Source organism: Pseudomonas sp. GL-RE-29, from assembly GCF_019947275.1.
Classification (GTDB): Bacteria; Pseudomonadota; Gammaproteobacteria; order Pseudomonadales; family Pseudomonadaceae; genus Aquipseudomonas; species Aquipseudomonas fluorescens_A.
Genome location: NZ_JAGYGD010000004.1, coordinates 1 through 57671, shown reverse-complemented (window position 1 = coordinate 57671; position 57671 = coordinate 1). Strand labels below are relative to the sequence as shown.

The 57671-nt window shown below is 58.8% G+C and carries 53 protein-coding genes (1 of these 53 running past the window's edge); 25 read left to right on the top strand and 28 right to left on the bottom strand.

Translation table 11 applies throughout. The annotated features are described in order from the left end of the window. The 4 genes from KGB21_RS05070 to rpsU all read right to left on the bottom strand — a co-directional run. Positions 1-896: the 5' portion of a bifunctional diguanylate cyclase/phosphodiesterase gene (locus KGB21_RS05070; protein WP_223504008.1), read on the bottom strand. 2851 nt of this gene lie to the left of the window's left edge; the window shows 896 of its 3747 coding nt (coding positions 1-896); the start codon lies at positions 894-896; the stop codon falls past the left edge of the window. 125 nt (positions 897-1021) lie between these two features. Further along, positions 1022-2869, bottom strand: coding sequence for an RNA polymerase sigma factor RpoD (gene rpoD / locus KGB21_RS05065; protein WP_034147385.1), 1848 nt, complete (start codon positions 2867-2869; stop codon positions 1022-1024). Positions 2870-2936: 67 nt separating this feature from the next. Further along, entirely contained in the window at positions 2937-4907 is a 1971-nt protein-coding gene (gene dnaG, locus KGB21_RS05060; protein ID WP_034147384.1) for a DNA primase, read from the bottom strand. 479 nt (positions 4908-5386) lie between these two features. Beyond that, positions 5387-5602, bottom strand: a complete 216-nt coding sequence (rpsU, locus tag KGB21_RS05055; RefSeq protein ID WP_002551877.1) for a 30S ribosomal protein S21 — start codon at positions 5600-5602, stop codon at positions 5387-5389. 199 nt (positions 5603-5801) lie between these two features. On the opposite strand from rpsU, the gene tsaD reads away from it, so the two are divergent. Then, positions 5802-6827 carry a tRNA (adenosine(37)-N6)-threonylcarbamoyltransferase complex transferase subunit TsaD gene (gene tsaD, locus KGB21_RS05050; protein WP_223504006.1) on the top strand — a complete coding sequence of 342 codons (1026 nt, stop codon included), beginning with the start codon at positions 5802-5804 and terminating at the stop codon, positions 6825-6827. 23 nt (positions 6828-6850) lie between these two features. Here tsaD and plsY read toward each other — a convergent pair whose 3' ends face one another. Next, positions 6851-7420, bottom strand: a complete 570-nt coding sequence (gene plsY / locus KGB21_RS05045) for a glycerol-3-phosphate 1-O-acyltransferase PlsY (protein WP_034147382.1) — start codon at positions 7418-7420, stop codon at positions 6851-6853. A 74-nt stretch (positions 7421-7494) separates the two neighbouring features. Between plsY and folB the strand changes: the two genes are divergently transcribed. Then, on the top strand, positions 7495-7851 hold the full coding sequence (folB, locus tag KGB21_RS05040) for a dihydroneopterin aldolase (RefSeq protein ID WP_015097071.1): 357 nt from the start codon (positions 7495-7497) through the stop codon (positions 7849-7851). Further along, positions 7842-8360, top strand: a complete 519-nt coding sequence (gene folK / locus KGB21_RS05035) for a 2-amino-4-hydroxy-6-hydroxymethyldihydropteridine diphosphokinase (protein WP_034147381.1) — start codon at positions 7842-7844, stop codon at positions 8358-8360. Before folB ends, folK begins: the two co-directional genes overlap by 10 nt. A gap of 90 nt (positions 8361-8450) precedes the next feature. Here the strand turns inward: folK and KGB21_RS05030 are convergent, their stop codons facing one another. From KGB21_RS05030 to KGB21_RS04980, 11 genes are all read right to left on the bottom strand, one after another. Continuing rightward, positions 8451-9674, bottom strand: coding sequence for a multifunctional CCA addition/repair protein (locus KGB21_RS05030; protein WP_034147380.1), 1224 nt, complete (start codon positions 9672-9674; stop codon positions 8451-8453). Positions 9675-9738: 64 nt separating this feature from the next. Then, positions 9739-11301, bottom strand: a complete 1563-nt coding sequence (locus KGB21_RS05025) for a SpoVR family protein (protein WP_034147379.1) — start codon at positions 11299-11301, stop codon at positions 9739-9741. Beyond that, complete coding sequence (locus KGB21_RS05020; protein ID WP_034147378.1) at positions 11298-12569, bottom strand: YeaH/YhbH family protein; 1272 nt, start codon at positions 12567-12569, stop codon at positions 11298-11300. The genes KGB21_RS05025 and KGB21_RS05020 overlap by 4 nt, the downstream gene beginning before the upstream one ends. A gap of 141 nt (positions 12570-12710) precedes the next feature. Continuing rightward, on the bottom strand, positions 12711-14633 hold the full coding sequence (locus KGB21_RS05015) for a PrkA family serine protein kinase (RefSeq protein ID WP_008027052.1): 1923 nt from the start codon (positions 14631-14633) through the stop codon (positions 12711-12713). Positions 14634-14930: 297 nt separating this feature from the next. Next, a complete protein-coding gene (glpE, locus tag KGB21_RS05010; protein ID WP_008027054.1) occupies positions 14931-15260 on the bottom strand; it encodes a thiosulfate sulfurtransferase GlpE in 330 nt (109 codons plus the stop codon). Positions 15261-15293: 33 nt separating this feature from the next. Then, positions 15294-16178: a symmetrical bis(5'-nucleosyl)-tetraphosphatase gene (locus KGB21_RS05005; RefSeq protein WP_223504005.1), complete on the bottom strand. Its 885-nt coding sequence runs from the start codon at positions 16176-16178 to the stop codon at positions 15294-15296. Continuing rightward, a complete protein-coding gene (apaG, locus tag KGB21_RS05000) occupies positions 16178-16558 on the bottom strand; it encodes a Co2+/Mg2+ efflux protein ApaG (protein ID WP_034147376.1) in 381 nt (126 codons plus the stop codon). Before apaG ends, KGB21_RS05005 begins: the two co-directional genes overlap by 1 nt. A 123-nt stretch (positions 16559-16681) precedes the next feature. Further along, positions 16682-17500 (bottom strand): 16S rRNA (adenine(1518)-N(6)/adenine(1519)-N(6))-dimethyltransferase RsmA, encoded by an 819-nt coding sequence (gene rsmA, locus KGB21_RS04995; protein ID WP_034147375.1) that lies wholly within the window; start codon positions 17498-17500, stop codon positions 16682-16684. After that, positions 17497-18486, bottom strand: a complete 990-nt coding sequence (gene pdxA / locus KGB21_RS04990; RefSeq protein ID WP_034147374.1) for a 4-hydroxythreonine-4-phosphate dehydrogenase PdxA — start codon at positions 18484-18486, stop codon at positions 17497-17499. The genes rsmA and pdxA overlap by 4 nt, the downstream gene beginning before the upstream one ends. Beyond that, complete coding sequence (gene surA, locus KGB21_RS04985; RefSeq protein ID WP_172668649.1) at positions 18483-19805, bottom strand: peptidylprolyl isomerase SurA; 1323 nt, start codon at positions 19803-19805, stop codon at positions 18483-18485. The genes pdxA and surA overlap by 4 nt, the downstream gene beginning before the upstream one ends. After that, positions 19780-22617 (bottom strand): LPS-assembly protein LptD, encoded by a 2838-nt coding sequence (locus tag KGB21_RS04980; protein WP_223504003.1) that lies wholly within the window; start codon positions 22615-22617, stop codon positions 19780-19782. Before KGB21_RS04980 ends, surA begins: the two co-directional genes overlap by 26 nt. 130 nt (positions 22618-22747) lie before the next feature. Here KGB21_RS04980 and KGB21_RS04975 point away from each other — a divergent pair, with 130 nt between their 5' ends. Genes KGB21_RS04975 through KGB21_RS04965 form a run of 3 tightly spaced genes read left to right on the top strand, consistent with a single transcriptional unit; the run spans position 22748 to position 25204 of the window. Next, a complete protein-coding gene (locus KGB21_RS04975) occupies positions 22748-23767 on the top strand; it encodes an aminoglycoside phosphotransferase family protein (RefSeq protein WP_223504000.1) in 1020 nt (339 codons plus the stop codon). Next, positions 23764-24435 (top strand): N-acetylmuramate alpha-1-phosphate uridylyltransferase MurU, encoded by a 672-nt coding sequence (murU, locus tag KGB21_RS04970; RefSeq protein WP_034147370.1) that lies wholly within the window; start codon positions 23764-23766, stop codon positions 24433-24435. Before KGB21_RS04975 ends, murU begins: the two co-directional genes overlap by 4 nt. Position 24436: 1 nt before the next feature. Next, complete coding sequence (locus KGB21_RS04965; protein WP_223503998.1) at positions 24437-25204, top strand: DnaJ domain-containing protein; 768 nt, start codon at positions 24437-24439, stop codon at positions 25202-25204. 137 nt (positions 25205-25341) lie between these two features. Here the strand turns inward: KGB21_RS04965 and KGB21_RS04960 are convergent, their stop codons facing one another. Continuing rightward, positions 25342-26334, bottom strand: a complete 993-nt coding sequence (locus KGB21_RS04960) for an alpha/beta hydrolase family protein (protein ID WP_223503996.1) — start codon at positions 26332-26334, stop codon at positions 25342-25344. A gap of 73 nt (positions 26335-26407) precedes the next feature. On the opposite strand from KGB21_RS04960, the gene KGB21_RS04955 reads away from it, so the two are divergent. From KGB21_RS04955 to trpE, 10 genes are all read left to right on the top strand, one after another. Beyond that, positions 26408-28801 (top strand): PAS domain S-box protein, encoded by a 2394-nt coding sequence (locus tag KGB21_RS04955; RefSeq protein ID WP_223503994.1) that lies wholly within the window; start codon positions 26408-26410, stop codon positions 28799-28801. Positions 28802-28873: 72 nt separating this feature from the next. Next, positions 28874-29530 (top strand): response regulator transcription factor, encoded by a 657-nt coding sequence (locus KGB21_RS04950; protein WP_172668648.1) that lies wholly within the window; start codon positions 28874-28876, stop codon positions 29528-29530. 334 nt (positions 29531-29864) lie between these two features. Further along, positions 29865-30989 (top strand): ABC transporter ATP-binding protein, encoded by a 1125-nt coding sequence (locus tag KGB21_RS04945; protein ID WP_034147366.1) that lies wholly within the window; start codon positions 29865-29867, stop codon positions 30987-30989. Between the two features lie 49 nt (positions 30990-31038). Beyond that, complete coding sequence (locus KGB21_RS04940; RefSeq protein ID WP_223503992.1) at positions 31039-32082, top strand: ABC transporter substrate-binding protein; 1044 nt, start codon at positions 31039-31041, stop codon at positions 32080-32082. Between the two features lie 226 nt (positions 32083-32308). Beyond that, positions 32309-33556 (top strand): ABC transporter permease, encoded by a 1248-nt coding sequence (locus KGB21_RS04935; RefSeq protein WP_223503990.1) that lies wholly within the window; start codon positions 32309-32311, stop codon positions 33554-33556. Positions 33557-33568: 12 nt separating this feature from the next. Further along, positions 33569-34393: an ABC transporter permease gene (locus KGB21_RS04930; protein ID WP_008061581.1), complete on the top strand. Its 825-nt coding sequence runs from the start codon at positions 33569-33571 to the stop codon at positions 34391-34393. A 212-nt stretch (positions 34394-34605) separates the two neighbouring features. Further along, positions 34606-35754, top strand: coding sequence for an iron-containing alcohol dehydrogenase (locus KGB21_RS04925; protein ID WP_034147363.1), 1149 nt, complete (start codon positions 34606-34608; stop codon positions 35752-35754). A 79-nt stretch (positions 35755-35833) separates the two neighbouring features. Then, the gene (gene rpe / locus KGB21_RS04920; protein WP_034147362.1) at positions 35834-36508 is read left to right on the top strand and encodes a ribulose-phosphate 3-epimerase; all 675 of its coding nucleotides are present in this window, start codon (positions 35834-35836) and stop codon (positions 36506-36508) included. Further along, a complete protein-coding gene (locus tag KGB21_RS04915) occupies positions 36505-37323 on the top strand; it encodes a phosphoglycolate phosphatase (protein ID WP_034147361.1) in 819 nt (272 codons plus the stop codon). The genes rpe and KGB21_RS04915 overlap by 4 nt, the downstream gene beginning before the upstream one ends. A 70-nt stretch (positions 37324-37393) precedes the next feature. Beyond that, entirely contained in the window at positions 37394-38875 is a 1482-nt protein-coding gene (gene trpE, locus KGB21_RS04910; protein ID WP_223503988.1) for an anthranilate synthase component I, read from the top strand. Between the two features lie 189 nt (positions 38876-39064). Here trpE and estP read toward each other — a convergent pair whose 3' ends face one another. After that, positions 39065-40972, bottom strand: a complete 1908-nt coding sequence (estP, locus tag KGB21_RS04905) for an esterase EstP (protein WP_223503986.1) — start codon at positions 40970-40972, stop codon at positions 39065-39067. 16 nt (positions 40973-40988) lie between these two features. Further along, on the bottom strand, positions 40989-41333 hold the full coding sequence (locus KGB21_RS04900) for a hypothetical protein (RefSeq protein WP_223503983.1): 345 nt from the start codon (positions 41331-41333) through the stop codon (positions 40989-40991). Between the two features lie 44 nt (positions 41334-41377). On the opposite strand from KGB21_RS04900, the gene KGB21_RS04895 reads away from it, so the two are divergent. From KGB21_RS04895 to KGB21_RS04880, 4 genes are all read left to right on the top strand, one after another. After that, positions 41378-41971, top strand: coding sequence for an aminodeoxychorismate/anthranilate synthase component II (locus KGB21_RS04895; RefSeq protein WP_034147358.1), 594 nt, complete (start codon positions 41378-41380; stop codon positions 41969-41971). Positions 41972-41980: 9 nt separating this feature from the next. Next, positions 41981-43030, top strand: coding sequence for an anthranilate phosphoribosyltransferase (gene trpD / locus KGB21_RS04890; protein ID WP_034147357.1), 1050 nt, complete (start codon positions 41981-41983; stop codon positions 43028-43030). Then, positions 43027-43863: an indole-3-glycerol phosphate synthase TrpC gene (gene trpC / locus KGB21_RS04885; RefSeq protein WP_223503981.1), complete on the top strand. Its 837-nt coding sequence runs from the start codon at positions 43027-43029 to the stop codon at positions 43861-43863. The genes trpD and trpC overlap by 4 nt, the downstream gene beginning before the upstream one ends. 143 nt (positions 43864-44006) lie before the next feature. Beyond that, positions 44007-44708, top strand: coding sequence for a biotin/lipoate A/B protein ligase family protein (locus tag KGB21_RS04880; RefSeq protein ID WP_223503979.1), 702 nt, complete (start codon positions 44007-44009; stop codon positions 44706-44708). On the opposite strand, the gene crp is transcribed toward KGB21_RS04880, so the two are convergent. Beyond that, positions 44705-45349 (bottom strand): cAMP-activated global transcriptional regulator CRP, encoded by a 645-nt coding sequence (crp, locus tag KGB21_RS04875; RefSeq protein ID WP_034147354.1) that lies wholly within the window; start codon positions 45347-45349, stop codon positions 44705-44707. The two genes, KGB21_RS04880 and crp, sit on opposite strands and share 4 nt — an antisense overlap. A 231-nt stretch (positions 45350-45580) precedes the next feature. Between crp and KGB21_RS04870 the strand changes: the two genes are divergently transcribed. Together KGB21_RS04870 and speD are read left to right on the top strand one after the other, a co-directional pair. Continuing rightward, complete coding sequence (locus KGB21_RS04870; RefSeq protein ID WP_008061600.1) at positions 45581-46003, top strand: OsmC family protein; 423 nt, start codon at positions 45581-45583, stop codon at positions 46001-46003. Positions 46004-46241: 238 nt separating this feature from the next. Next, a complete protein-coding gene (gene speD, locus KGB21_RS04865; RefSeq protein WP_034147353.1) occupies positions 46242-47036 on the top strand; it encodes an adenosylmethionine decarboxylase in 795 nt (264 codons plus the stop codon). A gap of 118 nt (positions 47037-47154) precedes the next feature. On the opposite strand, the gene coq7 is transcribed toward speD, so the two are convergent. The 6 genes from coq7 to hemJ form a co-directional block, all read right to left on the bottom strand. Further along, positions 47155-47802 carry a 2-polyprenyl-3-methyl-6-methoxy-1,4-benzoquinone monooxygenase gene (coq7, locus tag KGB21_RS04860; protein WP_034147352.1) on the bottom strand — a complete coding sequence of 216 codons (648 nt, stop codon included), beginning with the start codon at positions 47800-47802 and terminating at the stop codon, positions 47155-47157. 172 nt (positions 47803-47974) lie between these two features. Further along, positions 47975-48313: a histidine triad nucleotide-binding protein gene (locus KGB21_RS04855; RefSeq protein ID WP_008027110.1), complete on the bottom strand. Its 339-nt coding sequence runs from the start codon at positions 48311-48313 to the stop codon at positions 47975-47977. A gap of 81 nt (positions 48314-48394) precedes the next feature. After that, positions 48395-49183: an SDR family NAD(P)-dependent oxidoreductase gene (locus KGB21_RS04850; protein ID WP_223503978.1), complete on the bottom strand. Its 789-nt coding sequence runs from the start codon at positions 49181-49183 to the stop codon at positions 48395-48397. A gap of 61 nt (positions 49184-49244) precedes the next feature. Next, positions 49245-50201, bottom strand: coding sequence for a DUF805 domain-containing protein (locus KGB21_RS04845; RefSeq protein ID WP_223503976.1), 957 nt, complete (start codon positions 50199-50201; stop codon positions 49245-49247). Between the two features lie 75 nt (positions 50202-50276). Then, the gene (locus tag KGB21_RS04840; protein ID WP_223503974.1) at positions 50277-51245 is read right to left on the bottom strand and encodes an NAD(P)H-dependent flavin oxidoreductase; all 969 of its coding nucleotides are present in this window, start codon (positions 51243-51245) and stop codon (positions 50277-50279) included. A 33-nt stretch (positions 51246-51278) separates the two neighbouring features. After that, on the bottom strand, positions 51279-51710 hold the full coding sequence (gene hemJ / locus KGB21_RS04835) for a protoporphyrinogen oxidase HemJ (RefSeq protein ID WP_223503972.1): 432 nt from the start codon (positions 51708-51710) through the stop codon (positions 51279-51281). Between the two features lie 135 nt (positions 51711-51845). Here hemJ and argC point away from each other — a divergent pair, with 135 nt between their 5' ends. Next, the gene (gene argC, locus KGB21_RS04830) at positions 51846-52880 is read left to right on the top strand and encodes an N-acetyl-gamma-glutamyl-phosphate reductase (protein ID WP_223503970.1); all 1035 of its coding nucleotides are present in this window, start codon (positions 51846-51848) and stop codon (positions 52878-52880) included. A 168-nt stretch (positions 52881-53048) separates the two neighbouring features. Next, positions 53049-53399, top strand: a complete 351-nt coding sequence (erpA, locus tag KGB21_RS04825) for an iron-sulfur cluster insertion protein ErpA (RefSeq protein ID WP_007906865.1) — start codon at positions 53049-53051, stop codon at positions 53397-53399. Between the two features lie 66 nt (positions 53400-53465). On the opposite strand, the gene KGB21_RS04820 is transcribed toward erpA, so the two are convergent. Together KGB21_RS04820 and KGB21_RS04815 are read right to left on the bottom strand one after the other, a co-directional pair. Continuing rightward, entirely contained in the window at positions 53466-54557 is a 1092-nt protein-coding gene (locus tag KGB21_RS04820) for an anhydro-N-acetylmuramic acid kinase (protein WP_223503968.1), read from the bottom strand. A gap of 3 nt (positions 54558-54560) precedes the next feature. Continuing rightward, a complete protein-coding gene (locus KGB21_RS04815) occupies positions 54561-55994 on the bottom strand; it encodes a peptidoglycan DD-metalloendopeptidase family protein (protein ID WP_223503967.1) in 1434 nt (477 codons plus the stop codon). A 211-nt stretch (positions 55995-56205) separates the two neighbouring features. Between KGB21_RS04815 and tyrS the strand changes: the two genes are divergently transcribed. Continuing rightward, positions 56206-57405: a tyrosine--tRNA ligase gene (gene tyrS, locus KGB21_RS04810; protein WP_223503965.1), complete on the top strand. Its 1200-nt coding sequence runs from the start codon at positions 56206-56208 to the stop codon at positions 57403-57405. Positions 57406-57671: the final 266 nt, after the last annotated feature.

Below are 57671 nucleotides of genomic sequence, written 5' to 3'. Positions count from 1 at the left end.
CGGGCAATTTCCGAACTCAGGCGACGGTTGATCCGGATGACCACTGCCAGCACGATGATCAGCAGTAGCAGTCCCGGCAAGCCGTAGACCAGCAGGTCGGACCAGAATGTTCGATGATCGAGGACATTGCCGACCCAATGTTCTTGAATGGCGCTGATTTCGGCCGGGCTCATGTCTGCCAGGACCTTATCGAGAATGCCAACGAGCATCTTGTTTTCCCGGGGCACCCCCATAGCCAATTGATAGCGATAGGGGGTTTCACCGCTGACATACAGCCCATCGAGCTTGAGCTGGCGCAGGCTCCACACGCTGGAAGCGAGATCGCCCACCACGGCATCCACCTCATCGGTTGCGAGCGCTTGCAGCGCCGAACTGACGTTAGGCATTGCTACCAGATTCAGATCGGGGTTGTGCGTGCGCAAAAGCTCATGGGGTGCGTAGTTTTCCACCACGGCGATTTTCAGCCCGTATAAATCCTCGATTTTCCGTGGCTGAGGGCCGCCGACATGGGCCAGGATGACAATCGGGAAGTCCAGATAGGGGCGGGTGAACGACAGATAGTTCTGGCGTTCCGGGGTCGACATGATGCCGGGTAACAGGTCCAGCTTGCCTTGTTTGGCCTGCTCCAGCACGACCGACCAGTTTACGGGCTCAATGGGCGTGAGCTTGATGGCCAATCGTTGGCGAATCTGGTCGATATAGTCCGCTGCAAGGCCCTGATAGCGGCCCTGATCATCGCGAAACTCAAAAGGTGGCCATGACGCATCCACACCCAGGCGCAAGTCCGGGTGGGCCGCAAGCCAGCTACGTTCTTCGTCGGTCAGAGTCAGCGCGCCAGCCGTTGCGGTCCAGGTCATCAGCGACAGCAAAAAAAGCACGGTCGGCAGTCTGGGCATAACGGTCTCGTTATGGCTCGGGGGAATGCTTCGAGTGTAGACGGGCAAATCGGCGGAAGGGGCGCAGCGCGGGGGTTTTTATCGGCATAAAGCAAAACCCCCGGCCTGGGCCGGGGGTTTTGTGATCACTCGTCGAGGAAGGAGCGCAGATGCTCGCTTCTCGTCGGGTGGCGCAGCTTGCGCAGCGCCTTGGCTTCGATCTGACGAATCCGTTCACGGGTCACGTCGAACTGCTTACCAACCTCCTCGAGGGTGTGGTCGGTATTCATGTCGATACCGAAGCGCATGCGCAGAACCTTGGCTTCACGGGCAGTGAGGCCGGAGAGAACTTCGCGAGTCGCTTCTTTAAGGCTCTCAACGGTAGCAACATCGATTGGCGACTGCATGGTCGAGTCTTCGATGAAGTCACCCAGATGGGAGTCTTCGTCATCACCGATCGGGGTTTCCATGGAGATCGGCTCTTTAGCGATCTTCAATACCTTGCGGATCTTGTCCTCAGGCATTTCCATGCGTTCGCCCAGCTCTTCCGGGGTCGGTTCGCGACCCATTTCCTGCAACATCTGACGGGAAATACGGTTGAGCTTGTTGATCGTCTCGATCATGTGCACCGGAATACGGATGGTGCGGGCCTGGTCGGCGATCGAGCGAGTGATCGCCTGACGGATCCACCAAGTGGCATAAGTCGAGAATTTGTAGCCGCGGCGGTATTCAAACTTGTCTACCGCTTTCATCAAACCGATGTTGCCTTCCTGGATCAGGTCGAGGAATTGCAGGCCACGGTTGGTGTACTTCTTGGCGATGGAGATCACCAGACGCAAGTTCGCTTCAACCATCTCTTTCTTCGCGCGGCGGGCCTTGGCCTCACCGATCGACATGCGACGGTTGATGTCCTTGATCTCGGCGATCGTCAAACCGGTTTCGGTTTCCAGTGCGGTCAGCTTCTGCTGGCAACGAATGATGTCCGGTTGCACGCGACCAATGGCTTCAGCGTATTTGCTTTTGCCTTTAGCCAATGCGTCGGACCAGCTTTCGTCGACTTCGTTGCCCGGGAACTGGCGCAGGAAATCGGCACGCGGCATGCGAGCATCACGAACACAGAGCTGCATGATTGCACGCTCTTGCTGACGCAGACGGTCCAGGGCACTGCGAACACGCTCGACCAGGCCTTCGAATTGCTTCGGAACCAGTTTGATCGGCATGAACAGCTCAGCCAGCGCCAACAGTTCGGCAATCGCCGCCTTGTTGTTGCGACCGTGCTTTTTCAGCGCTTTGCGAGTGATTTCCATCTGATCGGCAACAGCGCCAAAACGCTGTGCAGCGATGACCGGATCCGGACCGCTTTCGGCTTCTTCTTCGTCGTCCGAAGCTTCGGCGTCATCGTCGTCGGTGTCGTCGTCCGCTTTCACGGCTTTCGGGTCGACCGGCGGTGGCACTTCGGCTGCAGGCGGCGCAATGCCGTCGTCCGGGTCGATATAACCGCTCAGGACGTCGGACAGGCGGCCACCTTCGGAGGTGACGCGGGTGTACTCGGAGAGAATATGATCAACCGTGCCAGGGAAGTGCGCGATTGCGCTCATCACTTCACGGATGCCCTCTTCAATACGCTTGGCGATTTCGATTTCGCCTTCACGTGTGAGGAGCTCTACAGTACCCATTTCGCGCATGTACATGCGCACCGGGTCGGTAGTGCGACCAATGTCGGTCTCGACCGCTGCCAACGCAGCTGCTGCCTCTTCGGCCGCGGCTTCGTCGGTATCGGCGTCGGCCAGCATAAGGGAATCCTTATCTGGCGCAACCTCGAATACGTTGATCCCCATGTCGTTGATCATGCGGATGATGTCTTCCACCTGTTCCGGATCTGAAATATCCTCCGGCAGGTGGTCGTTGACCTCCGCGTAAGTCAGGTAGCCCTGCTCACGACCCAGTGTGATCAACTCTTTGATACGAGACTGCTGTTGCGCTTTTCCGGACATAACACCCTATCCACTGAAGGTCTTGGCGGGCAAAAAACAAGCCGAGGATTATACCTGAGCTATGACCTCACGCGCCAGTTGAGGTCGGGTTTGATGCGGAAACATTCTGTTTTAAAAGGTCGCGCATCTGCTTTGCTATCTGAATTTGCTCTTCAGCCGTCAATCCCGGCTGCCTTGCTTTCTTGATAAGTTCATCGAGGGTCTGCGTATGCTGACCCGCGGATAACCTAGTAATGGTGTCTAAAAACTGTTGTTCAAGGTTATCGCCGTCAATTAGCCATTCCTTTTCTGCGAGAGCTTTCAACAGGCGTCCTTGCTCGGTGCCGTGCCAGCGAGCCATTAGCTGAATAGAGTTTAGCTTAGGATTTTTTTGCACAGCCTCGATCAATGCGATCAGTACCTGAGCATAGGTGTTGCTCTCGTTGGCAAAATGATCGGCGCTTTCGACTTTGCCGGCCAGCTGTGGGTGGTGGATAAGCGTACGCAGCGCGATAAGCGTCGGGGCTTCCACTGCCACCGGTGTGCGCGGGGCATACGACTCATCGCGATCACCGCGCTTGCCGTTTTTGCTCCAGGGTTTCTTGTCCCATTTCTTGCCGCCGGCACCGGGCTTCTTCGGCGTCCATTCCTGCTGTGGTGCGTAAGCTTCCTGGGGCTGATGGAAGTCGGCGTAGTCCGGCATGGCGTCGTAATCCATGCCTGGGTCATAGGTCGGCGGCGCATCCTGAGGTGCGCTGTGTACCAGTTGGCTGACCGCTTCACCGCTCAAACCCGTGATTTCCAGCAAGCGCTGACGCATAAGGGTGCGCAGGTTGGCTCCCGGCACCTTGTCGATCAGCGGCGCGGCAAGTGTGGCCATGTGCGCCTTGCCTTCAAGTGATCGCGGGTCTGCTTCTTCGGTGAGTTGCTGGAAGAAGTAATCGGCCAGTGGCTGCGCGTGCTGGTTGATACGTGCGCGAAAGGCGTCAGTGCCTTCTGAGCGGACCAGTGTGTCCGGGTCTTCGCCTTCAGGCAGGAACAGAAAGCGCGCGCGCCGTCCGTCCTGCAGGCTCGACAATGTTGCTTCCAGGGCGCGCCATGCGGCGTTGCGACCCGCCTGATCGCCGTCGAAGCAGAACAGCACGCTCGGCACGACGCGAAACAGCCGCTTCAAATGCTCTTCGCTAGTGGCGGTGCCCAACGTCGCGACGGCATTGCGCAGGCCTTGCTGGGCGAGGGCGATGACGTCCATGTAGCCTTCGACGACGATTATTTCGTCGAGATTGCGGTTGTTTTTGCGCGCTTCATACAGGCCGTAGAGTTCCTGGCCTTTATGGAATACCGGGGTTTCCGGTGAGTTCAGGTATTTCGGCTTGTCGTCGCCCAGTACCCGGCCACCGAAGGCAATGATGCGTCCGCGGCTGTCGCGGATCGGGAACATTACGCGATCACGGAAGCGATCATAGCGTTTGCCGGTTTCGGCATTCTCGATCAGCAGGCCGGCATCAATCATGGCTTTTTGTTGCAGGGTATCGCTGCTCAAGTGCTTGAACAGATTGTCCCAGCCTGGCGGCGCAAAGCCGAGACCGAAGTCCCGGGCGATTTCGCCGGTCAGCCCGCGACCTTTCAAGTAATCCACGGCGGCTTTGCGCGATGGATGGCTTTTCAGGGCCTGACGATAAAAATCGGCCGCGGCGGTGAGCAGCGGGTACAGCGGCGAATCAGTCGGCTGCCGTGGCTTGTGCGGTCGGCCGCTTTCCTCGCGCGGGATTTCCATGCCGGCGGATTTGGCCAGTTCTTCGACGGCCTGGACGAAATCCAGGTTGTCGTGGTCCATGATGAAGCCGAGGGCGTTACCGCCAGCACCGCAGCCGAAACAGTAATAGAACTGTTTGTCGGGGCTTACGCTGAAAGACGGGGTTTTCTCTTTGTGAAACGGGCAGCAGGCAGTGTGGTTCTTGCCGGCTTTTTTCAATTGCAGGCGCGAGCTGACTACATCGACGATGTCGGTGCGGTTCAGAAGGTCGTCAATGAAGCTCTGGGGAATTAGCCCGGCCATGGCGTTCTCGTCATCTGCGCTGAAAGGGACCCAAAACGAAGGGCGGCCGAACGGGTCATAGTTTGAGGCGCGCAAAGTGTGCGGCTCGACCAGTGTCGTCTGCGTTATCGCTATCGGGAAGTGTATCTGCCGAAAATCCACTGACGTTAATGCTCATCAGTATTCGACTATTTGAAAATGTTGCGCTGAATCCGGCTGCGACCCGTCGAGAGTCTCGGATAGCTCACAATCTGGCACGCAAGCGGTGCCTTGGGCTGATCGTCGTGAGAGGAATCAGTGGGTGTGCTCGTCAGTAGCCTTGAAAGGCTCGTCAGAAAAGACGTGCACCGCTGGCAAAAGAGCCAGGTCTGACGTAGTGAAGCAGATTTGTCTCGGTCGCATCTGCGGCTTCGACGGTGAAGCATCAAGCGTTTTACGCAAATGCCATTAGCCCGGCTGAGGGCCGGGCTTGGCAGAAGCTTGCTACGATCGTCTGTGTATTAGTACAGACGAACGGCGCGGCGCTGTTCGCGCTGAACTTTCTTGGCGTGACGCTTAACAGCGGCTGCTGCTTTGCGCTTACGCTCAGAAGTTGGCTTCTCGTAAAATTCGCGGCTACGAACTTCAGCCAGTACACCGGCTTTTTCGCAGGAGCGCTTGAAACGACGCAGAGCTACGTCGAAGGGTTCGTTCTCTTTTACTTTGACGGCTGGCATCCAGAGCTACCTTCATTCATTACCGGGGTCAACATCCTCGCGGCAAAAGAGCACTTGAAGACGTCGGTTTTTAAGGGTTGCGGATGTTAACCCCTCATCGCACGGAATGCAAAGCCTCTGATCGAAAACCGCTGGTCGGGGCATCACGCGGCGACTATTATGCGCGCCTTCGAATTCAGCCTAAACAAGGCGCAAACCCATGCTAGTACTGGGATTAGAAACCTCCTGCGACGAAACCGGTGTCGCATTATATGACAGTGAGCGCGGCCTGCTGGCCGACGCGCTGTTCAGTCAGATCGACCTGCACCGCGCCTATGGTGGCGTAGTGCCCGAGCTGGCCTCCCGTGACCACGTCAAACGCATGCTGCCCTTGATTCGTCAGGTGTTGGCCGAAGCCGACTGTGTGCCGACCGAGATCGACGCCATCGCTTACACCGCGGGTCCTGGCCTGGTGGGTGCGTTGCTGGTGGGTGCTTCCTGCGCTCAGGCGCTGGCCTTTGCCTGGGGTATTCCGGCCCTCGGTGTGCACCACATGGAAGGTCACTTGCTGGCACCGATGCTGGAGTCGCAACCACCTGAATTCCCGTTCGTCGCTTTGTTGGTCTCGGGCGGCCATACGCAGTTGGTTCAGGTCGACGGAATCGGTCAATACACCTTGCTGGGCGAGACGCTGGACGACGCCGCAGGCGAAGCGTTCGACAAAACCGCGAAGATGATGGGCCTCAATTATCCCGGCGGTCCGGAAATCGCGCGCCTGGCGGAGCAAGGGGTTGCAGGACGTTTCCTCTTCCCGCGTCCGATGTGCGACCGCCCAGGCCTGGATTTCAGCTTCAGCGGCTTGAAAACCTTCGCCTTGAACACCTGGCAGCAGTGCGTGAGCGCCGGGGACGAAAGCGAGCAAGCCCGTTGCGACATCTCGCTGGCGTTCCAGCAGGCCGTGGTGGAGACTTTGACCATCAAGTGCAAGCGTGCCCTGAAAGCGGCTGGCATGAAGCGCCTGGTGATCGCTGGCGGCGTCAGTGCCAACAAGGCGCTGCGTACATCGCTGGAAAAAATGCTCGGTGACATGAAGGGCGATGTTTTTTATGCCCGTCCACAGTTCTGCACCGACAACGGCGCAATGATTGCCTTCGCCGGTTGCCAGCGTTTGCAGGCGGGTCAGCAGGAAAGTCTGGCGATCAGTGTTCAGGCACGTTGGCCGATGGAGCAGTTGTCGGCACTGTGATGAGCGGCGCTCATGTCCGGCATTTAGAAATGCCGTTCGCGCCCCGCAAACAGGTCGCGTAGATTGCCGCGATGACGCCAGACGATCATCCCGGTGAGCGCGCTCATGGGCAGTAGCGCCGCCGGTTCTTGCCAGGCCAGCAATGGCAGGGTGAGGGGAGTGGCGATCAGCGCGGCCAGCGAGCTGGTGCGGGTCAGGTAGAACGTCAGCACCCAGGCGCAAACCGCCAACAGTGCGGCGGGCGGGTAAAGGCCCAGTAACATCCCGGCAGAGGTGGCAACGCCTTTGCCCCCGCGAAAGCGGAAGTACAGTGGGAACAGGTGGCCGATGACGGCGCAGACGCCGATCCAGGCCTGATCTTGCAGCGAAAGTCCGGCAATACCGGCGATCAGCACAGGCAACAGACCTTTGCAGAGGTCGCCGAGCAAGGTCAGGATGGCGAGCTTTTTGCCGGCCAGACGAAACATATTGGTGGCGCCGGCATTGCCCGAGCCACTCATTCGCGGATCGGGGTTTCCGGTCAGGCGGCTGAGCAAAATGGCGAAGGACAGAGAGCCGAGCAGGTAGGCGAGGATCGCCAGTAACCAAAACATGCTAACTATTCCGGGCGAGGACGCCCTGATTCTAACGGCGCATTGCGCCCTTGTCGTGTAGCGGAGAAAAGTGCTTGGACAGAGTGTTTATCGAGGGCCTGGAAGTCGACACCGTAATTGGTGCCTACGACTGGGAGCGAGGCATCCGACAGTGCTTGCGTCTTGATCTGAGTTTCGCCTGGGATAATCGTCCGGCCGCCGCCGGTGACGACCTGACCCTGGCGCTCGATTACGCGAGCGTTTCGTCGCGCATCCAGGCCTTTGCCGAGCAGGCCCAGTACCAATTGGTCGAGACTTTTGCCGAGCGTCTGGTGGAAGTACTGATGAGCGAATTCAAAATCACCTGGATGCGCCTCAAACTGACCAAACCAGGTGCAGTGCCTGCCGCTACCGGTGGCGTGGGCGTGGAGATCGAGCGCGGATGTCGCTGACTCAGGTGTATCTCGGGCTCGGTAGCAATATCGAGCGCGAAGCCCATTTGCACGCCGGCCTGGATGCCTTGGCGGGTTTTCTGGTGGACATCCGTTGCTCGGCGGTCTTCGAAAGTCAGCCGGTGGGGATCAAGAGCGGGCCGTTCTTCAATTTCGTGGTGTCGGCCTATACCGACCTGCCGCTGATAGAACTGGACCGCCGACTGAAATTCATCGAGGCCGATAACGGTCGTTATGCGCCGGACCGCAAAGGGCTGCCGCTGGACATTGATGTGTTGCTGTTCGGTGACCTGGTGGGCAACTTCGATGGCTTGATTCTGCCGCGTGCGGAAATTCTGAAAAATGCGTTTGTGTTGTGGCCATTGTCGCTGATTGCGCCGGATCGGGTGCATCCGGGCGTAGGCAAAAGCTTCGCGACGTTGTGGCGTGAAGCGCAAATTGATCAGGTGTTGGCGCCGGTGGCGTTTGAGTGGCGCGGGGATCAGCTGACGCCTTCGAGTTTGTTGTAAGGCAAAAAGATCGCAGCCTTCGACAGCTCCTACAGAGAAACACATATTCCTGTGTAGGAACTGCCGAAGGCTGCGATCTTTTGATTCTGCTTACACGCTTTCCTTGTAAACCTTCAACGCCTTGAGTCGCTCACGCTTGATCGCCTCACCCAGCTCCGGCCCTTTGAATCCCTTCTCAAGCAACGGCTGAACCGCCACGCTACGCGCCGCGTTTGCCGCGCCACGCAGATAATCCGCCTGTGGGTAACTTCTCTCCTCCAGTCCCTTGCGCCCGCGCGCGTCCATCTCGCACGCCGCGATGAATTCCTCGAACCGTTGCGGTCTGCGGTAGACGTCGAAACTTTGCAGCAACTCCAGCAAGGTCGAAGGCTTCAGCTCCAGGGCGCGATGGCCGTGGGTGTGATATTCGCCCACCAGCAGCGCCAGTTCCTGGCAATCTCTCGGCGCCTTGAAACGTTCGTTGACTGCTTTGATCAGCTTCAGTCCCTTGAACTCATGAGCAATATGCCGAGGCCATTCTTCCTCCGGCGTCAGGCCTTTACCCAAGTCATGCAGCAGGCAGGCCCAGCGCACAGTCAGCGGTTGTTTGTGTCGGGCGGCTTGCTCCAGCACGCTCAGAGTATGCACACCGGTGTCGATTTCCGGGTGATGAGCTTCCGGTTGCGGCACGCCGAAAAGTGCATCGACTTCAGGAATCAACACGTTCAGAGCTCCGCACGCGCGCAGCACTTCAATGAATACCTGTGGTTGCTCTTCCATCAAGGCGCGGGAAATTTCTTTCCAGCTTCGTTCCGCCGTCAGCGCTTCCAGTTCACCGGATTCACTGAGTTGACGCATCAACTCCAGGGTCTCCGGGGCGACGGTGAAGCCAAGCCCGGCATAACGTGCTGCAAATCTCGCCACACGCAGCACCCTGAGAGGATCTTCAGCGAACGCGGGAGAAACGTGTCGGAGTAAGCGTGCTTCCAGATCGCTCTGGCCGTGGTAGGGGTCGGTCAAATTCTGCTGATCATCCTCAGCCATGGCATTGATCGTCAGGTCACGGCGGATCAGGTCTTCTTCTAGGGTGACTTCGGGGCTGGCGTGGAAAGTGAATCCACCATAACCGCGTCCACTTTTGCGCTCGGTACGGGCGAGGGCGTATTCCTCACCGCTTTTGGGATGAAGAAATACCGGGAAGTCCGCGCCCACCGGGCGAAAACCCTTGGCAAGCATTTCCTCGGTGGTGGCGCCAACGACGACCCAGTCGATGTCGGTAACCGGTTTGCCCAGCAGGCGATCGCGAACCGCCCCGCCAACTTTATAGATCCGCATAAAAAACCTCCGTTAGCTCGACAGGATAACCGTTGCGTCAAGCTTTCGGAGGCACAAAACAGGATCAAAGATGAATGACGGCGAGGTCCAGCCGGCCGTAATCACCTTCGCTGTGCTCGCTCCTGGGCGGCACGTGGTGGGTTTTCATCACCTGGTCCCCTTGCAGGGTCTCCAGATGAATGTCGAAGCCCCAGAGGCGGTGCAAGTGCTTGAGCACCTCCTCGGTGGACTCGCCCAATGGTTTGCGGTCGTGTTGCTGGTGGCGCAGGGTCAGGGAGCGGTCGCCGCGCCGGTCGATGCTGTAGATCTGTATGTTGGGTTCGCGATTGCCCAGGTTGTATTGGGCCGCCAGGGTTTCACGAATGATGCGATAACCGTCTTCGTCATGGATCGCCGGTACAAGCAGGTCGTCTTTCTGATCGTCATCGAGGATGCTGAACAGCTTCAGGTCGCGAATCACCTTGGGTGACAGATATTGCAGGATGAAGCTCTCATCCTTGAAGCTGCTCATGGCGAACTTGATACTCGACAGCCAGTCGCTGCCCGCCAGTTCCGGGAACCAGCGACGGTCTTCGTCGGTAGGTTCTTCGCACATGCGCCGGATATCGCGGTACATGGCAAAACCCAACGTATAGGGGTTGATGCCGCTGTAGTAAGGGCTGTCGAAACCAGGCTGGAATACCACGCTGGTGTGGGAGGTCAGGAACTCCATCATGAAACCGTCGGTGACCAGGCCTTCGTCGTAGAGGTCGTTCATCAGGGTGTAGTGCCAGAACGTTGCCCAGCCCTCGTTCATCACCTGGGTCTGGCGTTGTGGATAAAAATACTGGGCGATCTTGCGCACGATCCGCACGATTTCCCGTTGCCACGGCTCCAGAAGCGGGGCATGTTTTTCGATGAAATACAGAATGTTTTCCTGGGGCTCGGCGGGGAAGCGTGCAGTGTCCTTGTCGCTGTATTTATCCGCGCCCTTTGGAATAGTGCGCCACAGATCATTGATCTGCTTCTGCAAATGTTCCTCCCGATCCTTTTGCCGACGACGCTCCTCTTCGGCGGAAATCGGATACGGGCGTTTGTAGCGATCGACCCCGTAGTTCATCAAGGCATGGCAGGAATCGAGCAGATCCTCCACGGCATCAATCCCATGGCGCTCTTCGCACTGCATGATGTACTGCTTGGCAAACACCAGGTAATCGATGATTGAACTGGCGTCAGTCCAGGTGCGGAACAGGTAATTGCCTTTGAAAAAGCTGTTGTGCCCATAGCAGGCATGCGCCACGACCAGCGCCTGCATGCAGATGGTGTTTTCTTCCATCAAATAGGCGATGCACGGGTCCGAGTTGATCACGATTTCGTAGGCCAGGCCCATCTGCCCGCGGCTGTAGGATTTCTCGGTGCTGAGGAAGTGTTTGCCGTAGGACCAATGGTGATAGCCCAGCGGCATGCCGACAGAGGCGTAGGCGTCCATCATCTGCTCGGCGGTGATCACTTCGATCTGGTTGGGATACGTGTCGAGTGCGTAACGGGCCGCCAGACGACTTATTTCCTTGTCGTACGCCTGGATCAACTCGAACGTCCATTCGGAGCCGGTGGAAATGGGTTGGCGCTTCTGCTCTTTGGCGGTCATGTCACTAACCTGCGCTGGAAGAGTTCACGGAAGACCGGATAGATATCCCCGGCCGAGACCAGTTGTTGCTGGGCAAAAGTGTCAGAAAAGGCTTCGGCTATGCGCTCGTACTCGAACCACAGGGCCTGATGTTCGCGCGGGGTAATCTCAACGTAAGTGTAGTACTGCACGAACGGCATGATCTGGTTGATCAGGATGTCACGGCAAATTGGCGAGTCGTCGTTCCAGTTGTCGCCGTCGGAAGCCTGGGCGGCGTAGATGTTCCACTCGTTGCTCGGATAGCGCTCGGCCATGATCTCCTGCATCAGTTTCAAGGCGCTGGAGACGATGGTCCCGCCGGTTTCGCGGGAATAGAAAAACTCTTCCTCATCCACTTCGCGGGCACTGGTGTGGTGGCGAATGAACACGACGTCAATCTTGTCGTAGTTACGCTTGAGGAACAGGTACAGCAGGATAAAGAAGCGCTTGGCGATGTCCTTGGTCGCCTGGGTCATGGAGCCGGAGACGTCCATCAGGCAAAACATGACGGCTTTCGAGCTTGGGTTGGGTTGTTTGATCAGCAGGTTGTACTTGAGGTCGAAGGTGTCGAGAAACGGCACGCGGTGAATCCGCGCACTGAGTTTTTCGATTTCCGCTTCGAGATCCTGAATATCGCCGAAGTTGTCAGGTTCTTCCTGCTTCAGTCGCAGGAGTTCTTCCTTGGCTTCGCGTAGTTTCGCCCGGCTGCTGCCGGACAGGGCGATGCGCCGTGCGTGGGCCGAGCGCAGGGTGCGGATGATGTTGATCCGCGACGGGTTGCCCTCGTTGCTGATCCCGGCACGAACGGTCTTGAAGGTATCGGTACCGGTCAGGTTGCGCTTGACCAGGTTCGGCAGCTCAAGATCCTCGAACATGAACTCGAGGAATTCCTCCTGGGTGATCTGGAAGACGAATTCGTCCATCCCTTCGCCCGAGTTGCCGGCCTTGCCAGGCCCTCTGCCGCCGCCGCCACCCGGCGGACGGGCAATGTGCTCGCCGCTGGTGAATTCCTTGTTGCCTGGATGCACGACGGTCTGCTTGCCACCGCGCCCGTGGTGGAGCACCGGCTCGTCGATGTCGCGACCGGGAATGCTGATTTGCTCGCCGTGTTCCATATCCGTAATGGAGCGCCGGCTGACCGCCTCTTCGACGGCTTTTTTGATGTGATCACGGTAACGCCGCAGAAACCGCTGACGGTTCACCGTGCTCTTGTTCTTGCCATTGAGACGTCGGTCGATCACATAGCTCATAGGCCCTCCGGGGAGCTTCGAGTCATAAGCTTCAAGCTGCAAGACAGAAGCTTCAGAAACAAGCGGCGCGCGACATATGGCCACAATTACGCAAACAACGCGTTTTCGCAGGTGTCGTGTCGTTAGCCGCTTGCAGCTCCCTTACTGGGACTTTCTGACCCTCAAGTACCACTCGGACAGCAGTCGTACCTGTTTGTCGGTGTAACCGCGTTCGACCATTCGTGTGACAAAGTCGTTGTGCTTCTGCTGGTCCTCTTTGCTGGCCTTGGCATTGAAGCTGATGACCGGCAGCAGATCCTCGGTGTTGGAGAACATTTTCTTCTCGATAACCACCCGCAGTTTTTCGTAGCTGAGCCAGGTTGGGTTCTTGCCATTGTTGTTGGCCCGGGCGCGCAGTACGAAGTTGACGATTTCGTTGCGGAAATCCTTCGGATTGCTGATGCCGGCCGGTTTTTCGATTTTCTCCAGTTCCTCGTTAAGCGCTACGCGGTTGAGGATTTCGCCGGTTTCCGGGTCGCGGTATTCCTGGTCCTGGATCCAGAAGTCGGCGTACAGCACGTAACGATCGAAGATGTTCTGGCCGTACTCGCTGTAAGACTCGAGGTAGGCGGTCTGGATCTCCTTGCCGATGAATTCGATATAACGCGGCGCCAGGTATTCCTTGAGGAAGCGCAGATAACGCTCGCGAGTTTCCGCCTGGAACTGTTCCTGTTCGATCTGTTGTTCCAGCACGTAGAGCAAGTGCACCGGGTTGGCAGCAATTTCGTGGGGATCGAAGTTGAAGACCTTGGACAGGATCTTGAACGCAAAGCGGGTCGACAGACCGTTCATGCCTTCGTCGACACCGGCGTTGTCGCGGTATTCCTGGATCGACTTGGCCTTCGGATCGGTGTCCTTGAGGTTTTCGCCGTCATACACGCGCATCTTGGAGTAGATGTTGGAGTTTTCCGGCTCTTTGAGACGTGAGAGCACGGTGAACTGGGCCAGCATCTTCAAGGTGTCGGGCGCGCAATGGGCCTTGGCCAGCGAGCTGTTGAACAGCAGCTTGTCGTAGATCTTCACTTCGTCGCTGACCCGCAGGCAGTACGGCACTTTGACGATGTAGATCCGGTCGATGAAGGCTTCGTTGTTTTTGTTGTTGCGGAAGGTGTGCCACTCCGATTCGTTGGAGTGGGCCAGCAGGATCCCGGTAAACGGAATCGCGCCGAGACCTTCGGTACTGTTGTAGTTGCCTTCCTGGGTGGCTGTCAGCAATGGGTGCAGCACCTTGATCGGCGCCTTGAACATTTCGACGAATTCCATCAAGCCCTGGTTGGCCCGGCACAGTGCGCCCGAGTAGCTGTAGGCGTCGGCGTCGTTTTGCGGGAATTCTTCCAGTTTGCGGATATCGACCTTGCCCACCAGTGCCGAGATGTCCTGGTTGTTTTCATCGCCCGGTTCGGTTTTGGCCACGGCGATCTGGTTGAGGATCGACGGATAGAGTTTCACCACGCGGAACTGGCTGATATCGCCGCCGAACTCGGCCAGGCGCTTGGTGGCCCATGGCGACATGATGGTGTTGAGGTAGCGCCGTGGAATGCCGAAATCTTCCTCGAGAATCGCGCCATCTTCAGTGGCGTTGAACAGACCCAGAGGCGATTCGAAAACCGGCGAGCCCTTGATCGCGTAGAAGGGCACTTTTTCGATCAGCTGTTTCAGCTTCTCGGCCAGGGACGATTTGCCGCCACCGACGGGGCCGAGCAGGTAAAGGATTTGTTTCTTCTCTTCCAGGCCCTGAGCGGCATGGCGGAAATACGACACGATCTGGTCGATGCATTCTTCCATCCCGTGGAAGTCTTCAAAGGCCGGATAGCGGCGGATCACCTTGTTGGAGAAGATTCGCGACAGCCTCGAGTTGGTCGAGGTGTCCAGCAGCTCCGGTTCACCGATGGCCAGGAGCAGACGCTCGGCGGCGGAAACGTAGGCGCTGCGGTCCTTTTTGCACAGCTCAAGATACTCTTGCAGCGAGAGTTCTTCCTGGCGTGTGGACTCGAAGCGTTGTTGGAAGTGGCTAAAGATACTCATGACGTCACCTCGCTCGATACGTGGAGCCGACGCCGGATCACTCAGTCGATGCTGGCAGCAACCGAACAGGCAGTTGCTGTTTACCCCCCAGAAACCTTTCGAAGCTGACGACTCCGAAAGCTACTCCCGATGACCCGCGCGCCGGTGTACCGGCTCTCCCCTGTTTTGGATGGCCTGCGCTTAAGGATAGTTGGGAATTCGGGAGGTAAAGGCGAGATACGTAATTAGTTGTGGCAGACCGTTCGTCTGCCACCGCGCTAGCCCGCGGGAGCCGGGGCCTTGCGCATGACAAAAAAATTATTCGGAGGTGCCTTGCGCCGTTTCCGAAGGATAAGTCGTACGCCACAGTTCGAAACCGCCATCCATGCTGTAGACGTCGGAGAAGCCCTGGCTGATCAGGTAGGCGGCTGCGCCCTGGCTGGAGTTGCCGTGGTAGCAGACCACCACGGTCGGAGCATCAAGGTCGGCACCCTGGATGAAGGCGTGCAGAGAGTGGTTGTCCAGATGCTTCGAGCCGCTGATGTGCAGCGCCGCAAAGGTCGCAGGATCGCGGACGTCGACCACCACTGCGCCTTGTTCGCGCAGGGCCTGGGCCTGTTCCGGGGGGATACGTTTGAATTCGCTCATGGCGGGCTCCTGTGGCTCGGCTGAAAGCGCAGTCTAGCGCGGGGCGCTGGCTGACGATGGTTCGGAATTTTGTGGGGCGACTGGCGGCACGGCAGCATGACCATGTTCGTCGCATTTGCAGGACAGGCGTTCGCCGGTGTCGACATTCATCAGGGTCAGGGCACCGCCCCAGACGCAGCCGGTGTCGAGGGCCGAGATGCCCGGCTCAAGGACTTTGCCTTCAAGCGCTGCCCAGTGACCAAAGATGATCTTCACATCCTTGGTCTTGCGGTCCATGTGCTGGAACCAGGGTTTGTAGCCTGGTGGCGCGGAGTCGAGGCCTTCCTTGCTCTTGAGGTCAAGCTTGCCTTCGGCGGTACAGAAGCGCATGCGCGTGAAGTAGTTGGTGATCACCCGCAGACGTGTCACGCCTTTGAGGTCGCTGTCCCATTTCGCCGGGTCGTTGCCGTACATGCCGTCGAGGAAGGGCGGCAGCAGGTTGTCGTCGCGCAGGGCGGTCTCGACCTCGGCGGCGCACTTCAGGGCTCTGCGCAGGGACCATTGCGGCGGAATGCCCGCGTGTACCAGCGCAACGTTACGTTGCTCGTCGTAGTGCAGGAGTTTTTGCTGACGCAGCCACTCCAGCAGATCGGCGCTATCCGGTGCTTCGATAATCTCGCGCAGGGTATCTGATTTCTTCAGGCGTTCGATGTTCTTTCCGGCCGCCAGCAAGTGCAGGTCGTGGTTGCCCAGTACGCAAACCAGCGATTCGCGGATGCTATAGAGGAAGCGCAGGGTTTCCAGCGACTGCGGGCCACGGTTGACCAGGTCGCCCACCAGCCACAGACGATCCCTTGCCGGGTCGAAGGCGACTTTCTTGAGCAGGCATTGCAATGCGTCAAGGCAGCCTTGCAGGTCACCGACGGCATAGGTTGCCATCAGTGCAAGGCTCCGGGGACCGCCAGGCGGAACGGGGCGATGATGGCATCGAAGTGCTTGCCGTCATCGGCGAGCATCTCGTAGGTACCCTGCATCGTGCCGACTTTGGACGTCATGACAGTGCCACTGCTGTAGGTATGGCTTTCGCCTGGCTCGATCAGCGGTTGCAGGCCAACGACGCCCGCACCGCGAACCTCTTCGACATGCCCGTCGCCATCTGTGATCACCCAATGCCGTGACAACAGCTTGGCGGGTAATTCACCATTGTTGTGCACGGTAATGGTGTACGCGAAGGCAAAGCGGTCGTGTTCGGGTTGCGATTGTTCTGCCAGATAGCGGGTGACGACGCTGACGTCGACCTGATAACGAGGATCGGACATGCAAGAGGCCTTAAAAACGAAGCGGGACGCGGGGCGTAGCTGATGAAGTTCAGTCTAGGCCAAGTATCGGGTAGTAAACCAGACATGGGCGCTGGTGTCCTACCCGATAACGCTTGCGCTCTGTCAGACGTCCGCGGGTTTCTGTAGGGCTTGTTCGCTGAGCTTGTCAGCCAGGCGCACGAACGCTGCCAGATCGAGCTGTTCCGGGCGCAGGCTGCCATCGACGCCGGCGGCTTCGATTTCATCGTTGCTCAGCAGCAACTTGAGGGTGTTGCGCAGGGTCTTGCGACGCTGATTGAACGCTTCGCGTACGACGCGTTCCAGCAACCGGTGATCTTTCGCCGGGTGCGGCAGTACGGCGTGAGGCACCAGGCGGACGATGGCCGAGTCGACTTTCGGCGGCGGGTTGAACGCGCCCGGGCCAACGTTGAACAGATGCTCAACCCGGCAGTGATACTGAACCATGATCGACAACCGACCCCAGTCACCACCGCCAGGCCCCGCTGCCAGACGCTCGACCACTTCCTTTTGCAGCATGAAGTGCATGTCGCGAATCAGGTGCGAGTTGTGCAGGAGGTGGAAAATCAGCGGGGTGGAGATGTTGTACGGCAGGTTGCCGACCACACGCAGGCTGCCAGGCGCGGCGTTCAGGCTGTTGAAGTCGAACTTCAGCGCGTCACCCTGATGCAGGTTGAAGTTGCTCTTGCCGGCGAACTGCTGGTTGAGGATCGGGATCAGGTCCTTGTCCAGTTCCACCACATCGAGTTGCCCACCACTGTTGAGCAGGCCTTGGGTCAGCGCACCCTGGCCAGGACCGATTTCCAGCAAACGGTCTTCGGCCTTGGCATGGATGGAGCGCAGGATGCGGTCGATAACGCCGGCGTCGTGCAGGAAGTTCTGGCCAAAGCGTTTGCGCGCCTTGTGTTGGTAATGCTCGGTCATAAACGGGTCTCGGCCATCTGATAGGCGGTTTCCAGGGCGACTTGCAGGCTGCCGGTGTCGATCTTGCCGCTGCCGGCCAGATCCAGGGCAGTGCCGTGGTCAACCGAAGTGCGGATGATCGGCAAACCGAGGGTCACGTTGACTGCTGCGCCGAAGCCTTTGTATTTCAGCACAGGCAGGCCCTGATCGTGGTACATCGCCAGCACTGCGTCGCAGTGCTCCAGATATTTTGGGGTAAACAGAGTGTCGGCGGGCAGGGGGCCGCGCAGGTCCATGCCCTCGCCGCGCAGGCGCTCTAATGTGGGTTCGATAATGTCGATTTCTTCATGACCCAGGTGTCCGCCTTCACCGGCATGGGGGTTGAGCCCGCACACCAGGATTCGCGGCTGGGCGATGCCGAATTTTTGTTGCAGGTCGGCGTGCAGAATTCGCGTGACCCGCTCCAGACGCTCCGGGGTGATTGCATCGGCAATCTCGCGCAGGGGCAGGTGCGTAGTGACCAGCGCCACGCGTAACCCGCGGGTGGCGAGCATCATCACCACCTGTGCAGTATGGGTCAGGTCAGCGAGAAACTCCGTGTGCCCGGAAAAAGCAATGCCGGATTCATTGATCACACCCTTGTGCACCGGGGCGGTGATCATTCCATCGAAATGCCCATCCAGACAGCCTTGGCCTGCGCGAGTCAGGGTTTCCAGGACGAAAGCGGCATTGGCTTTGTCGAGTTGCCCGGCGACAACCTTGGCATTGAGCGGCGTATCCCAGACATACAGGCTGTTGGCGGGAGCAGGTGCATCCGGCCAATGGTCCGGCGACACGGGCAGCAAGTCGACCACCACACCCAGCTGCGCGGCCCGCTCAACGAGCAGGTCACGGCTGGTAATGGCAATCAGGGGATGTGGCTGGGCTTGCGAGGCGAGCAGCAGGCACAGGTCAGGACCTATGCCGGCCGGTTCGCCGGGTGTCAGCGCGAAACGTTGGGGTTTCACTGCGCTGCCTGGTCGACGCCAGGGAGTTTGATTTCGACGTACGCTTCGTCACGGATCTGACGAAGCCAGGTTTGCAGCTCTTCGTCGTATTTGCGGTTACGCAGTACGGTCATCGCTTGTTGCTCGCGAGCCTGGTTGGTGCTGTCGGTGGCACGACGGCCCAGCACTTCCAGAACGTGCCAGCCGTATTGCGTCTGGAACGGCTTGGACAGCTGACCTTGCGGGGTCTTGGCCATCACTTCGCGGAACTCCGGAACCAATACACTCGGGTCGATCCAGTTCAGATCGCCGCCGTTGAGCGCGGAACCCGGGTCTTCCGAGTAGCTTTTCGCCAGTTCGCCGAAGTCTTCACCCGACTCGATGCGACTGTAGAGCGACTCGGCCAGGGCCTTGGTTTTTGCTTCGTCACGGATCGGGCTTGGTTTGACCAGGATGTGGCGGACATGCACTTCGTCGCGCACCTGGGCTTCACCGCCACGCTTGTCGGTGATCTTCAGGATGATGAAGCCACCTGGCGTACGCATTGGCTGGGTGATATCGCCAACGGCCATGGTGCTCAGCAGGTGATCGAACGGAGGTGGCAGCTGAGCGGCTTTGCGCCAGCCCATGTCGCCGCCTTCCAGTGCGGTTTCGCTGGCGGATTTGGCGAGGGCCAATTGTGCGAAGTCAGCGCCTTGCTTGAGCTGCTGGTAAACCGCGTCAGCCTGCTTGGCGGCACTCTGAATCGCGTCGGAATTGGCGCTTTCCGGAGTAGCAATCATGATGTTGGACAGGCGGAACTCTTGGGACAGCTGCATTTTGCCCATGTCTGAAGCAAGGAAGTTTTTCACTTCCTGCTCGGACACCTGGATGCGCTCTGCCACACGGCGCTGACGCACGCGGCTAATGACCATCTCGCGACGGATCTGGTCACGAGCGTCCTCGTAGGACAGGCCGTCGTGAGTCAGTGCAGCGCGGAACTGCTCGACCGACATGTTATTGCGCTGGGCAATGGTGCCGACAGCCTGGTTCAGTTCTTCATCGGTGATGCGGATGCCGGAACGTTCGCCGATCTGCAGTTGCAGGTTCTCGACGATCAGGCGTTCAAGCACCTGTTGCTCCAGCACGCTGGCCGGCGGCACGGCAGAGCCACGCTTGGCGATGGTCTGCTGAACTTCATGGACGCGTTGGTCCAGTTGGCTCTGCATGACCACGTCGTTGTCGACGATAGCCACCACTTTATCGATGGACTGTACCGCGGCGTTGGCCGCGGTACCCAGGAACAGCGCGCCCAGCAGCAGCGGGCGCAGACAATCAGAAAGCTTGGTCTTCACGTTCACGATAACCTTGGATGCCTTTGTCGAGGAAGCTCTCTACCTTGGCGCCAGTCAGGCCGCCGAGCCCCTTCAGAACGATTTGTAGGAAGATGCCATGGTCGCCTTTTTCGTTTTCCGGTGCTTCCTGACTGAATTCGTCGTAGGAAACCCAATAACGGTTGATCAGGCGAAGTTTCCAGCAGCAGTTGTCGTACTCGAAACCACCGAAGGCTTCCAGGGTTCGGTTGCGGTTGTAGTCGTACTGCCAGCGGCTGATGACGTTCCATTGCGGCACGACCGGCCAAATCACCGAGAAGTCGTGCTGTTCGATTTTGTAGTAGTCCTTCACGTAGCCAGGCTGGCCCGGGGTGCCATAGTCACCGCCGCCCACCTGCCATTTACCCGTGTTCTGGTCGTAACGGATCTGGTCATTACGATAGCGATAGCCGGCGTTGATGACTTTGTTCGGGTTGTCTTCAGGCTGGTAGTGGAACATTGCACTGCCCGAGCGAGGGCTGCGGCTGTCCGGGTCCCAGTTGTAATCGGCGGTGGTACGCCAATCGCGGTTCCAGCGATATTCGTATTCCAGCGCATACGGCGACACATCGGAGTGCGCATCTTCGCGAGTTTTTGCATCGATGCCCGGCAACTGGACTTCGCGATCCTTGAAGTACAAAGCCTGGCCAACGCTGATGCGTTGACGTTCGAAACCATCGTCTTCGATCCAGCGGTTGGTCACGCCCAGCGACAGTTTGTTCTCGTCGCCAACGCGGTCGGAGCCAGAGAAGCGGTTGTCCCGAAACAGCGATGCATAGTTGAAGGTGTATTCGCCGGTGTCGAATACCGGAATATCTACCTGGTCCTTCTCTGGCACGTAGAGGTAGTACAGGCGTGGTTCCAGGGTCTGGCGGTAGTTCTTGCCGAACCATTGAGTATTGCGATCGAAGTACAGACCGCTGTCGATACTGGCAATCGGCACGCCACGGTTCTGGTTGCTGTCGAAGTTGCCGTTGAAGTTCTCCGTCCCGGCTGCGGCGGCAGCTTGGTCTTGAGCCACGATCTGTGTTTTGCCGATGCTGTCCAGATCCAGTTGGTACTGGGTGTACTGATACTTGAGCGTCGGCTTCACGAAGCCGTAAGTCCAGTTGAGCGGCAAGCTGACGGCTGGCGCCAGGTTGAGCCGGTCACCAGTGGCACGGGCCAGACCTTGAACGTTGTTGTCCAGGCGTGGTGAGCCGACAGTGCCGTCGGCATTAACCGGTCCACCGTCTTCATCAATGTAATTACCGGATTGCAAATCCCGGTCAAATCGCACGATTTCAGTGTTGTAGGAAAAATCCAGACCACCCGGATGATACGGCAGAGCACCATCGAAGGTGATTTGCGGCAAACGATCATATGGCGTGATGTTCGACACGGTCGCCAATTGATAAGCCTGGGCATTCACACGGGCGGTGTAGTTGTCGCCGCGATAGGTGACGGCGCCCTGCTGGTTCACATAGTCGGCGCTTTTCACCCCAATCTGATCAGTCTGAAGATCCTGGAAGTAATAAGGGTCGCTGATCTTGGTGTAGTCGACTTGCGTGAAGACCCGTGAGTCCAGACCACCTTTGTGCTGCCAGTTGTACATGTAGCGGGTTTTTTCGGCATCAGTCTGCAAGTCGCGATCATTGCTTTCGTCGTTGAGATACGCTGCGCCGAATTGACCTTCGCTGGACTTGGTCAGGTAACGGAACTCGCCTTCCATCAACAGGCCGTGCTTGCTCATGTACCGCGGATACAACGTGGCATCGTAATTCGGCGCCAGGTTGAAGTAGTACGGGGTGACGAGCAGGAAGCCGGTATCGCTGCCGCTGCCGATGGTCGGCGGAAGGAAGCCGGACTGACGGCGGTCGTCGATCGGGAAGTAGATGTACGGCGTGTACAGGACCGGAATGTCCTTGACCCGCAATGTCACGTTGGTTGCGGTACCGAAGCCGGTGGCCGGGTTCAAGGTGATGTTGTTGCCCTTGAGCTGCCAGGCGTTGCTGTTCGGTTCGCACGTGGTGTACGTACCGTCCTTGAGGCGGATGATCGCGTTTTCGGCACGCTTGGCGTACAGCGCGTTACCGCGAATACGGGACTTGTGCATCACGTATTCGGCGTTATCGACCTTGGCTTCGCCGGTGTCGAGCTGCACGTCGGCGTGGTCGCCGACGATCAGTGCGCCGTTGTCGCGAATACGGACGTTGCCGCTCAGTTCGCCGCGGCTCTCGGCTTGGTACAGGTTGGCTTCGTCGGCTTCGACCTGCATGCTGCCCTGACGCATGACCACGTCACCGGCCAGGGTCGCGACTTGCTCATCCTGCTTATAGCGGGAGGCTTTCGCGCCGATAAAGGTAGGTGCGTCGCTTTTATTCGTCTTGTCATTCATGCCAGGACGAATCGGTTCGATATAGGAACCAGAGCAATAAGGACCGGTTTCGGCCAGTTGCGCTGCGGTAAGCTGTTCGCGCGGAACCCAGTCGAGGTGACTGTAGTCTTCGCTACGCGACTTCATGCCACGGCCCTTGGACTCGGTAACGAGAGCCGGCTTGGCGCCAGTGTCGTCGCTGGAGCCGGTCTCGGATGGAGACTCGCCGGTTGCGCTGACTGCGCTGCCGTCGTGGACTGGGCGCGGTGGCAATGCCGCCGCTGGCGATTTTGGCGCACAGTCCCAGGCACCCGAAGCAGAGACTGAGCAGTCATACTGTTCCGCGGCGACCACGAAGGAAGTGGCTAGAGGTTGCAAGGCCAGCAAACTGCCGGTTACCAACAACGGAAATTTTTTACGAAACGCGGGGGATTTCAATGCCATCTTATTAGTCCGGGCTTCCTGCGTGCCATCTGCCCGCGGTGTGGGCCGCACGCCTCTCGATGGTCTGAAAAAGATGCTGGATAATAAAGCATGACCCGCTTGACGGCTAGCGCCGTCGGAGACCCTTGCAATGCCTGACCAAGATGTACGTTTGCAACACCTGAAAGTTTGGCTCGATGAGCAATTGGCGATCCTTTTTGCAGAACAGGGTTGGGGTGCCATACCCCCGGCCACGTTGACCGCGGCCAGTAGTGACGCGAGTTTTCGGCGTTATTTCCGTTGGGAAGGCGCGGGCAGAAGTTTCATCGTGATGGATGCACCGCCGCCCCAGGAAAACTGTAAACCCTTCGTGGATATCGCTTTTTTGCTGGCGAAATCCGGAATAAATGTGCCGAAAATTTATGCCGAAGACCTCGATCGCGGGTTTCTTTTGCTCAATGACCTGGGCAACAAGACCTATCTGGACGTCATCGACAGCGAAAATGCCGACGATTTGTTCAGCGATGCCCTGCAAGCACTGCTGGCTTTTCAGCAGTTGCCAATGGTTGCGCCACTGCCGAGCTATGACGTGGCGTTGTTGCGCCGCGAACTGGAATTGTTCCCTGAGTGGTACGTGAAGCGCGAACTGGGTATCGAGCTCGACGCGGCACAGCAAGTGCTCTGGCAGCAAGTCAGCGATTTGCTGATCGACAGTGCCCTGGCTCAGCCGAAGGTTTTGGTACATCGCGACTACATGCCGCGCAACCTGATGCTCAGCGAGCCGAATCCCGGCGTGCTGGATTTCCAGGACGCGGTCTACGGCCCGGTGACCTACGACGTGACCTGCCTGTTCAAGGATGCTTTCCTCAGTTGGCCCGAAGAGCGCGTGCGCGGCTGGCTGGAAAGTTACTGGCAGCAAGCCTCGGCGTTGAACATTCCTGTGCAGCCAGACTTCGAAGATTTCCTGCGCGCCAGCGACTTGATGGGCGTTCAGCGTCATCTGAAGGTGATTGGCATCTTCGCCCGCATCTGCCATCGCGACGGCAAACCGCGTTACCTGGGCGATGTGCCGCGCTTCTTTGCTTATATAGATGCAGTGATCGCCCGCCGTCCTGAATTGGCCGAGCTGGATGTGTTGCTGGCCAGTCTGCGTGCTGGAGTTAAGGCATGAAAGCAATGATTCTGGCGGCGGGCAAGGGCGAGCGCATGCGGCCGCTGACCCTGACCACGCCCAAACCGCTGGTTCGTGCCGGCGGGGTGCCGCTGATCGAGTATCACCTGCGTGCGCTGGCCGCGGCCGGTTTTACCGAGATCGTGATCAACCATGCCTGGCTCGGTCAGCAGATCGAAGATTATCTGGGCGATGGCTCGCGCTATGGCGTCAGCATCCAGTACTCGCCGGAAGGCGAGCCGCTGGAAACCGGCGGCGGGATTTTCCGCGCGTTGCCATTGCTGGGTGATGAGGCTTTTGTGGTGGTTAACGGTGATATCTGGACCGATTACGACTTCAGCGTGCTGCATCAACCGATAGTGGGCCTGGCTCACCTGGTGCTGGCGAACAACCCGGCCCATCATCCGGCCGGGGATTTTCAGCTGATTGACGGACAAGTTCGCGACGGCCAATCGGGAGCGGCTACGCTCACCTACAGCGGCATCGCGGTGCTGCATCCGCAACTGTTCGAGGGTTGCTCCGCCGGGGCGTTCAAGCTGGCACCGCTGCTTCGAACCGCAATGGCAAACGGGCAGGTGTCCGGCGAGCGCATGAATGGGCTGTGGGTGGATGTCGGCACACACGAGCGTTTGGCCGAAGCTGAAACCTTGATTGAAGCGAGACGCTGAGATGCTATGGCCAGGGACTCTTGTTGGAGCCGGAGCGGGTTATGCCATCGCCAGCATTCCGGGGGCCATGCTGGGTGCTTTGTTGGGGCAGGCGCTGGATCGGCACATGCATCTGCAGAGTTGGGCGCACCTACTTGAAAAACTCGGCGGTCGCCCGGCGCTGCGTAACGATGAATTGCTGTTCGTGTTGCTTGGAAGGCTGGCCAAGTGCGACGGGCGGGTGGTAGAGGGGCATATCCAGCAGGCGCGTCAGGAAATGCGCGCGCTGGAAATGAGTGAGTCGGCCCAGCGTCGGGCGATTGCCGCCTTCAATCGCGGCAAGTCGGGAAACGACCGGTTGCGAGGTTATCTGCGTCGCCTCAGTGCTCAACCCCATGCGGCCGAAGGCGTGCTGCGCGCCTGTTGGCGGATGATTTGGGCGGATGGTCGGGCTGGCAATCGTGAGCGCGAACTGATCATCCAGTGGGGCAAGTGGCTCGGCTGGTCGACGCATCAGGTGCGGGCGTTGGCGACCGACTATGAGCCGCAGAAACGCGCTGTGGCCTACAAAGGTGCAACCTATCAGGACGCCTTGCGGCTATTAGGTGTGTCGGCCACCAGTGAACCGGCGCAGATCAAGCGAGCCTATCGTCGCCTGTTAAGCCGCCATCACCCGGACAAGATTGCCGGCGGCGGTGCGACGGATTTGCAGGTTCGCGAGGCCACAGAGAAGACTCGAGAGCTGCATAGTGCCTACAAGTTGATTCGACAGCGGCGGGATTTTCGCTAGCAGGACAGTTGGGTGTTGTTTTCAATGGCGCCATCGCTGGCAAGCCAGCTCCCACAGTATTTGAGTCGTACGCAAATTTTGTGGTCGACATAAATTCTGTGGGAGCTGGCTTGCCAGCGATGGGGCAACGCGGTCTGTCAGTTCGCCGCATTCTGCGGATTCAACCAACCCCGCACCCGCCGAACCAGCTGTTCCTGCTGGGCTTTGGAATTTCCCGGTAACGCCTTGAGCGAAACCTGGCTGAACGCCGAAGCCTTCAAGCGTTTGCTGGCCTGCAAGCGGGCCAGCGCCGCGTTGCGATCCAGTGGTTTGTCCATGTAGAAAATGTCTGCAACAGGCAGCTTCAGAGTGGGCGTCAGTTCATCCAATTCGGGCTTGGCCTTAACCGGTGTCTGCGCCGCGACCATGACAAACCGTTCGACCTGCGATGTCTGCTTTTCACTCAAATAGCGCGCGGCCCAGTAGGCGCCAGTGCCATGCCCCAACACCACAATACTGCGAGCGCTTTGCTGTTCGGCGAATGCAATGGCTGCGTCGATGCGGGCGAAAATGCGCTCGGCGTCGACCTTGCTCTGTTCTTCGCTGGTTTCAGCGATGGCCTTGTCAGCTACGTCCGCTTCACCGCCGGCTGCTTGCTCGATGGGGGCGGCGGTGGTTGAGTCCTTGCTGCCGGCGTCCGGTGTTTTGGGCGCGGGTGGAGCTTCGACGACGCGGGGCGCAATGGCGTCGCTTTGCACGTCCGGCAAGGTGATACTCAGGCTGCTCCATTGGGCGTCCGGCAAATTGCGCCGCAGCGGGCCGATTGCTTGCGGCCAGTCAACGGTTTCGCCGGCGCCGGGGATGATAATCACCGCACCTTGGGGTTCGGCGGTATTGGCCGGTTTCCACAAGGCCAGGAAGGTGTCGCTGCCTGTTTGCAGTTGTTGCTGTTCATTGGCCGGTATTTTTCGTTCGAGTGCAGTCGCTTCTTCCTGACTACGCTCAGGCAGCGGCTGGCGTTCGATTGGTTTTTCTTCGGCGGCTTTTTCTGTGGCGGCAGGCGCCGGGTCGGCAGCCTCGACGGAAAAAGCGCATGGCAGGATCAGCGACAGGCACAATGCTGGCAGTGCCAGGCGGTAGACAGGGGGCATCGGTTATTCCAGGCCAGAAGTTATTCCGGCAGCCTAATGGGTTGGTCAGTATTTGTCAGTGTGTGAGAGTTCGATGATGCGTTTTCGCTGCCTGTGGGTTATCGGCTGTTTGTGGTTTCCCTTGATGGGCTGGGCGGCCGTCGTGCCCCCGGCGCACGTCGCAACGTTGTCGCCCAAGCAACAGCAATGGCTGGCGCAGCAGGGAGAATTGCGCGTCGGGCTGGTGTTGCAAGCGCCTTATGCGCAATACGATCGGCGCTTGCAGCGACTCTCCGGGGTCAACGTCGAGCTGATGAAATGGCTGGCCAAGGCGCTCAAGGTCGAGTTGAACTGGCGTAACTTTTCCGACCTTGAACAACTGGAAGCCGCTGCGCGTGCAGGTGAGATCGACATTGCGCCGGGCATGACCCAAACCCCCGGTAGCCTGCGTCTCTGGCAGTTTTCCGATCCGTACATGCGTGTGCCACAACTGGTGGTCAGTGACCAGAAAAGTACCGGTGCAGTGGAACTGGAAAAACTCGACAGCCAGACCCGCGTCGCCGTGCGCATGCCCAGTGCCACCGCCGATTACCTGCGCAGCAACTACCCACACCTGAACCTCCAGGGCGTACCCATTGAACGTCAGGCGCTGCAACTGTTGTTGAGTCAGCAGGCCGGTTACGCCGTGGTCGATGAAGCGCAGTTGGGGCGCCTGTCGGTCGAGCCGGAGTTTGCCGGGCTGGTGGTGGTTGGCGATATCGGCTTGCCGCAATTGCTGCGGGTGGCGACTCGGCGTGACCGGCCGGAGCTGGCCGAAATTGTCGAAAGTGCGTTGCGGGCGATCCCGGCCAAGGACCTGGAGCAACTGCATAACCAATGGCTGCAACCCAAGTATCCACGGCTCACCGAGTCGCCGGGTTTCTGGCAAAACCTTTGCCTGCTGTTGTTGGTGCTGGCGCTGAGCAGTATGGCCATCGTGTTCTGGCAACGCCGTCAGCAGCACAGCCTCGAACACCGATTGGCGGCGGCGCAGGAGGATATTGCCTTGCGCGCCGCCAGCGAGGAGGCCCTGCGCCTTACACAGTTTTCCATCGACCAGAGCACCGTCGGCATCCTTTGGGTCAACTGGGACAGCCACGTGCGTTACGCCAACCGCGCGGCCGAAACCATGCTCGGCTATCCACCGGGCGGGATCATCCACCGGCCATTGATCGACTTCGAACCGGGCCTGCACATGGACCGTTGGCTGAACCTGTGGAAAAGCGCCAGGGCCAGCGATGACGCGCCGCAAAGTTTCGAAACCAATTGTGTGCGCGCCGATGGCAGCATCCTGCCGGCGGATGTTTCGCTGAGCTTCCTGCGTTTTCGCGATGGCGAATACCTGGTGGTTTACCTCACCGACGTTACAGACCGCCGGCGCGCCCTGGCCGCGTTGCAGGAAAGTGAGGCACGGCTGCAAGGGATCGCGGCGAATGTGCCCGGCCTGGTCTTTCGTCTGGAACGCGCACCGGTGACAGGTCAGATCGACTTTGCCTACATCAGTGAGGGCAGCGAGAACCTGGTCGGCTATGCGCCGGCCGTTCTGGCCCATCGCGACAAAGGCCTGCGCAGCCTGGTGCATCCGGACGACAAGGCCAGCTATCACCGGACCCAGGATCATGCGTTGGACACCGATAGCGATTGGTTCTGGCAAGGGCGAATCCTGACGCGCCAGGGCGAACAACGCTGGGCGGAAATCAAGGCGATAACTCGTCGATTGGAGGACGGTGCCTACGTCTGGGACGGCATTGTCTGGGACATCAGCGAGAGCAAGCGCATCGAGCTGGAATTGGCCAGTTCGCGGGAGCAGTTGCGTGAATTGTCTGCGCACCTGGAAAGCGTGCGAGAAGAAGAAAAGGCCCGCATCGCCCGGGAAGTTCATGACGAACTAGGTCAGATGTTGACCGTGCTAAAGCTGGAAACGTCCATGTGCGAATTGGCCTACGCGCAACTTGACCCTGGTCTGAACGAGCGCTTGAACAGCATGAAGCGCTTGATCGCGCAGCTGTTCCAATTGGTCCGCGATGTGGCGACGGCATTGCGCCCGCCGATTCTCGATGCCGGGATTGCCTCTGCCATTGAATGGCAGGCCCGCCGCTTCGAAGCGCGCACGCAGATTCCTTGCCTGGTGCAGGTGCCGGACAATTTGCCGGTGCTCAGCGATGCCAAGGCGATCGGCCTGTTTCGCATCCTTCAAGAAGCACTGACCAATGTCATGCGGCATGCCCAAGCGCATACTGTCGAACTGACACTGGTGCTGGAAGGCGACGAGTTGTGTCTGACCATTAGCGATGATGGCGTAGGATTTGTCCCGACGGCTGGCAGGTCAACCTCCTTTGGGGTGGTCGGCATGCGCGAGCGGGTGTTGATCATGGGCGGGCAGTTGTCGCTTGAGAGTGAGCCGGGGGAGGGTACGACCCTGATTGTGCGAGTGCCGCTGGATCGCTAAAACATCGCAGCTTTTACACCGAGCGCGAATCCCCTGTAGGAGCTGCCGAAGGCTGCGATCTTTTCGGCATCAATGCATTTATTGAGTGAGGAGAGGCAAGTGATCCGTGTACTGGTAGCCGAAGACCACACCATCGTCCGCGAAGGCATCAAGCAATTGATCGGTCTGGCCAAGGATTTGCTGGTGGTAGGGGAGGCGAGCAATGGCGAGCAGTTGCTCGAGACCTTGCGGCATGTGCCCTGCGAAGTGGTGCTGCTGGATATCTCCATGCCCGGCGTCAATGGCCTTGAGGCGATTCCACGGATTCGCGCGCTGAACAATCCACCGGTAATTCTCGTGTTGTCGATGCACGACGAAGCACAAATGGCGGCGCGGGCGTTGAAGGTCGGCGCGGCGGGTTATGCGACCAAGGACAGCGATCCGGCGCTGTTGCTGACCGCCATCCGCCGGGTGGCGGCGGGCGGGCGCTATATCGATCCGGACCTGGCCGACCGCATGGTCTTCGAAGTCGGCCTGACCGATTCACGGCCGTTGCATTCGTTGCTCTCGGAGCGAGAGTTCTCGGTGTTCGAACGCCTGGCCCAGGGTGCCAACGTCAACGACATCGCCCAGCAATTGGCCTTGAGCAGCAAGACCATCAGCACCCACAAGGCGCGGCTGATGCAGAAGCTCAACATCACTTCGCTGGCAGAATTGGTGAAGTACGCGATGGAACACAAACTTCTCTGACTCTGCACCCTATAGGAGCTGCCGCAGGCTGCGATCTTTTGACTTTGCTTTTGAAAAACAAGATCAAAAGATTGCAGCCTGCGGCAGCTCCTACAGGGAATTGCGTAACGCCATATCCATTTACGACATCCCGCCCCATCGCTTTTACCGTTGCCTGCGGCTTGTAGCCGACCGCTTGCCGCTGCGTTTGCCAAAACGCGCCATCCTTGTAGGGCAATCCCTACCCCCAACCTTCCATCCGGCTGAGGCGATTCTCTCTTGCCCCCCGATTTGCGCGGTCAGCAGCGTCCACTAGGCTTAGTCCACAGCAGTCATCAATAACAAAGGTGTGGGTATGAGCCAGGTCGATTCAAGTGCAGGGGCCAATGATGTTCTGGTCAGCTTTCGTGGAGTGCAGAAGAGCTACGACGGCGAGAACCTGATCGTCAAAGACCTCAACCTGGACATTCGCAAAGGCGAATTCCTTACCTTGCTCGGACCGTCCGGCTCCGGCAAAACCACCAGCCTGATGATGCTCGCCGGTTTCGAAACACCGACTGCCGGGGAAATCCTGCTGGCCGGTCGAGCCATCAATAACGTGCCGCCGCACAAGCGTGACATCGGCATGGTGTTCCAGAACTACGCATTGTTCCCGCACATGACTGTCGCCGAAAACCTGGCGTTCCCGCTGACCGTACGCGGGCTCAACAAAAGCGACGTCAGCGCCAAGGTCAAAAAAGTCCTGAGCATGGTCCAGCTCGATACCTTCGCCCAGCGTTACCCGGCACAACTGTCCGGCGGCCAGCAGCAGCGTGTGGCCTTGGCCCGAGCGCTGGTGTTCGAGCCGCAACTGGTGCTGATGGACGAACCCCTCGGCGCACTCGACAAACAACTGCGTGAACACATGCAGATGGAAATCAAACACCTGCACCAGCGTTTGGGCGTGACCGTGGTCTACGTGACCCACGACCAGGGCGAAGCCCTGACCATGTCCGACCGTGTGGCGGTATTCCATCAAGGCGAAATCCAGCAGATCGCGCCACCGCGCACGCTCTACGAAGAGCCGAAAAACACCTTCGTCGCCAACTTCATCGGCGAGAACAACCGTCTTAATGGCCGTCTGCACAGCCAGACCGGCGACCGCTGCGTGGTCGAACTGGGCCGTGGTGAAAAAGTTGAAGCGCTGGCGGTGAATGTCGGCAAGACCGGCGAACCCGTCACCCTGTCGATTCGTCCGGAACGCGTGAGCCTCAATGGCTCCAGCGAGTCCTGCGTCAACCGCTTCTCGGGAAGGGTGGCGGAATTCATCTATCTGGGCGACCACGTCCGGGTTCGCCTGGAAGTCTGTGGCAAGACCGACTTCTTCGTGAAACAACCGATTGCCGAACTCGATCCCGGGCTGGCGGTGGGTGACGTGGTACCGCTTGGCTGGCAGGTCGAACACGTTCGCGCGCTCGACCCACTTCTAGAGGCGCATTGATCGCCCCCTGCTTCAACAACACCAACCCTGCACGTGGAGAGAACAATAAATGTTGAGATCCCTGAAATTCACCGCTCTGGCACTGGGCATGATAGGGGCGGCCAGCGCAATGGCGGCTGGCCCGGACCTGACCGTCGTGTCCTTTGGCGGCGCGAACAAGGCCGCGCAGGTCAAAGCCTTCTACGCACCGTGGGAAGCGGCAGGCAACGGCAAGATCGTGGCAGGCGAGTACAACGGTGAAATGGCCAAGGTCAAAGCCATGGTCGACACCAAAAGCGTGTCTTGGGACCTAGTGGAAGTTGAATCGCCAGAACTGTCCCGCGGTTGCGACGAAGACATGTTCGAGCAACTCGACCCAGCCCTGTTCGGCAAGAACGAGGACTACGTCAAAGGCGCTATCCAGCCTTGCGGCGTGGGCTTCTTCGTGTGGTCGACGGTGCTGGCCTACAACGCCGACAAGCTGAAAACCGCACCGACCAGTTGGGTGGATTTCTGGGACACCAAGCAATTCCCGGGCAAGCGTGGCCTGCGTAAAGGCGCCAAGTACACCCTGGAATTCGCCTTGATGGCCGACGGCGTTGCGCCGAAAGACGTCTACAAAGTGCTGGCCAGCAAGGATGGTCAGGACCGCGCATTCAAGAAACTCGACGAGCTCAAGCCAAGCATCCAGTGGTGGGAAGCCGGCGCACAACCGCCGCAATACCTCGCTTCCGGTGACGTGGTCATGAGCTCGGCCTACAACGGCCGTATCGCTGCGGTGCAGAAAGAAAGCAACCTGAAAGTAGTGTGGAACGGCGGCATCTACGACTTCGACGCATGGGCGATTCCAAAAGGCCTGGACCCCAAGCGCGCCGAAGCGGCGAAGAAATTCATCGCCTTCTCGGTACAGCCACAGCAGCAGAAGACTTACTCGGAAAACATCGCCTACGGCCCGGCCAACACCCAAGCCGTACCGTTGCTGGCCAAGGATGTCCTGAAAGACATGCCGACCACCCCGGAAAACATCGCCAACCAGGTGCAGATCGACGTCAGCTTCTGGGCTGACAACGGCGAGCAATTGGAACAGCGCTTCAATTCCTGGGCTGCGAAATAACCAAGCCTTCAATTGAAGGCGGACTTTGTGGCGAGGGAGCTTGCTCCCGCTTGAGTGCGAAGCACTCACAAAATTGGCATTGCCAACATAATTTTGGGGCCGCTTCGCAGCCCAGCGCGAGCAAGCTCGCTCGCCACAGGTTTCCGCTCCCATAGGTTGCGGTGTTTCAACACAACAGAGGCGGTACGCCGCCCTCTGTAACGATCAAAGATTTCCGGAGTACGCCATGGCTATCGCCGTTCCCGTGACCACGGGCACTGACCCCACCTTGAAGCAGCGGCTCAAGCACGCCGAGCGGGTCAACCGCTGGAAAGCCCAGGCCTTGATCGCGCCATTGGTGCTGTTCCTGCTGCTGGTGTTCCTGGTGCCGATCGCGGCGCTGCTCTACAAAAGCGTGGGTAACCCGGAAGTGGTCGGCGGCATGCCGCGCACCGTGTCCGCCATCGCCAGTTGGGACGGCCGGGGCCTGCCCGGCGAACCTGTTTACAAGGCTGCCAGCGAAGACCTCGCTGAAGCCCGCAAGAATCAAACCCTCGGCGATTTGTCCAAACGCCTGAACATGGAGCTGGCCGGCTACCGCAGCCTGCTGACCAAAACCGCCCGCGCCTTGCCGTTCGCCACTGAACCGGCCTCTTATAAAGAAGCGTTGGAAGGTCTCGACGAGCGCTGGGGCGATCCGGCCTACTGGCAAGCGGTGCGCCGCAATACCAGCAGCATCACGCCGTACTACTTGCTGGCGGCCGTCGATCACCGCATCGACGACCTCGGCGAAATCGCCCCGGCCACCCCGGACCAGGCGATCTACCTCGACATCTTCGCCCGTACCTTCTGGATGGGCCTGGTCATCACCGTGATCTGCCTGCTGCTGGCGTATCCACTGGCTTATCTGCTGGCCAATCTGCCGTCGCGCCAGAGCAACCTGCTGATGATCCTGGTGCTGCTACCGTTCTGGACGTCGATCCTGGTGCGTGTCGCGGCGTGGATCGTGTTGCTGCAATCAGGTGGCCTGATCAACAGCGGCCTGATGGCCATGGGCATCATCGATAAACCGATCGAACTGGTGTTCAACCGTGTCGGCGTCTACATCTCCATGGTGCACATCCTGTTGCCGTTCATGATCCTGCCGATCTACAGCGTGATGAAAGGCATCTCGCCGACCTACATGCGCGCCGCGATTTCCCTTGGTTGCCATCCGTTCGCCAGTTTCTGGCGGGTGTACTTCCCGCAGACCTATGCCGGTGTCGGCGCCGGTTGCCTGTTGGTGTTCATCCTCGCCATCGGCTACTACATCACCCCGGCGCTGCTGGGCAGCCCTAACGATCAAATGGTCAGCTACTTCGTCGCCTTCTACACCAACACCAGCATCAACTGGGGCATGGCGACGGCACTCGGTGGTCTGCTGTTGCTGGCGACGGTCGTGCTTTATCTGATTTACAGCTGGCTGGTAGGCGCGAGCCGCCTGCGCCTGAGCTAAGGGGAGTTTGAGATGCTGAGTCCTTATATGTCGCCCATCGAGCGGGTGTGGTTCTACAGCTTGCGGATTCTCTGCGGCTTGATTCTGTTGTTCCTGATCCTGCCGGTGCTGGTGATCATCCCGCTGTCGTTCAACTCTGGCAGCTTCCTGGTGTACCCGCTGCAAGGTTTCTCGCTGCAGTGGTATCACGATTTCTTCGCTTCGGCGGAGTGGATGCGCGCCCTGAAGAACAGCATCATCGTCGCCCCGGCGGCCACAGTGCTGGCCATGGTCTTCGGCACGTTGGCGGCTATCGGCCTGACTCGCGGCGACTTCCCCGGCAAACCGCTGGTGATGGCGCTGGTCATTTCGCCGATGGTGGTTCCAGTGGTGATCATCGGTGTCGCCAGTTATCTGTTCTTCGCGCCGCTGGGCCTGGGTAACAGCTTCTTCTCGCTGATCGTGGTGCACGCAGTATTGGGTGTGCCATTCGTGATCATCACCGTGTCGGCGACGTTGCAAGGGTTTAACCAAAACCTGGTACGCGCCGCCGCCAGCCTCGGTGCTTCGCCGCTGACGGCGTTCCGTCGGGTGACCTTGCCATTAATCGCTCCCGGGGTGATTTCCGGCGCGCTGTTCGCTTTCGCCACCTCGTTCGATGAAGTGGTGGTGACGCTGTTTCTCGCCGGCCCTGAACAAGCAACCCTGCCACGGCAGATGTTCAGCGGCATCCGCGAAAACCTCAGCCCGACCATCGCCGCCGCCGCGACGCTGCTGATCGCCTTCTCGGTGATCCTGCTGCTGACCCTGGAATGGCTGCGTGGCCGCAGCGAAAAACTGCGCACCGCCCAGGTCTGAAGTACTCCCTTGTAGGAGCCGGCTTGCTGGCGAAAGCGGACTGTCAGCTGATGAATCAGTTGAATGACACACCGCATCGCCAGCAAGCCGGCTCCTACAGTTGTTGTATGGGGTGTTTGGACTCACCGGTCATTCATGACCTGAATAGCAGACAACGCCCAATCCCCAGCTACTATTGTGCCCAGCTCCCACTCCTATAAGAGGCTGCGCACATGAGTCTTTCCTCTTTCAAAATCGCTCACAAACTGATCACCGGCGCCGGGGCCATCGAGCAACTGGCGGCGGAACTGACACGTCTGGACATCGACAACCCACTGATCGTCACCGACGCCGCGCTGGTCAAATCCGGCACCGTCGAGCTGGCGCTGGCGCAACTGGGTGGTCGCACCTACGAGATTTTTGACCGGGTGCTGCCCGACCCGGAAATCGCCATCGTCGAGGACTGCATGCGCGTCTACCGCGACGGCGGTCATGATGGGTTGATCGGCCTGGGCGGCGGCAGTGCCATCGACATTGCCAAGAGTGTTGCGGCGTATGCCGGCTATCACGGCGCGCTGGAGGATTTGTTCGGCGTCGATCAGGTGCCGCGCAAAGGCCCGCCGTTGATCGCCATCCCGACAACCGCCGGCACCGGCTCGGAAGTGACCAATGTGGCGATCCTTTCCGACAAGGTCGCGCAGTTGAAGAAGGGCATCGTCAGCGACTATCTGCTGCCGGACGTTGCGCTGGTCAGCCCGCAAATGACCCTGACCTGCCCGCGCGGCGTCACCGCCGCCAGTGGTGTCGATGCCTTGGTGCATGCCATCGAATCCTATCTGTCGGTCAATGCCTCACCGATTACCGACTCCCTGGCCATCGGCGCGATCAAGCTGATCGCCAAGGCGCTGCCCAAGGCCTACGCCAATCCGTCCAACCTGCAGGCCCGCGAAGACATGGCCACCGCCAGCCTGATGGCCGGCATGGCGTTCGGCAATGCCGGGGTTGGCGCGGTGCATGCGCTGGCGTATCCGCTGGGCGGGCGTTTCAACATTGCCCACGGCGTCAGCAACGCCTTGCTGCTGCCGTATGTCATGACCTGGAACAAGATGGCTTGCGTCGAACGCATGCAGGATATTGCCGAAGCCATGGGCGTGAAGACCGCTCATCTGAGCGCCAATGAAGCGGCCGATAAGGCCGTGGAGGCGATGACCGAACTATGCGCGGCGGTGGAAATCCCGGCGGGCCTGCGCAGTTTCGGCGTTCCGGAAGATGCGATTGCGGCCATGGCCGTTGAAGCCGCAGGTATCGAGCGCCTGATGCGCAATAATCCGCGCAAACTGAGCGCTATCGATATCGAGAAGATCTACCGAGCGGCCTACTGATCATCGCGGTCACAGTGCGCGCGTCAAAGCATGAGGCTACAATGCGCGCCATCGTGATTCTGCTCAGAAAAGGTGCGTCATGCAGCCCTTCGTAATTGCTCCGTCGATTCTCTCCGCCGACTTCGCCCGCCTGGGCGAAGAAGTGGACAATGTCCTGGCCGCTGGCGCCGACTTCGTGCACTTCGATGTCATGGACAACCACTACGTGCCGAACCTGACCATCGGCCCGATGGTCTGCTCGGCGCTGCGCAAGTACGGCATCACCGCGCCGATCGACGCGCACCTGATGGTCAGCCCGGTGGATCGCATCGTCGGCGACTTCATCGAAGCCGGCGCGACCTACATCACCTTCCACCCGGAAGCCACCCAGCACGTCGACCGTTCCCTGCAACTGATCCGCGAAGGCGGCTGCAAGTCGGGCCTGGTGTTCAACCCGGCGACGCCGCTGGACGTGCTCAAGTACGTGATGGACAAGGTCGACATGATCCTGCTGATGAGCGTCAACCCGGGCTTCGGCGGACAAAAGTTCATCCCCGGCACCCTCGACAAACTGCGTGAAGCGCGTGCGCTGATCGATGCTTCCGGTCGCGACATCCGCCTGGAAATCGACGGCGGCGTGAACGTGAACAACATTCGTGAAATCGCGGCGGCAGGTGCTGACACCTTCGTCGCCGGTTCGGCGATTTTCAATGCGCCGAATTATCAGGAAGTCATCGAGAAGATGCGTTCCGAACTGGCGCTGGCCCGCCCATGAGTGGCTTTGAGCAGCTTTTCCCGGGCCGTCTGCCGCGTCTGGTGATGTTCGATCTGGATGGCACGTTGATCGATTCGGTCCCCGACCTCGCGGCGGCTGTGGATAACATGCTGCTCAAACTCGGGCGTCCAGCTGCCGGCATCGAATCGGTGCGTGAGTGGGTGGGGAACGGCGTACACATGTTGGTGCGCCGGGCGTTGGCCAATCACATCGACGCCGAGGGTGTCGATGAGGTCGAAGCCGAGCACGCCCTGGAATTGTTCAATGGCTTTTATGCGGCCGGTCACGGGCTGACGGTGGTTTACCCCGGCGTGCGCGACACCCTCAAGTGGTTGAACAAGCAAGGCGTGGAAATGGCGCTGATCACCAACAAGCCGGAGCGCTTTGTCGCGCCGTTGCTGGATCAGATGAAGATCGGCCGTTACTTCAAATGGATCATCGGTGGCGACACCCTGCCGCAGAAAAAACCCGATCCGGCTGCGCTGTTTTTCGTGATGAAAATGGCCAACATCCCGGCGTCGCAGTCCTTGTTCGTCGGCGATTCGCGCAGCGATGTGCTGGCGTCGAAAGCAGCGGGGGTCAAGTGCGTGGCCCTGAGTTATGGCTACAACCACGGTCGTCCGATCGCCGAAGAGTCGCCAGCGCTGGTGATTGATGATCTGCGCGAGTTAATTCGCGGTTGCCTGGGCCCGGCCGCTGAGATAACGTTGGCCGACGCTGTTCAACCCCCTTCTGGAAATTCCATCGTGGTGGTCACTCGCAAACTCTGGATGAAAGTCATCAAGGCCCTGGCCCGTTGGCGTTGGCGCGCCTGACTCGATCCTGGCCGGTAAACCGGCGCGTTTGCATACCTGACTGTTAGAACCTCAAGCCACGAGGCACCTCATGATCCGCGAAGAATTCCTGCGTTTGGCCGCTGCCGGCTACAACCGCATCCCGCTTGCCTGCGAAACCCTGGCCGACTTCGACACGCCGCTGTCGATCTACCTGAAACTGGCCGACGAGCCCAACTCCTACCTGCTGGAATCCGTTCAGGGCGGCGAGAAATGGGGCCGTTACTCGATCATTGGCCTGCCGTGCCGCACCGTGCTGCGGGTTCACGATCACCACGTCAGCGTGACCATTGACGGTGTCGAGACCGAAAGCCACGACGTGGAAGACCCGTTGGCGTTCGTCGAAGCCTTCAAGGCCCGCTACAACGTACCGACCATCGCCGGCCTGCCGCGTTTCAACGGCGGCCTGGTGGGTTACTTCGGTTACGACTGCGTGCGTTATGTGGAGAAGCGTCTGGGCAAGTGCCCGAACCCGGATCCGCTGGGCGTGCCGGATATTCTGTTGATGGTTTCCGACGCGGTAGTGGTGTTCGACAACCTTGCCGGCAAGATGCACGCCATCGTCCTCGCCGACCCGGCGCAGGAAGACGCCTTCGAGCAAGGTCGCGCACGCCTTGAAGAGCTGCTGGAAAAACTCCGTCAGCCGATCACTCCACGCCGTGGCCTCGATTTCAGCAAGCAGCAAGCAGCTGATCCGGTGTTCCGCTCCAGTTTCACCCAGGACGATTACGAAAAAGCCGTCGACACCATCAAGGAATACATCCTGGCCGGTGACTGCATGCAGGTCGTGCCGTCCCAGCGCATGTCGATCGACTTCAAGGCTGCGCCAATCGACTTGTACCGCGCACTGCGCTGCTTCAACCCGACGCCTTACATGTACTTCTTCAACTTCGGCGACTTCCACGTCGTCGGCAGTTCGCCGGAAGTGCTGGTGCGGGTCGAAGACAACCTGATCACCGTGCGCCCGATCGCCGGCACTCGCCCACGCGGGGCCAACGAAGAAGCTGACCTGGCGCTGGAAAAAGACCTGCTGTCCGATGACAAGGAAATTGCCGAGCACTTGATGCTGATCGACCTCGGTCGCAATGACACCGGTCGGGTGTCGGAAGTCGGTTCGGTGAAGCTCACCGAGAAGATGGTCATCGAGCGTTACTCCAACGTGATGCACATTGTTTCCAACGTTACCGGCCAATTGAAGGAAGGGCTGACGGCGATGGATGCACTGCGGGCGATCCTGCCGGCTGGCACTTTGTCGGGCGCACCGAAGATTCGCGCGATGGAAATCATCGACGAACTGGAACCGGTCAAGCGCGGCGTCTACGGCGGCGCCGTCGGCTACTTCGCCTGGAACGGCAACATGGACACCGCCATTGCGATCCGCACGGCAGTGATCAAGAACGGCGAACTGCACGTGCAGGCCGGTGGCGGCATCGTCGCCGACTCGGTGCCGGCGCTGGAATGGGAAGAAACCCTGAACAAGCGCCGTGCGATGTTCCGCGCCGTGGCCCTGGCCGAACAAACCCCGGACGCCTGAGTTCACCTCTAACCCTTGTTGCGAGCGAGCTTGCCCGGGCGGCGTTCCCATGCTCGGCTGCGCAGCAGTCGTCATGGGCCCGCTTCGCAGGCCAGCGGGAGCAAGCTCCCTCGCCACGGTAAGCGTGGTCACAAAAAAAACGCGGCGCCCGTGAAGGCGCCGCGTTTTTTTTGCCTGCTGTTTCCTTAATCAAAAATCCAGCGCAACGCCTACGTTGATGCCTTGCTGGGTAAAGTCATCATCCTTGCGCAACGTATACCCGCCGCGCAGGGCCAGATCGGCCGTCAACTTGTGGCTGACGCCAAGGCTCACGCGGTTCATGTGGGTTTGAGGGGTATAGCCATCCAGCGTGAAGTCGAGGGATGGCAGGCTGTTGAGCGCGATGTTCACGTCTTGGGTGTCATCGTCGTACTCGCGTTCGTAGGCATATTCGCCAAACACTTGAGTCTGCGGGGTGATCTGGTATTTACCCTGCAACCCGGTGCCCAGACGTTTCGAATCGCGTTTCTGGTCATCAAAGGTCAGCGCCGTGGAACGACTGCTGTTTTCCGAGTAGCCGTCGACTTCCACTTTCGCGTAATCGGCGCTGATGAACGGCGACAGGTGCCACTCACTGCCCGGCTGCGCAATGTCATAGCCAACGCGTGTACTGAAGGCCCAGAGATAGCCGTCGGTGTCGCCTTTCTCCGCACCTTCGCCGCCGCCCAGATCGAATTTGCGTTTGAGATTGTCGTAATCCAGCTTGCCGCCGGTCAACGCGGCATCGGCCCACCAACGGTTCTGCTGGAACTGGGCGAACGCCGTGGCCAGGTAGCTGTTGAGTTTGTAGTCCGAATCGTTATCGCCGGCGTCCAGATTCTGACGATAGAAGCCTGCCGCCACACCCACGCGCCAGGCTTCATTGAGGCGATAGCTGCCGCCGATGTTCAAGCTGTAGCCGTCGGCATCGGCATCGGCACCGCTGCTTTGGTGAGCGACATCGAGATGCTGACCACCGCCCGCGACGATGGCGCGCCATTGGCCAACGGCCTGCCAGTTCTCCCAGTCGGATTGCCATTGGCTGCGCAGTTCATCCTGATGCGCGCGTAGCGTGGCGTGGGCCATTTCCGGTAGCAGCGTCAGCTCCCATGGCGCCGCGAGTAAGGAATAGGCGTAGTCGGACACGAGCTTTTGTCCGGCCTCGGTCGGATGCACCCCATCGTTGTAAATCAATTGGCTCGGGTCCGGGGTGGCGCTATTGATGCCAAAGGTAGCGTTTTCCGTGCAGCCGTTACCGCTGAAGCAAGTCGCCGTCAGGTTCTGACCTGTCGCGAAACCGAATCGCGCTGGATCGGCGAAGGTTTCCTGCAGCAAAAGTGGAATGTTCAGCGGAATGATTTCGGCATCGATCCCCGCCAGTCGAGTGACCAGTTGCCGGTTGAAAGCCGCGCTCAGTTGCGAGGTAGGTCCCTGCAAAGGGCTGCCATTGATGGCCGGTGTCAATCCCAGGTCAGGCAACAGCCAGACCATGATGTACCGGGCGCCGGCCGTTTGCAGGACCTGAACGCTGTTGGCCAGGCGGTCCGCAGCGGCATTCGCCTGAGCGCCACTTTGCACACGGCCCTGAAGAAAGTCGTTACCACCGCCGGAGAGGTAATACAGCGCGTTCGGGTCGGCGCGCAGATTATTGGAAGGCAAGTAACCCGCCCGCGCACGTTCACCCGTGGCGGATACGGTGGTGATTGAAGCGAGGATCTGATCGGTGCGATAGCCACCGACGGCCCAGTTATTGCCATCTGGCAAACCCTGGGCGGCGCGTGCGGCTGAAGTCGAAGCGGCGGTCTGGTCCGGTGAGAAACCAAGCCTGCCCCCTAGCAGTTGGGTTGAGTTGGCGGCATAGACTTCGCCGCTACCGTCCTGATACGTCGGTCCGGTGCGGTTGGTGAAACGCAGGGTCGAACCGACAGGGCCGCCCGTGTCGGTAAACTGCCCCGCATCGTTGAGGCTGTCGCCGAAAACGATGAAGTTCGAGTAAGGATTGGGCGCCGCGATCGCCTGAGCGCAGGCCATGGCGAGCAGGCAACCGGCAAGCGGTACAAACAGCGTCTGTCTGATCATGAGCAAGTCCGTTTGATTATTGTTTTAGTGGGTGAAACGACAGTGCCAAAAAACTATAGAGCCTGATGCCATTCGGCGCGAACCTGCCGAATGTTTCACTCGCTTCCATCGCCCCATATTGCACGCTCTGCCCAGCTAAGTTACTGTGCCGAGACGTATAAATGAGACCTTCCCCGTGTTGATCGTCAGCAAACTTCTGGATCAAGTCATCAAGGCACACGCCCGCTGGCGTTGGCGCGCCTGAATCCTTCTGCCGGCCCGGCCGGATCTTTACCGCTTCGCCTTCTTTACTCGCAAGACCTTGCGCTTTGCTTCGCGATTCCAGCGACCGCCAAAGTGCAGAACGCTGCGGGTCAATCATTCGAAGGCTGTATTAGTCAGTGAATTCAAGAGGTTCTTAACGCCATGTTGCTGATGATCGATAACTACGACTCTTTTACTTACAACGTTGTGCAGTACCTTGGTGAGCTGGGCTCCCAGGTCAAAGTGGTGCGCAACGATGAGCTCACCATTGCTGAAATCGAAGCCCTCAACCCCGAGCGCATCGTAGTTTCTCCCGGCCCTTGCACCCCGAATGAAGCCGGCGTTTCCATTGACGTGATCAAGCACTTCGGCGGCAAACTGCCGATTCTCGGTGTATGCCTGGGCCATCAATCCATCGGCCAGGCCTTTGGCGGCGATGTGGTCCGTGCCCGCCAGGTCATGCACGGCAAGACCAGCCCGGTGTTCCACGAGGACAAAGGCGTCTTCGCCGGCCTGAACAATCCGTTGACCGTCACCCGCTATCATTCATTGATCGTCAAGCGCGAAACCTTGCCAGACTGCCTCGAACTAACCGCCTGGACCCAGCTCGAAGACGGTTCGATCGACGAGATCATGGGCCTGCGCCACAAGACCCTGAACATCGAGGGCGTGCAGTTTCACCCTGAGTCGATCCTCACCGAGCAGGGCCACGAGCTCTTCGCCAACTTCCTCAAACAAACCGGCGGCACGCGCTAAGGACTTTTCATGAATATCAAGACAGCCCTGGGCCGTATCGTCGATCACCTCGACCTCAGCACCGATGAAATGCGCGATGTGATGCGCGAAATCATGACCGGCCAATGCACCGAGGCGCAGATCGGCGCGTTCATGATGGCCATGCGCATGAAGAGCGAAAGCATCGACGAAATCGTCGGTGCCGTTTCGGTGATGCGCGAGCTGGCGGACAAGGTCGAACTCAAGACCCTGGATGGCGTGGTCGATGTAGTCGGCACCGGCGGTGACGGTGCGAATATTTTCAACGTGTCGACCGCGTCTTCCTTCGTGGTCGCGGCGGCCGGTTGCACCGTGGCCAAGCACGGTAACCGTGCGGTCTCGGGTAAAAGCGGCAGTGCCGATTTGCTGGAAGCAGCCGGTATCTACCTGAACCTGACGCCGGTTCAAGTGGCGCGCTGCATCGATAACGTCGGCATCGGTTTCATGTTTGCCCAGACTCACCACAGTGCCATGAAGTACGCCGCTGGCCCGCGTCGCGAGCTCGGCCTGCGCACCTTGTTCAACATGCTCGGCCCGCTTACGAATCCGGCTGGCGTGAAACATCAGGTGGTGGGCGTATTCACTCAAGCGCTGTGCCGGCCATTGGCCGAAGTCCTGCAGCGTCTGGGCAGCAAGCACGTGCTGGTGGTGCATTCGAAGGATGGCCTGGACGAATTCAGCCTGGCAGCCCCGACTTTTGTCGCCGAACTGAAAGATGACCAGATCACCGAGTATTGGGTCGAGCCGGAAGACCTGGGCATGAAGAGCCAGAGCCTGCATGGCCTGGCGGTGGAAAGCCCGGCGGCGTCCCTGGAACTGATTCGCGATGCACTGGGCAAGCGCAAGACCGAAAACGGTCAGAAAGCTGCCGAGATGATCATGCTCAATGCCGGTGCCGCGTTGTACGCCGCCGACCATGCGAGCAGTTTGAAAGAGGGTGTTGCCCTGGCGCACGATGCGCTGCACACAGGCCTCGCTCGGGAAAAACTCGAGGAGCTGGGTGCATTTACCGCGGTATTCAAAGTGGAGAATGAGGGATGAGTGTACCGACGGTTCTGGAAAACATTCTGGCGCGCAAGGTTGAAGAAGTTGCCGAGCGCAGCGCTCGCGTAAGCCTCGCCGAGCTGGAAAGTCTGGCCAAGGCGGCCGATGCACCCCGTGGTTTTGCCAAGGCTTTGCTGGCCCAGGCCAAGCTGAAAGAGCCGGCAGTCATTGCCGAAATCAAGAAGGCTTCGCCAAGCAAGGGCGTAATTCGCGAGAACTTCGTTCCTGCCGACATCGCTAGAAGCTACGAGAAGGGCGGCGCGACGTGCCTGTCGGTACTCACCGACATCGATTACTTCCAGGGTGCCGACGCGTACCTGCAGCAAGCTCGCGCAGCGTGCAAACTGCCGGTGATCCGCAAGGACTTCATGATCGATCCGTACCAGATCGTCGAAGCTCGCGCCCTCGGCGCCGACTGCGTGCTGTTGATCGTCTCCGCGCTGGACGACGTGAAAATGGCCGAACTGGCCGCCGTGGCCAAAGGTGTCGGTCTTGATGTGCTGGTTGAAGTCCACGATGGCGATGAGCTGGAGCGGGCCTTGAAAACCCTCGACACCCCGCTGGTCGGCATCAATAACCGCAACCTGCACACCTTCGACGTCAGCCTGGAAACCACCCTCGATCTGCTGCCGCGTATCCCGCGTGATCGTCTGGTGATCACCGAAAGCGGCATCCTCAACCGTGCCGATGTCGAGCTAATGGAAATCAGCGACGTTTACGCGTTCCTGGTGGGCGAGGCGTTCATGCGCGCCGAGAATCCAGGCACTGAATTGCAGCGTCTGTTTTTCCCTGAGCGTGGCATTCCGGTCAGCGGTTCTACACTGGACTAAAAAAGCATCGCGAGCAGGCTCACTCCTACAGGTTGATTGTGGCAATACACATACATTGTGGCCACCCTCAAACCCTGTAGGAGTGAGCCTGCTCGCGATGGCGGCATAAGACACCACAGACTTTTTGTCCTACGGAGTACCTTGTGACCTCACCTGTTTCTCTGACCATCGAAGCCGGCCTGCAAGCCGAACAGGATCTGTTGGCATCCGTCTGTGCTGGCGATTCGGAATTCGGCCTGCTGTTCTGGCAGCCGAGCGATCAGGCACTGGTCATGCCGCGTCGTTTGAATCGTCTGCCCGGGTTCGACCACGCCTGCGAAGTCTCCGCCGCTGCCGGTTGGCCAGTACTGTTACGCGAAACCGGAGGTGAGCCGGTGCCGCAATCCGCCTCGACGATCAACATCGCCCTGGTTTACGCACCACCGCGCAGCGAAGGGGATCTGAACCGCATCGAGTCCGGTTACCGGCGTCTGTGTGATCCCATCTGTCAGTTGCTGGATGAGTTAGGCGGGACTTCGTCGCTGGGCGAAATCGAAGGCGCATTCTGCGACGGTCGCTTCAACGTCAATCTCGACGGACGCAAGATGGTTGGTACGGCCCAGCGCTGGCGCCAGAGCCAGGGCGGTCAGCGCCCGGTAGGGTTGGTGCATGGTGCAATGCTGATCGACAACGAACGTGAATCGATGGTCGCGGCGGTCAATCGTTTCAACGAAGCCTGCGGTCTGGAGCAACGGGTGCGAGCGGAAAGCCACATCGCACTGCATGAAAAGTTCACGGCACCCAATGCACTGGGGCGTCTCGACGAACTTTACCGGCAGATGCTGGCGCAGATGTTCAGCGCTTAGCGCGTACCAAAGACCACCATCGTCTTGCCTTTGACGTCCACCAGGTTGCGTTCTTCCAGATCCTTGAGCACGCGACCAACCATCTCCCGGGAACACCCGACAATCCGCCCGATTTCCTGACGGGTCACCTTGATCTGCATGCCGTCAGGGTGAGTCATCGCATCTGGTTGCTTGCACAGTTCCAGCAGGCAGCGGGCGACACGCCCCGTCACATCGAAAAACGCCAGGTCACCGACCTTGCGCGTGGTGTTCCGCAGACGTTGTGCGATTTGTCCGCTTAACACGTAAAGAATGTCTGGATCCTGCTGGGACAGTTCACGGAATTTCGCGTAGCTGATTTCCGCAACTTCGCATTCGACCTTGGCACGCACCCAAGCGCTGCGCTCCTGTTCCTGACCTGCCTGTTCAAACAGCCCCAGCTCACCGAAAAAGTCCCCGCCGTTCAGGTAAGCAATGATCATTTCCCGACCGTCGTCATCCTCGATCAGGATGGTGACCGAACCTTTAATGATGAAGAACAGGGTTTCCGAGCGGTCGCCGGCACATATGATGTTGCTCTTGGCCTGATAGCGACGGCGCTGGCAATGCATCAGCAACTTGTCGAGGTTCTTGATCTTGGGGGTTGGGGCAATAGCAACCATGGTTGTATCCCGAAAAGACTGCACGGTATGTTTTGGATTGTTTAAGAAAAGCGAAAGACTCGCTAAAGCTGGCTATGCGCCAGCGAATTGGCGTCAGCTTAACAGACACTTCCTGCAATATTCGAGCATTTACCTACAAGGCCGGTGGTTATGTCCTAGGAAGGCGGACACTGTCAATCACGGGGCCTGTGCTAAGCTGGCGACCCTTTTTTATACAGTGGAGTCTTGGCGATGAAGGCACGCATCCAATGGGCTGGCGAAGCCATGTTCCTCGGCGAATCCGGTAGCGGTCATGTCGTGGTCATGGACGGTCCGCCCGATGCCGGCGGTCGTAACCTGGGTGTCCGGCCGATGGAAATGCTCCTGCTGGGTGTCGGCGGTTGCAGCAATTTCGATGTGGTCAGCATCCTCAAGAAATCACGCCAGGCCGTCGAGAGCTGCGAAGCTTTCCTCGAAGCCGAGCGCGCGACCGAAGATCCAAAGGTGTTCACCAAGATCCACATGCACTTCGTGGTCAAGGGCCGCGGGCTGAAAGAAGCGCAGGTCAAGCGCGCCATCGAGCTGTCTGCGGAGAAGTATTGCTCCGCCTCGATCATGCTCGGTGCGGCCGGCGTCGAGATTACCCACGACTACGAAATCATCGAACTCGGTTGAATCGACATTCAACTATCATAAAAGCAGTGCAGACTCTGGCGATCCCAAGCTGACGTCTGCATAATGCGCCACTTTTTTCAGGGTAGTGGCCCGTCAGCCGACAGGCCGCACACCCGAACAGACAACCAAAATCGCCATCGCGAAGAGGTGTTAACCGTCCTACGCAGGTGCGTCGTTCGCATCTGACGGGCATGCTTGATCACGCGGCCGGGCCGCAATACATAGAGAGTTTTTAACGGTGAAAAGCAAACTCAAGCTCCACGGGTTCAATAACCTGACAAAGACCTTGAGCTTCAACATCTATGACATCTGCTACGCGGAAACCCCGCAAGACCAACAGGCTTACGTCGAGTACATCAATAAAGAGTACAACGCGAAGCGCCTGACGCAGATCCTCACTGAAGTTGTCGATATCATTGGTGCCAACATCCTGAACATTGCCAGTCAGGACTACGAGCCGCAGGGCGCCAGCGTCACGATTCTGATTTCTGAAGAACCGGTGACCCCGACCGACAGCCAGATCGAAGAGTCCCCGGGCCCGTTGCCCGAAATCATCCTGGCCCACCTCGACAAGAGCCACATCACGGTGCACACGTACCCGGAAATCCATCCGGACGACGGTATCGCAACCTTCCGTGTGGATATCGACGTGTCGACTTGCGGGGTCATTTCACCGCTTAAAGCGCTCAACTTCCTGATTCACCAGTTCGATTCGGACATCGTGACCGTGGATTACCGTGTGCGCGGCTTCACCCGTGACGTTGAAGGCAAGAAGCACTTCATCGACCACGAGATCAATTCGATTCAGAACTACCTTTCCGAAGACACCCGCGACGCGTACCAGATGACCGACGTGAACGTGTATCAGGAAAACCTGTTCCACACCAAAATGCTGCTGAAAAACTTCGAACTGGACAACTACCTGTTCGGCGACGCGACCAACAACCTGTCCCCTGAGCAACGTGCCCAGGTGACCGATCGCGTGAAACACGAAATGCTCGAAATCTTCTACGCACGCAACATGCCGAACTAAGATTTCCGGGCACAAAAAAGGCGACTACCTAACGGCAGTCGCCTTTTTTATTCTTTGAATGTGGCTCCATGTGGGAGCGAGCCTGCTCGCGAAGAGGCCAGATCAGGCGACCGAAAGGTCAGATCCGATAAGTACTCTTGGTCATCACCTTGGCCAACAAGCTCATCCCGAACTTCACCGGCGCCGGAAAACGGAAGCCGCCAGCCTCCAGCGCACTTTCGGCATGCTGCTCTTCATCAATGCGCATTTGCTCAAGAATCGCCCGGGACTTTTCATCTTCGGCCGGCAGTTGCTCAAGGTGTTCGTTCAAGTGTTTGCACACCTGATCTTCCGTTGCGGCAACGAAGCCCAGGCTGACTTTGTCGCTGATCAACCCGGCCACCGCGCCAATCCCGAAGGACATGCCGTAGAACAGCGGATTGAGAATGCTGGTGTGGCTGCCCAACTGATGGATGCGTTGTTCGCACCAGACCAGATGGTCGACTTCTTCTTCGGCGGCATGTTCCATGGCGGCGCGCACTTGCGGCAGCTTGGCGGTCAGGGCCTGCCCTTGATACAGCGCCTGGGCGCAGACTTCACCGGTGTGGTTGATGCGCATCAGTCCGGCAACGTGCCGGGTGTCTTCGTCGCTCATTTTCGCATCCGGCTGCACGATGGCGGGCGACGGACGGTACGGCTGGCCGCTGAAGGGCAGCAAGGTACGCATCGCGGCATCGGCTTGCAGCAGAAGACGGTCAATCGGCGAGTAGTGACGTTGGGTAGTCATGCTGACCTCCGGGGGGAATCTCGGCGGCCAGTTTAACCCAATCGGCCGGGGAAGGTTTGCGTTGGGTCATGTGTGAGGTCACCACCAAACCTGTAGGAGCCGGCTTGCTGGCGATGGCGATCTCAATGACGCCATCGCCAGCGAGCCGGCTCCTACAGGGGCAGCCTGAGAGTCAGCCCGGCGGCCAGTGCATCTGACGCTGACCCAGCACGTGCATATGAATGTGATAGACAGTCTGCCCACCTTCTTCATTGCAATTCATGACAACGCGGAAACCTTTTTCGCAGCCCAGCTCCAGGGCCAGACGCTGGGCAGTGAACAGGATATGCCCGGCCAATGCTTTATCGTCCTCGGTCAGGTCGTTCAAGGTGCGCACCGGTTTCTTCGGGATCACCAGAAAGTGCACCGGCGCCTGTGGGGCGATGTCGTGGAAGGCCAGAACCTGGTCGTCCTCGTAAATGATCTTCGCCGGGATTTCCCGGTTGATGATCTTGGTGAACAGAGTATCCACAGCTGTTTTCTCCGTTGTTTGGGCTGGCCCGAGTGTACTCATGGGTGTTGTCCGAGCCCAGCCTTTTACCATGCAGGTCAATTAGCGCGGGCAGTGGGCCTTGATGACCATGCCGGCGATTGTCCGGGTCAGCCAGCGCGTGCTGAACCGGGGCAGGGCGGCGAACCAGCGATTACGCCGTCCCGGGATAATGATTGCGCGATTTTTCTCCAGGGCTCGCACGGTATAGAGCGCAACTTCCTCCGGGCTCATCAGCATTTTACTGTTGGCCAGTTTGTCGTTGTCCAGTTGCGCGGTACGGAAAAACGCCGTGCGAGTCGGGCCGGGGCAGAGCACCGATACCTTGACCGCACATTTTTTCAGCTCGACGCGCAAGCCTTCGGAAAAGTGCAGCACATACGCCTTGCTGGCGTAGTAAGTGCTCATCCACGGACCAGGCTGAAATGCCGCGACCGAGGCGACATTCAGAATCTGCCCGCCACCCTGCAAGGCCATGCTGTTACCGATGGCGTGGCACAGGCGGGTCAGCGCCAGAATGTTTACTTCGATTAGGTCCTGTTCGGTCATCCAGTCCTGCGCCAGGAACGGGCCGCAGGTGCCGATGCCGGCGCAGTTCACCAGCAGATCGATTTGCCGGTCGCCTTCTTCCAGTTCCAGCAGGAACCCGGACAGCCGCAGCGGCTCGCCCAAATCACAGGCACGGAACAACACTTCCACGCCAAAACGTTGGGTCAGTTCAATCGCAATACTTTCCAGCTGATCACGTTGTCGGGCCACTAGGATCAGGCTGCGGCCGCGCCGGGCCAACGCTTCGGCCATGGCCAGGCCGATACCGCTGGAGGCGCCAGTGATCAGAGCATAACGGGTCATGCAGTTCTCCATCGCAACAGCTCCGCGCCGCGACGCAGGTGTCACGGGCGGGGAGCGCTGTTCATTCTTTCGCAGAGTCTACAGGGGGCTGGGCTTCTTCGGCTGCATCGTCGGCGGAAATTGGTGTGGGTTCGACCTCGACGTCGATCTCATCGGTGGTGACCGAGCCACTTTGGTAACTGCTTTCAAGGGTGTTTTCGTATTCGTCCTGAATAGCCGAGATACCGCCGGCCATTGCACCGACGATAAGCAGCGCAATCAACACGATCCACAACGACGACAGCACCTTGACTGCCGTGCTGTTGGGCGGTGGCGGGGCGCCATAGCGATTGGCAAGGTGGGTTCCCGGCATGAGCAACAACAGCAGCGGGAAGAAACTGCCAACGAATGGCACCAGGTTCAGCAGCCATAGCCAGCCGGACCAGCCGATATCATGCAGGCGCTGAACAGTGATCAGGATACTGGCGATAAGGAAGACAACGCACAGAATGAATGCCAGAAGGCCGCCGAAGATCAGTCCGGCGGTCGAATCGGTGCTGACGAGCGCCAGGCCGACCAAGGCAAATACACCGACCACAGCAATCGTCACCAGGCTCAGCACCATCGACCATGCGAGGAACCGCAGGCGTCCGATGCGGCCTTCGACGCCGAAGGGCTTGAGCGTGGCGTACTCGGGCATGCGTTCGCCAACGTTGGCTTGCGGCGGTGCGTAAGGGGATTCGGGTTCCGCTGCGATCGCGGCTGGCGTGTGGTCGTGGAGATCGGACAGCTTCAGATCGATCGAGGGCTCGGGCTCGACACGGGCATCGATACCGGTTTTCTTTAGTGCTTGAAGGTAGGTCTGTGCGTCGTCCTGTGACAAATCACGTTTGAGGGCGACCGGTTTGCCGCTGAACAGTCGCTCGACGGCGGTGACTTCGCTTTTGTACAACGCGGCGAGATTGAGTTTGGCGGTGGCGATATCAACGCCTGGCAGTAGCGTGCCGTCGAAGACGATCTTGAAACGGTTTTCGCTCATTGCCGAGGCATCCTTGTCGCGAGTATTGAGTTACGGAGTGTAGGGCCAGTCAGATGCGGCTGGCCCGGGTTTCTTTCATCGTGGCCAGCGCTTGGGCAGTTGCGCTGCGTGTTCCAGTGCCTGGCGGTACTCGGCGTCGAGGCGCGCCACCAGTTGATCGACGCTCGGCAGATCATCGATTTCACCCACGCCCTGGCCCGCGGACCACACGGTTTTCCAGGCTTTGGCTTCATCGCTGATGGGTTTGAGCTTGGAGCCAAAATTGACTTCACCCTTGTTTTGCAGGGCTGCCATGTCGAAACCGGCGGCCTCCAGGCTCTGGCGCATGAAACTCGCTGGTACGCCAGATACCGCTGGAGTATGGATGATGTCTGCCGCTCTGGCCGTCAGCAGCATCTCTTTGTAGGCGTCAGGCGCATGACTTTCGGTGGTGCCGATAAATCGCGTGCCGAAGTAGGCCAGATCCGCGCCGAGCAATTGTGCGGCGAGAATTTCGTGGCCATGGTTCAGGCAACCGGCCAGCAGCAAAGTCTTGTCGAAGAACTGGCGGATCTCGGCGATCAGCGAGAACGGGCTCCAGGTTCCGGCATGCCCGCCCGCGCCGGCGGCGACGGCAATCAAGCCATCCACGCCGGCTTCGGCGGCTTTCTCGGCATGACGACGGGTCGTCACGTCATGGAATACAAGGCCGCCGTAGCTGTGGACCGCATCGACCAGCTCCTTAACGGCGCCGAGGCTGGTGATCACGATCGGCACTTTGTGCTCGATGCAGATCTCCAGGTCCGCCTGCAGTCGCGGATTGCTGTTGTGGACGATCAGGTTCACCGCGTACGGCGCGGGGTTCTCCAGTGTCGCCAGTCCCGCTTCGATTTCTTCCAGCCAGGCCTTGAAGCCACTGCTTTCGCGCTGATTCAGCGCGGGGAAACTGCCGACTACGCCATTACGACAGCAGGCGAGCACCAGTTGCGGATTGGAAATCAGGAACATCGGCGCCGCCACAACAGGCAAGCGCAAACGTTGTTCAAGCAGAGCGGGCAGCGACATTGGAAGTACCCCGGTAAGTGGTGTCTATTGGATTTAGAACGGCCGAACGACGACCAGAATTACGATTGCCAGCAATATCAGAACCGGCACTTCATTGAACCAGCGAAAAAAGACATGGCTGCGGGTGTTTTCGCCACGGGCAAAACGCTTCACCTGTGCGCCGCACATGTGGTGGTAGCCGATCAGCAGGACCACCAGAGTCAACTTGGCATGCATCCAGCCGCCCTGGCCGAAATAGGCACTCGGATTAAGGCTGATCAGCCAGCCGCCGAAAATCAGCGTAGCGATCATCGAAGGACCCATGATGCCGCGATACAGCTTGCGCTCCATGATGCTGAAGCGTTCCTTGCTGACGGTATCTTCGCTTTGTGCGTGGTAAACGAAGAGTCGCGGCAAGTAGAACAGGCCGGCAAACCAGCAAACGATGCTGACGATGTGAAGCGCTTTGAGCCACAGAAAAAGCATTTTTGGTTATTCCCCAATTCACGGTAGCGGGAATAGTAGAGGCTTGAGCGCCCGCACGTCACCTTGACGGTTGTCGCAGGGGCGCGCGGCCCCTATTATCGACGGCTTTCCAGTGGGTTCGTTGAGGGCAGGTTTATGGTCAAGGTCGGTATCGTCGGCGGCACGGGTTACACGGGTGTCGAACTGCTGCGTCTGTTGGCACAGCATCCGCAAGCAGAAGTGGTGGTCATCACTTCCCGATCCGAGGCTGGTCTGGCCGTGGCCGACATGTACCCGAACCTGCGAGGCCACTACGATGGCCTGGCGTTCAGCGTTCCGGACATCAAGACCCTTGGTGCCTGCGACGTGGTGTTCTTCGCCACGCCGCACGGCGTTGCACATGCCCTGGCAGGTGAGCTGCTGGCGGCCGGGACCAAGGTCATCGACCTGTCGGCTGACTTCCGTCTGCAAGATGCAGATGAATGGGCCAAGTGGTACGGCCAGCCGCACGGCGCGCCGGAACTGTTGGACGAAGCGGTCTACGGGCTGCCAGAAGTTAACCGCGAGCAAATCAAGAAGGCGCGCCTGATTGCTGTTCCGGGTTGCTATCCGACTGCCACGCAGCTGGGTTTCCTGCCGTTGCTTGAAGCCGGTCTGGCCGATACGTCGCGTTTGATTGCCGACTGCAAATCCGGTGTCAGCGGTGCGGGTCGCGGCGCTGCTGTAGGTTCGTTGTACTCCGAGACATCGGAAAGCATGAAGGCTTATGCCGTCAAAGGTCACCGTCACTTGCCGGAAATTCGCCAGGGTCTGCGTCGCGCAGCGGGCAAGGATGTCGGCCTGACTTTCGTTCCCCACCTGACGCCAATGATCCGTGGCATTCACTCGACGCTGTACGCGACTGTTGTGGATCGTTCGGTGGACTTGCAGGCGCTGTTCGAAAAGCGTTATGCCAACGAACCGTTCGTCGACGTCATGCCGGCCGGCAGCCATCCGGAAACCCGCAGCGTGCGCGGCGCCAACGTGTGCCGTATCGCCGTGCATCGTCCGCAGGATGGTGATCTGGTGGTGGTGTTGTCGGTGATCGATAACCTGGTCAAGGGCGCGTCGGGTCAGGCGGTGCAGAACATGAACATCCTGTTTGGGTTGGATGAGCGCTTTGGTCTGTCCCACGCTGGGATGCTGCCGTAACGGTTTATTTCCCATGGCAAAAAGGCCCGTAGAACGGGCCTTTTTGCATTCCGGGTCGGCGAACGGGTTGGTTGATATACCATAACAATAGTTGACCGCTTTTCTAGGAGAAGCGGATAATGCGCGTCATCACGCAATATGACGGCGTAACGCCGGGAGATAGTCAGCATGAGCGTCGAATCCTTCACCCCCACGGCTTTGCAATTCACCCACGGTGCCGCGCACAAGGTGAAGAGCCTGGTCGATGAAGAGGGGAATGATCGCTTGAAGCTGCGCGTATTCGTTACGGGCGGCGGTTGTTCAGGTTTTCAGTACGGCTTCACCTTCGATGAAGAAGTGGCCGATGACGACACCATCGTCGAGCGCGAAGGTGTAAGTCTGGTTGTTGACCCGATGAGCTTCCAGTACCTGGCCGGTGCCGAGGTGGATTATCAGGAAGGTCTCGAAGGTTCGCGTTTCGTCATCAAGAACCCGAATGCAACCACCACGTGTGGCTGCGGCTCTTCGTTCTCGATCTGATCAACGCACCTGCTTCACCAAGCGCCGCATGGCTTCAGGGCCCTGCGGCGTTTTGCTGTCTGGCGTTTATGCGGGGTAGATGGCGCCGAGTACGCGCAAGCCGCGGGCGCCGGTGACGCTCGGGCGATTGGCGGCGATGCCTTCGAGGCAGCAGCGGGCCAGCCAGGCGAAGGCCATGGCTTCGACCCAGTCGGGGTCTACGCCGTACGTCGCGGTGCTGCTGACTTCTGCGTTCGGCAGCAATTCGGCCAGGCGCTTCATCAGCGTGGCATTGTGCGCGCCGCCACCACAGACGAGCAGTTCTTGAGTGTCCGATTGGGCGCTTTGCAGTGACTCAATGATGGTCAGTGCAGTCAGTTCCAGTAGCGTTGCCTGCACGTCTTCGGCGGCGAAGCTGGGTAACTGTGCCAGGTGGTGTGTCAGCCAAGGCAGATTGAACACTTCCCGGCCGGTACTCTTCGGGCCTTTGGTTACGAAGAATGGATCGCTGAGCAATTCCTTCAACAGAACCGGTTCAACCTTGCCGCAGGCGGCCCATTGGCCATCACGATCAAAGTTTTCGCCGCGTTGCTGGTGAATCCATGCATCCAGCAGCACGTTCCCCGGCCCGCAGTCGAAACCGGCAACAGGTTGGCCGGGTTCGATCAGGCTGAGGTTGCTGAATCCGCCGACGTTCAGAACGGCGCGGTTGCCAATGCGCTCTTCAAACAAGGCTTCGTGAAAGGCAGGGACCAGCGGGGCGCCTTGCCCGCCAGCCGCAACATCACGGCTGCGGAAGTCGCTGACCACGGTGATGCCGGTCAACTCGGTCAGAAGCGCCGGATTACCGATCTGCACTGTGAACCCGCGCGCCGGTTCATGGCGGATGGTTTGGCCATGGCTGCCAATCGCGCGAACGTCTTCGGGTTTGAGGTGCTGTCGATCAAGGAGGGTGTGAATGCCCTGTGCTGCCAGCTTCACCCAGTTCTGCTGGGCGATGGCGGAGCGGGCAATCTCGTCCGGACCGCTGGCGCACAAGCCAAGCAGCTCGGTGCGCAGGGATTCGGGCATTGGGATGTAATGGGTGGCGATCAGCCTGATCGCCGGGGCTATCTCGACCAGCGCGATGTCCAGGCCATCGAGACTGGTTCCGGACATCACGCCTATATAGAGCGCCATGGCTTAGCGCTTCGACGCCAGCATGGTGGATTTCTCTTGATCCATGCGCGCCATCAGCGGCTGACTCTGTGCGAGGAAGCGAGCGCGTTCAGCCTTGGAAATCGGATCGGCCATTGCCACTTTCTGCCCCAGCGGGTCGACGTGAACGCCGTTTACCTGGAATTCGTAGTGCAAGTGCGGGCCGGTAGAAAGTCCGGTAGTGCCGATATAACCGATCACCTGGCCTTGCTTGACATTGCTGCCTGTCTGCACGCCTTTGGCAAAACCCTGCATGTGGCCGTACAGCGTACGGTAGGTGCTGCCATGCTGGATGATCACAGTGTTGCCGTAACCACCGCGGCGCCCGGCCAGCAAGACTTTGCCGTCACCGGCGGCTTTGATTGGCGTACCGCGTGGTGCTGCGTAGTCAACGCCTTTGTGGGCACGGATCTTGTTCAGGATCGGGTGTTTGCGGCCCATGGAAAACTTCGAGCTGATGCGAGCGAAATCCACAGGAGTACGGATGAACGCCTTGCGCATGCTGTTGCCATCAGCGGTGTAGTAGCTGCTGTTGCCTTGTTTATTGGTATAACGCACAGCGGTGTAGGTCTTGCCGCGGTTGGTGAAACGTGCGGACAGGATCGGGCCATTGCCGACCGCTTTGCCGTTGACGACTTTCTGTTCGTAGATCACATCAAATTCGTCACCCTGGCGAATGTCCTGGGCGAAATCGACGTCATAGCCAAACACGCTGGCCATGTCCATCGTCAGGCTGTGGGACAGGCCGGCGCGAGCGGCAGACTGCGACAGCGAGCTGTTGATCACGCCATGAACATAGGCGGAGCGTACGGTCGGTTTGGCGGTAATGCGGTTGAACGAGTAGCCCTTGTCATTCTTGGTCAGAGTGATGGTTTCGAGGTCGCTGACTTTGCTGTGCAAATTGGCCAACTGGCCGTCGGGGCTCAATTCGAATTCGAGTTTCTGCCCATGCTTGAGCTGGCTGAACTGCTTGGCCTGCTTGTCGCTGGCCAGTACGTCATGCACTGAAATGGCTGGAAGACCGACCTTCTCGAACAGCGTGGAGAGGGTATCGCCCTTGGCGACGATCACTTCCCTGTGGTTTGGCGCCTTCTTTTCTTCGATGGCCGGCGCAGGTGTTGGGGCTGGTGTTGGTGCTGCTTGAGCAGTTTCCTGGGTGTCTTCTGCGGTGTTGTCGATCTGCGCGAAAGGAGAAGCTGCTGGCTCATTTGTGGCTTGGAGGGCCTCAGCAGCGTCTTGATCTTGTGTCAGTTGTTCAGCAGGACTTTCCAGTTCAAGGCTCAGGGTTGTCTTTTTGGCTTCAACATCACTGGAAGGGAATACCAGAAGCGCCAGGCTCAGAAGCGCGGCGATGCCACTCGCTGCGAGCAGGTGGGTCTTCGGGTAAAGCGGAGGCGCTTTAGACGATTCTTTGGTCATAAGTAGTGTTTTGACTTTGAAAAAGGAATTGGAAAAGATGAATGACATGATGAAGATGAAATAACTGTATAAAATATAACCAAATCATCCCTGAAGCAAGTCCGCGGACACTCTGCCAGCGGATTGGCGTCATTGCGCCGACCAAACTTTGTATTTGACGCGTGATCTTGTATGGTTGGTCCCCTTTGAATTCGAGCCTTGCGGGTCTGTTATGAAGTCGGTTGAAGAGCAGCTAGCGCTGATTAAACGTGGTGCGGAAGAACTGTTGGTCGAGTCCGAGCTGATCGAAAAGCTCAAGCGCGGCCAGCCGCTGCGTATTAAGGCTGGCTTCGATCCGACCGCCCCGGATTTGCACCTTGGGCACACCGTGCTTATTAATAAGCTGCGCCAGTTCCAGGAGCTGGGTCACCAGGTGATCTTCCTGATTGGCGATTTCACAGGAATGATCGGCGATCCGAGCGGCAAGAGTGCGACGCGACCTCCGCTGACTCGCGAGCAGGTTCTTGAGAACGCAGAGACCTACAAGACTCAGGTTTTCAAGATTCTCGATCCGGCCAAGACCGAAGTGGCATTCAATTCCACCTGGATGGATCAGATGGGGCCGGCCGACTTCATTCGCCTGACTTCGCAGTACACCGTGGCGCGTATGCTCGAGCGCGATGACTTCGACAAGCGCTACACAACCAATCAGCCAATCGCCATTCACGAGTTCCTCTATCCGCTGGTTCAGGGCTACGACTCAGTCGCCTTGCGTGCAGATGTCGAGTTAGGTGGTACCGATCAGAAGTTCAACCTGTTGATGGGGCGTGAACTGCAGCGTGGTTATGGTCAGGAAGCTCAATGCATTCTGACCATGCCGTTGTTGGAAGGGCTGGATGGCGTGAAGAAGATGTCCAAGTCGTTGGGCAACTACGTCGGTATCCAGGAAGCGCCGGGCGTGATGTACGGCAAGCTGGTCTCCATTCCCGATGCGCTGATGTGGCGTTACTTCGAACTGCTCAGCTTCCGCTCCATGGATGAGATCAATGCATTCCGTGCTGATGTGGAGGCGGGCGCCAATCCGCGTGACATCAAGATCAAGCTGGCTGAAGAAATTGTTGCTCGCTTCCATGGTGAAGAAGCAGCGGCCAACGCCCATCGTGCGGCGGGCAACCGTATGAAAGATGGCGAGCTGCCAGACGATCTGCCTGAGATTGAATTGACCGCTACTGAAGATATGCCGATCGCTGCCGTCCTTAATAAGGCAGGCTTGGTAAAGAACTCGGCTGTGGCTCGAGATCTGCTCGGTTCTGGCGGTGTGCGTATTGATGGTGAAGTTGTCGATCGCACCTTTATATATGCGATGGGCGCGACCCATGTTTGCCAGGCAGGCAAGAAGGCATTTGCGCGTATTACGCTCAAATCCGAATAAACCTGAAATAAGGGGTTGACGGCAGATCTCAGGTGTCTATAATTCGCCCCACTTCCGGCGCAGTCGAAACGGAAAACTCCTTGGTAAACAACGAGTTACGCAGTTTTCGGCAGCAGGTTGCTTCAGGTCATCGAAGTCGAAAGGAAGTTGAAAAAGAGGTGTTGACAGCAGCGTGTAACGCTGTAGAATTCGCCTCCCGCTGACGAGAGATCGAAAGCGCAAGTGGTTGAAGTTGTTAAGGATTCCTTGAAAACTTCTGAAAATAA

Bases quoted from the DNA above. Each gene is read 5' to 3' on its own strand.
- rpoD (WP_034147385.1), bottom strand. From the start codon at position 2,869: ATGTCCGGAAAAGCGCAACAGCAGTCTCGTATCAAAGAGTTGATCACA.
- dnaG (WP_034147384.1), bottom strand. From the start codon at position 4,907: ATGGCCGGGCTAATTCCCCAGAGCTTCATTGACGACCTTCTGAACCGC.
- rpsU (WP_002551877.1), bottom strand. From the start codon at position 5,602: ATGCCAGCCGTCAAAGTAAAAGAGAACGAACCCTTCGACGTAGCTCTG.
- tsaD (WP_223504006.1), top strand. From the start codon at position 5,802: ATGCTAGTACTGGGATTAGAAACCTCCTGCGACGAAACCGGTGTCGCA.
- plsY (WP_034147382.1), bottom strand. From the start codon at position 7,420: ATGTTTTGGTTACTGGCGATCCTCGCCTACCTGCTCGGCTCTCTGTCC.
- folK (WP_034147381.1), top strand. From the start codon at position 7,842: ATGTCGCTGACTCAGGTGTATCTCGGGCTCGGTAGCAATATCGAGCGC.
- KGB21_RS05030 (WP_034147380.1), bottom strand. From the start codon at position 9,674: ATGCGGATCTATAAAGTTGGCGGGGCGGTTCGCGATCGCCTGCTGGGC.
- KGB21_RS05025 (WP_034147379.1), bottom strand. From the start codon at position 11,301: ATGACCGCCAAAGAGCAGAAGCGCCAACCCATTTCCACCGGCTCCGAA.
- KGB21_RS05020 (WP_034147378.1), bottom strand. From the start codon at position 12,569: ATGAGCTATGTGATCGACCGACGTCTCAATGGCAAGAACAAGAGCACG.
- KGB21_RS05015 (WP_008027052.1), bottom strand. From the start codon at position 14,633: ATGAGTATCTTTAGCCACTTCCAACAACGCTTCGAGTCCACACGCCAG.
- glpE (WP_008027054.1), bottom strand. From the start codon at position 15,260: ATGAGCGAATTCAAACGTATCCCCCCGGAACAGGCCCAGGCCCTGCGC.
- KGB21_RS05005 (WP_223504005.1), bottom strand. From the start codon at position 16,178: ATGGCAACCTATGCCGTCGGTGACCTGCAAGGCTGCCTTGACGCATTG.
- apaG (WP_034147376.1), bottom strand. From the start codon at position 16,558: ATGTCCGATCCTCGTTATCAGGTCGACGTCAGCGTCGTCACCCGCTAT.
- rsmA (WP_034147375.1), bottom strand. From the start codon at position 17,500: ATGACCGAGCATTACCAACACAAGGCGCGCAAACGCTTTGGCCAGAAC.
- KGB21_RS04980 (WP_223504003.1), bottom strand. From the start codon at position 22,617: ATGGCATTGAAATCCCCCGCGTTTCGTAAAAAATTTCCGTTGTTGGTA.
- KGB21_RS04975 (WP_223504000.1), top strand. From the start codon at position 22,748: ATGCCTGACCAAGATGTACGTTTGCAACACCTGAAAGTTTGGCTCGAT.
- murU (WP_034147370.1), top strand. From the start codon at position 23,764: ATGAAAGCAATGATTCTGGCGGCGGGCAAGGGCGAGCGCATGCGGCCG.
- KGB21_RS04965 (WP_223503998.1), top strand. From the start codon at position 24,437: ATGCTATGGCCAGGGACTCTTGTTGGAGCCGGAGCGGGTTATGCCATC.
- KGB21_RS04960 (WP_223503996.1), bottom strand. From the start codon at position 26,334: ATGCCCCCTGTCTACCGCCTGGCACTGCCAGCATTGTGCCTGTCGCTG.
- KGB21_RS04955 (WP_223503994.1), top strand. From the start codon at position 26,408: ATGATGCGTTTTCGCTGCCTGTGGGTTATCGGCTGTTTGTGGTTTCCC.
- KGB21_RS04950 (WP_172668648.1), top strand. From the start codon at position 28,874: ATGCATTTATTGAGTGAGGAGAGGCAAGTGATCCGTGTACTGGTAGCC.
- KGB21_RS04945 (WP_034147366.1), top strand. From the start codon at position 29,865: ATGAGCCAGGTCGATTCAAGTGCAGGGGCCAATGATGTTCTGGTCAGC.
- KGB21_RS04940 (WP_223503992.1), top strand. From the start codon at position 31,039: ATGTTGAGATCCCTGAAATTCACCGCTCTGGCACTGGGCATGATAGGG.
- KGB21_RS04935 (WP_223503990.1), top strand. From the start codon at position 32,309: ATGGCTATCGCCGTTCCCGTGACCACGGGCACTGACCCCACCTTGAAG.
- KGB21_RS04930 (WP_008061581.1), top strand. From the start codon at position 33,569: ATGCTGAGTCCTTATATGTCGCCCATCGAGCGGGTGTGGTTCTACAGC.
- KGB21_RS04925 (WP_034147363.1), top strand. From the start codon at position 34,606: ATGAGTCTTTCCTCTTTCAAAATCGCTCACAAACTGATCACCGGCGCC.
- rpe (WP_034147362.1), top strand. From the start codon at position 35,834: ATGCAGCCCTTCGTAATTGCTCCGTCGATTCTCTCCGCCGACTTCGCC.
- KGB21_RS04915 (WP_034147361.1), top strand. From the start codon at position 36,505: ATGAGTGGCTTTGAGCAGCTTTTCCCGGGCCGTCTGCCGCGTCTGGTG.
- trpE (WP_223503988.1), top strand. From the start codon at position 37,394: ATGATCCGCGAAGAATTCCTGCGTTTGGCCGCTGCCGGCTACAACCGC.
- estP (WP_223503986.1), bottom strand. From the start codon at position 40,972: ATGATCAGACAGACGCTGTTTGTACCGCTTGCCGGTTGCCTGCTCGCC.
- KGB21_RS04900 (WP_223503983.1), bottom strand. From the start codon at position 41,333: ATGATTGACCCGCAGCGTTCTGCACTTTGGCGGTCGCTGGAATCGCGA.
- KGB21_RS04895 (WP_034147358.1), top strand. From the start codon at position 41,378: ATGTTGCTGATGATCGATAACTACGACTCTTTTACTTACAACGTTGTG.
- trpD (WP_034147357.1), top strand. From the start codon at position 41,981: ATGAATATCAAGACAGCCCTGGGCCGTATCGTCGATCACCTCGACCTC.
- trpC (WP_223503981.1), top strand. From the start codon at position 43,027: ATGAGTGTACCGACGGTTCTGGAAAACATTCTGGCGCGCAAGGTTGAA.
- crp (WP_034147354.1), bottom strand. From the start codon at position 45,349: ATGGTTGCTATTGCCCCAACCCCCAAGATCAAGAACCTCGACAAGTTG.
- KGB21_RS04870 (WP_008061600.1), top strand. From the start codon at position 45,581: ATGAAGGCACGCATCCAATGGGCTGGCGAAGCCATGTTCCTCGGCGAA.
- coq7 (WP_034147352.1), bottom strand. From the start codon at position 47,802: ATGACTACCCAACGTCACTACTCGCCGATTGACCGTCTTCTGCTGCAA.
- KGB21_RS04850 (WP_223503978.1), bottom strand. From the start codon at position 49,183: ATGACCCGTTATGCTCTGATCACTGGCGCCTCCAGCGGTATCGGCCTG.
- KGB21_RS04845 (WP_223503976.1), bottom strand. From the start codon at position 50,201: ATGAGCGAAAACCGTTTCAAGATCGTCTTCGACGGCACGCTACTGCCA.
- KGB21_RS04840 (WP_223503974.1), bottom strand. From the start codon at position 51,245: ATGTCGCTGCCCGCTCTGCTTGAACAACGTTTGCGCTTGCCTGTTGTG.
- hemJ (WP_223503972.1), bottom strand. From the start codon at position 51,710: ATGCTTTTTCTGTGGCTCAAAGCGCTTCACATCGTCAGCATCGTTTGC.
- argC (WP_223503970.1), top strand. From the start codon at position 51,846: ATGGTCAAGGTCGGTATCGTCGGCGGCACGGGTTACACGGGTGTCGAA.
- erpA (WP_007906865.1), top strand. From the start codon at position 53,049: ATGAGCGTCGAATCCTTCACCCCCACGGCTTTGCAATTCACCCACGGT.
- KGB21_RS04820 (WP_223503968.1), bottom strand. From the start codon at position 54,557: ATGGCGCTCTATATAGGCGTGATGTCCGGAACCAGTCTCGATGGCCTG.
- KGB21_RS04815 (WP_223503967.1), bottom strand. From the start codon at position 55,994: ATGACCAAAGAATCGTCTAAAGCGCCTCCGCTTTACCCGAAGACCCAC.
- tyrS (WP_223503965.1), top strand. From the start codon at position 56,206: ATGAAGTCGGTTGAAGAGCAGCTAGCGCTGATTAAACGTGGTGCGGAA.